Below are 57,372 nucleotides of genomic sequence, written 5' to 3' on the forward strand. Positions count from 1 at the left end.
GCCGGTGCGGCCTCCTCCTCGGCCGGAGCTTCCTCTGCGGGCGCCTCCTCGGCGGGTGCTTCCTCGGATGCGGGAGCGGAACCCTCACCGGAAGCCTCGTCGGCGTCACCGATCAGGGCCAGTTCGCCACCGATCTCGACCGTGTCGTCTTCCTGGGCGACGATCTTGACCAGCACGCCGGCGGCGGGCGAAGGGATTTCGGTGTCGACCTTGTCCGTGGAGACTTCGAGCAGGGGCTCGTCGACTTCGACCGTGTCTCCTTCCTGCTTGAGCCATCGCGTGACAGTTCCCTCGGTGACGCTCTCACCAAGCGCTGGCATCTGGACGGAGAAGGCCATGTCTGTTGACTCCTCGACGGTTGTGTTCGTGTGTGTTGAGTTGTACCGACTCGTGGTCGCCGACCATTGTGTGGTCGTTGACCATTGTGCGCGGGGCGGGAACCCCGTGCGGCTGGTTCACGTGTTCGGTCCGGCCGATACCGGCGAGGCATGGCCGCACCCATCCTTGCACCCATCTTGCGGGGACGTTCGGGGAGGGCCGGATCAGCTCACGTCGGGCATCGCGGCGGATTCGAACACGCGGGTCCTCTCCGTCCCGCTGGACGGAGAGGACCCGGGCGGTGTCATCCGCGTTCGGCGACGTCCTCGATGACGGCGAGCATCGTCCGGACGGGTACACCGGTGCCGCCCTTGCCGACATAGCCGAACGGGCCGCCGGTGTTGAAGGCCGGGCCGGCGATGTCGATGTGGGCCCACTGCACGCCGTCGGCGACGAACTCCTTCAGGAAGATGCCCGCTGCCAACATGCCACCCCAGCGATGCGGGGTGACGTTCGCGAGATCTGCCACGCGCGATTCGAGGTCCCCGCGCAGTTCCTTCGGGAAGGGCATCGGCCAGCCGTTCTCGCCGACCTCCTGCGAGAGGGCGGCGACGCGATCGCGGAACTCGTCGTGCCCCATGACGCCGGGGGTCCGCGTGCCCAGCGCGACCATCTGCGCGCCGGTGAGAGTGGCGGTGTCGATGAGGTAGTCGGGATCGTCCTCGCAGGCGCGCACGATCGCGTCGGCGAGGATCAGACGACCCTCCGCGTCGGTGTTGATGACTTCGACGGTGGTGCCGCCGTACTGGGTCAGCACGTCACCGGGCCGCTGCGCGGTGGACGACGGCATGTTCTCGGCCATCGGCACCGTGGCGGTGACGTCGGCGGCGACCCCGAGCTTCGCGGCCAGCACGACGGTCGCGACGACCGCGGCCGCACCGGCCATGTCGGAGGTCATCGCCTCCATCCCCGCCGCGGGCTTGATCGAGATGCCGCCGGTGTCGAACGTGATGCCCTTGCCCACCAGTGCGATCTTCGGGGCCTTGCGCTTCTTCGGCGAGTACGACAGCCGCACGAGACGCGGGGGACGCGACGATCCCTTGCCGACACCGACGATGCCGCCGAAACCCTTCTTCTCGAGCGCCTTCTCGTCGAGGATCTCGACCTTCAGGCCGGCCGCCTCACCGAGAGCCTTGGCTCGCGCGGCGAACTCGGCCGGATAGAGGTGGCTGGGCGGGGTGTTGACGAAATCGCGGGCCGTGGCGACCGCTTCGGCGATCGCCGTGGCGCGGGCGAGCTCGGCCTTGGTGGCACGACTGCGCGGGGACGCGACGAGCAGTTCGACCCGCGAGACGGGCCGGGCGTCGTCCTTCGGTGCGGACTTCTCCGAGCGGAACTCGGTGAAGGTGTACGCGCCGAGAGCGAAACCCTCGGCGGCGGCAGCGAGATCGACGGCCGACAGGGTCGTCGCGATCGTGCCCACGCCCGTCAGCGCCCGCGCGGCGACACCTGCGGAACGGCGGACCTGCTCCGCGTCGATCTTGTCGGCGGCGCCGAGACCGACCGCGAGCACGCTCGACACCGGCAGCGCGGCGGGTGCGGGCACGCGAGTGAGTTCCTCGCTCCGGCCGGTGGCGCCCACCGCGACCACGGCATCGAGCAATTCGCCGAGAACCGCTTCGTCGACGGGCGCATCGCCGGCGAGGATCTCGGGGGAACCGTCGGACGAGGTCAGCCCGATCACGAGCACCTCGGCGCGGGGGGATACCGAACCGGCGAGGACGAGTTCGGGAAGATCGGGACTGGGGGCACTCATGGGCGTCTCCTCGGAGTTCGATCGGAAAGGGAATCGGCCGGGAACGACCGGGCCGTTCCCGTAGATGTTCGTCGGGTCGAGGCTGGATCGCCCCGATGCTAACGACCCTAGTGACCGGTACGGCGGACGTCGCTTCTGTGGGATAGCGTCGTACGCCATGAGCGACGAGGAACTGCAGCAGGGGCCCATCCACGCCGTACACACCGAGCTCGGCGCGACCTTCGCTCCCTTCGGCGGCTGGGAGATGCCCGTCTCGTATGCGGGGACGGTCGCCGAACACACCGCCGTGCGCCAGGCGGTGGGCCTGTTCGACGTCAGTCACCTCGGCAAGGCGCTCGTCTCCGGTCCCGGCGCGGCGGAGTTCCTGAACACGACGCTGAGCAACGACCTCACCCGGATCGGTCCCGGGAAAGCGCAGTACACCCTGTGCTGCACGGAAGGCGGCGGCGTGGTCGACGACCTCATCGTCTACTACGTCTCCGACGACGAACTCTTCCTCGTTCCCAATGCCGCCAACACTGCGGCCGTGGTCGATGCGCTGTCCGCGGCAGCACCGTCCGGCGTCACAGTGACGAACCTGCATCGGGACTACGCGGTGCTCGCCGTCCAGGGGCCGAAGTCCGCCGACGTCCTCTCGGCCCTCGGCCTGCCCACCGACATCGAGTACATGGCGTTCGTCGACGCCGAGTACGAGGGCGCGCCCGTGCGGGTGTGCCGGAGCGGATACACCGGCGAGCACGGCTACGAGGTTCTGCCTCGCTGGGACGACGCAGAACGCACCTTCCGCGCTCTGCTCGACGGCGTCCGCGCACAGGGCGGTCAGGTCGCAGGCCTCGGTGCCCGCGACACACTGCGCACCGAGATGGGCTACGCCCTGCACGGACACGAGCTGTCGGTGGACATCTCCCCGCTCCAGGCCCGCTGCGGCTGGGCGGTGGGCTGGAAGAAGCCGCAATTCTGGGGTCGCGACGCCCTGCTCCGCGAGAAGGACGCAGGTCCCGCGCGGAAACTGTGGGGACTGCGGGCTCTCGACCGGGGTGTCCTCCGGCAGGATCTGACGGTGCTGCACGACGGTGCCGCCGTCGGGCGGACCACCTCGGGCACCTTCTCGCCGACCCTCAAGGTCGGTATCGCTCTCGCTCTCCTCGACACGGCGGCGGGTCTCGAACCCGGCGACGAAGTGAGCGTGGACGTGCGTGGACGATCTCTGCGCGCCGAGGTGGTCGCGCCGCCGTTCGTCGAGGACCACACGAGATAGGGCTTTCGAGGGCGGTTGTAGCATTGTCGTCCATGACAGGTGTCCTCGAATTCGCCCGCGTCCAGCATCCCTCACCGATCTCGGTGGAGCGGCGACAGGAGATTCTGTCGAATCCGGGCTTCGGGCAGCACTTCACCGATCACATGGTGTCGATCACCTACACCGACGGGATCGGCTGGCACGACGCGAAGGTCGAGCCGTACGCCCCGATCTCGCTCGATCCGGCCGCGATGGTCCTCCACTACGGTCAGGCCATCTTCGAAGGACTCAAGGCCTACCGTCAGGCCGACGGAAGCATCGCCTCCTTCCGTCCGACGGCCAACGCGGCCCGGATGAACCGTTCGGCCGAGCGCATCGCCATGCCGTACCTGCCGCCGGAACTGTTCGTCCGCGCGATCACCGAGCTGGTCGAGGCGGATCACGAGTGGGTTCCGGCGGCGGGTGGCGAGGAGTCGCTGTACCTGCGTCCGTTCACCTTCGCGACCGAGCCCGCGCTCGGGGTGCGGCCCGCGAAGGAGTACAAGTTCCTGGTCATCGGGTCTCCGGCGGGTGCCTACTTCCCGCGCGGGGTGCGGCCGGTCCACGTGTGGCTCTCGCGCGAGTACGTGCGCGCGTCTCCCGGGGGGACCGGCGCGGCGAAGTTCGCCGGCAACTACGCAGCCTCGCTCGTCGCGCAGGCGCACGCCGCCGAGCAGGGCTGCGACCAGGTCGTGTGGCTCGACGCCCACGAACGGAAGTACGTCGAGGAGATGGGCGGCATGAACCTGTACTTCGTGTACGGGTCCGGTGCCGACGCCCGTCTCGTCACGCCCGAGCTGTCCGGCTCGCTGCTCCCGGGCATCACCCGGGATTCGCTGCTCACACTCGCCAAGGACTCCGGTCTCGTGGTGGAGGAGCGACGCATCAGCACCGACGAGTGGCGCGAGAAGGCCACCAGCGGGGAGATCACCGAGGTGTTCGCGTGCGGCACGGCCGCGGTCATCACGCCGGTCGGCAGCGTCAAGGACAAGGACGGCGAGTTCACGATCGCGGACGGCGAGCCCGGCCCGATCACGATGGCGCTGCGCGACACCCTCACGGGTATCCAGCGCGGCACCTTCGCCGACACCCACGGCTGGATGACCACGCTGCGCAAGTAGGTCGGGCTTCCGGACTCGCGGTGCGGGGTGCTACCGGATCGGTAGCACCCCGCACCGCGTTCACGAGGCTCTCAGAGCAGGATCGCGGCCGCCACCGCGACCGCGGTGGCCACGCCTTCCGACACGGCGCCGAGCACGTCGCCGTTCATACCTCCGAAACGTGTCGCGCAGTGACGGGCGAATCTCACGGCGGTGCCGAGCACCACCGCGAGCACGAGGGGTCCGGACCAGGCCGGGCCGGGCAGGCATATCACCGCCGCAGCCGCCGCCGCCAGCGACCACAGAGCGATCGGCGCGACGCCCTGGGTGCCGGACACGAGCGCGCCGAAGCCGCTCCCCGGCGCGGCAGGAACTCCCCGCCGGCAGACTGCGACCACCGCCACCCGGCCGGTGAAGACCGCGAAGCCGACGGCCCACCATGCGTGGGCCTCGGCGAGCGCCCCGAAGGAGGCGGCCTGCAGGCCGATCACGACGACGAGCGCGGCAACTCCGAACGGTCCGGCGCCGCCGCTGTGCATCACCTCGCGTGCGCGTTCCGGCGGACCGTAACAACCGAGACCGTCTGCGGTGTCGCTCAGTCCGTCGACGTGCATCCCCCGGGTGCCCACGATCAGGGCCCCGGCGCACAACAAGCCCGTGACCAGGGGAGGAGACCCTGCGGCGACCGCGAGCGCGCAGGTTCCCACCGCCACGGCCGCGAGCACCGCCCCGGCGATCGGGGCCGCAGTGATCGCTCGTCCCGCGACCGTCCGGTCGATCTCGGCCGGGCCCCGGACGGGAAGGACCGTCAGCCACGACAGTGCCAGTGCGATGCCCTCGGCCCAGCGGCGCAGCATCAGTCGGTGACGGCCGGGGTGGCCTCGTCCCGGGTGCTCACGCCCGCCTCGGAGAAGGTCGCCATCCGGGCGAGGATCGACACCGCCCCCTGCAGTACGGGCAGTGCGGTCACCGCACCCGACCCTTCGCCCAGACGCATGCCCAGGTCGACGATCGGCTCGAGCCGGAGGTGGCGGAGGGCGATGGTATGGGCGGGCTCGGCGGAACGGTGACCCGCCACCCACCACCGCGCCGCGCCCGGCGCGAGTTCTTCCGCGACCATCGCAGCGGCCGTGACGACCACCCCGTCGAGGATCACGGGTGTGCGGCGGACCGCGGCCTGTGCGAGGAAACCGGCCATCGCCGCGAAATCCGCGCCCCCGGCGACGCGGAGCAACGCGACGGGATTCCGTACCTGCGGCCGGGCGCGTCGCATGGCGTCGCGGATCGCAGTGACCTTGCGCATCCATCCGGCATCGTCCACGCCGGTGCCGCGCCCGACCGCGGCCACCGGCTCGGTGGAGGTGAGCGTCGCGATGAGAACGGTTGCGGGAGTGGTGTTCCCGATTCCCATATCACCCGCGACGAGCAGGTCGGCCCCTTCGTCGACCTCCCGGTCGGCGAGTGCGCGGCCCGCCTCGATCGCCCGCACGGTCTCCTCGTGGGTGAGGGCGTCCTCGCGGTCGATGCTTCCGCTCGATCGCCGGATCTTGTATCCGGAGACCTCCGGGGAGGTGTCGCTCTCGACCGCCATGTCCACGACCCGTACCCCCGCGCCGGCTGCCTCCGCGAGTACGTTCACGGCGGCGCCTCCCGCGGAGAGATTCGCAACCATCTGCGCGGTGACCTCCGGCGGGTAGGCCGACACGCCGCCCCGGGCGACACCGTGGTCGCCGGCGAAGACGACGACGCGGGGTCGCCGGAAGGGATGCGGCGGGACTTCGCCCTGGCAGGCGGCGACCCAGCACCCGAGTTCCTCGAGGCGGCCGAGCGACCCGGCGGGTTTCGTCAGATCCCGCTGGCGTTCCTCGGCGCGGACACGCGCTTCGAGATCGGGTGTGTCGACGCGGGGGAACTCGATGTCGGCGGGGGATTCGGAACCGCTGGTCACAGGTCACCTCTCGGACGGATCTTCACGGTGCGACGCTATCAATCGACCGATGCTGGCAGGAATTCGACGTCATATGTCATCACTGCCACTTTCGGTACCTAACGGACCCACGGAAGATCAGGACATGATCGAACTCTTCGTCACCGCCGGGGTCCTGTCCACCCTCGTCCTGGTTCCCGAGGTCCTGCGCCGGCGCGCGCGTCCCGCACCCGCCTGGATCAGGCGCGCGTACTGGCGCCTGCACTGGGAACGGCCTGCGGATACGACTCGGCCGCGGCACGACATGTCGCAGGACATGCAGGCCGCGGCCGAGATCAGGCGATTACCGCCGGTCGCGTGCGGAGCGCCTCACCACTGAGCTGCGCAGCACCGGTTGCCGCAACCCGAGCTGCCCGAGGGGGCGGAGATCAGACGGCGTCGCCCGGGCCCACCCGGGGCAGCGGCGCGCGCAGCTTCTTGATCTGCGAGGCGCGCACGAATGCGTACCAGCCCAGACCGAAGCCGCCGTCCGTCGAATCCGGGAAGCGCTGACGCACCTTCTTGTTCACCAGACGTCCGAGATAGATGCCCTCGATGACCATCAGGAGCATCATCACGAACATCGCGAGAGTGATGTACTGCTGTACCACCGGGCCGAGGAACATCGACATGATGAGCACCAGCGCGAGCGGCATGAACAGGCCGACGAGATTGCGGCGGCTGTCGACGAGATCACGCACGTAGGCGCGGACCGGACCGCGGTCGCGGGGGAGCAGATACTTCTCCTCACCCGCCAGCATCCGGTTGCGACGCTCGGCGGCGTCGGCACGCCGCTTCGCGGCCGCGACCTTGCGCTCCTCCTTGGACTGCGACTTGCGGGCGGCCTTACGCCGTTCGCGGGCCTCCTTGGCCGTTGTGGGTGCCGGAGCCACGGGTCCGCGTCGGCGGCCCTCCGCGTCGCGCCGCTTGGGCGTGGGCCGTCCCTTGCCGACCGTCACCTTGGGCGCAGGCTGGTCGGGCACCTCGGCCGGGGAAGCCTCGGGCGCAGGAACCTTGTGATCGGCAGAGTCGTCGGAACCACCGCGGCGTAGCAACTTCACCCCACCAGGCTATGGGATAGTGGATGCCAGCGGGAAATCCGTGTGCCATACCACGCTCGTCGTGACTCGTCCACGAGGAATAGATTCCGGCGCGGTACCGTTGAACCAACGGGTTTCGACACGAACGACAGGGAGCGCCCATGACTGTGCAGCAAGAGACCGAGACTCACGGCGTCATTCTGACCGAGGCCGCCGCTGCCAAGGCGAAGGCACTGCTCGATCAGGAGGGCCGTGACGATCTGGCACTGCGTATCGCCGTTCAGCCCGGCGGGTGCGCCGGTCTGCGGTATCAGCTGTTCTTCGACGATCGCACGCTGGACGGAGACCTCACCAAGGACTTCGCCGGTGTGACGCTCGCCGTCGACCGGATGAGCGCGCCGTACGTCGAAGGTGCGTCGATCGACTTCGTCGACACCATCGAGAAGCAGGGCTTCACCATCGACAACCCGAACGCTACGGGGTCGTGCGCCTGCGGCGACTCGTTCAACTGAGGACGCGCGACAGGACCCCGGTGCCCGACGGCACCGGGGTCCTGTCGTATTCGCGGTAGTACCGTGGGACCGCTACGGCTCTCCGTGTGAGCAGCCACACCCAGACGACATCCGCGGAAAGGCTCAGCCACGTGACCATCGCCGTGACCGGTTCCATCGCCACCGACCACCTCATGCGCTTCCCGGGCAGGTTCGCCGAGCAACTGCTCGCCGACCAGCTCTCGCACATCTCCCTGAGCTTCCTCGTCGACGACCTCGTCGTCCGTCGCGGCGGGGTGGGAGGCAACATCGCGTTCGCAATGGGCGTCCTCGGAGGAACGCCGGTGCTCGTCGGTGCCGTCGGCGCAGACTTCGCCGAGTACCGGACGTGGCTCGAGAACCACGGGGTCGACTGCACCGCGGTCCGCGTCTCGCAGACCGCCCACACCGCGCGCTTCGTGTGCACCACCGACGTGGACATGGCGCAGATCGCCTCGTTCTATCCCGGCGCGATGTCGGAGGCACGTGAGATCTCCATCGCCGATGTCGTACGGACGCACGGGGTCGATCTCGTGCTGGTCGGCGCCAACGACCCCGACGCGATGATCCGCCACACCGCCGAGTGCCGTCGTCTGGGCATCCCGTTCGTGGCGGACCCCTCCCAGCAGCTCGCGCGCCTGAGCGGCAAGGAGGCCGAAGAACTCATCGACGGCGCCGAATATCTGTTCACCAACGAATACGAGTGGGGCCTGCTGCAGCAGAAGACCGGCCTGACCGAGGACGAGATCCGCGCGAAGGTCGGGATGCGCATCACCACCCTGGGTGGGAACGGCGCGAAGATCGTCGACCGCGACGGCAACTGGGTCCAGGTCGGCGTCGTGCCCGAGCGGGCCAAGGTCGACCCCACCGGCGTCGGCGACGCCTTCCGTGCCGGTTTCCTGCTCGGGCACCGCTCGGGCCTGAGCGTCGAACGCGCCGCGCAGCTCGGGTCGCTGGTCGCGGTACACGTGCTCGAGACCACCGGCACCCAGGAGTGGACCTTCGACCGGACCGACGCGCTCAAGCGCCTCGCGGACGCCTACGGAACGACCGCGGCCGACGAGATCGCGGCGGTTCTCTGACCCGCATCCCACCCCGCACACGCAACGGCCGCGGACCTCTTCGTGCGAAGGGATCCGCGGCCGTTCCCGTGCTCGGTCAGATCTCCACCGGATAGGCGGGCTCCTGGATCTGCGGCACGATGCGCTTCTCGACGAAGATGCCGTGCCAGATCATGAACACCAGCAGCGTCCACAGCCGGCGGCTGTGATCGATCGGTCCGGCCCGGTGCTCGTCGAGCATCCTCGTGACGGCCGCCTTGTCGAGCAGATGATCGGTCTGGGACTCGGCGATCACCTCGTGCGCCCAGTCGAACAGCTCGGTGCCGGCGAGCCAGTGCCGCAGCGGGACGGGGAAGCCGAGCTTCGCGCGGTGCAGCACGTGCGGCGGGACGATGCCTTCGAGTGCCTGGCGCAGCGCGTACTTCGTCGTCTGCTTCGTGATCTTCTGCTCCAGCGGCACCTGCGAGGCCACGCGGAAGACCTCGGAGTCGAGGAAGGGCACGCGCAGCTCGAGGGAGTTCGCCATCGTCATCTTGTCGGCCTTGACGAGGATGTCCCCGCGCAGCCACGTGAACAGGTCGAGATGTTGCATCCGGGCGACCGGATCCCAGCCGGCCGACTGCGCGTAGATCGGGGCGGTGACGTCCTGGTGGGTCCATTCCGGACGGAACTCGCGCAGCACCGAACGCAACTGCGCGTCGTTGAAGCTGCGGGCGTTGCCGTAATAGCGCTCCTCGAGGGTCATCGACCCGCGATGCAGCAGGCTCTTGCCTCGGGTGCCCTCGGGAATACGCTCGGACAGCTTCCCGGCCGCCCGACGCAGTGCGGGCGGCAGGAACTCGAAGGGCCGTAGCGAGAGCGGTTCGCGGTAGATGGTGTAGCCGCCGAACAGTTCGTCGGCGCCCTCGCCGGAGAGCACGACCTTCACGTGCTTGCGGGCTTCGCGCGCGATGAACCACAGCGGTACGAGCGCGGGATCGGCGACCGGGTCGTCGAGATACCAGACGATCTCCGGGATCGCCGCCGCGAACTCGCTGGGGGAGACCACCCGCACGACGTGCCGGGCACCGATCGCCGCGGCCGACTCGGCGGCGACGTCGACCTCCGAGTAGCCCTCCCGCTCGAATCCCGCCGTGAACGTGACGAGGTTCGGATTGTGGCGCATCGCGAGGGCGGCGATCGCAGTCGAGTCGATGCCACCGGAGAGGAACGACCCGACGGTCACATCGGCCCGCATGTGCTTGGCGACGGAATCCTCGAGCGCCTCGGCGATCTCCCGGTAGCGATCCTGCTCCCGGCCGGCGGCGAAGGGCCGGACCGGGAAGGTCGGATGGAAGTACCGGGTGATCTCGGGTTCGGAACCGGGCCGCATCCGGGCGTAGCAGCCCGACTCGAGACGACGGATCCGGCGGTGCAGTGTCTCGGGCTCGGGCACGTACTGCAGCACCGTGTAGTGCTCGACGGCCCGCGGATCGAGTTCGGTGTCGATACCGATGAGATCGGCGAGTTCGAGCAGGCTCTTCTTCTCGCTGCCGAACGCCGTGCCGCCGCTACCGGTCGCGAGGAACAGCGGCTTGATGCCGAAGGGATCGCGGGCGACGAAGAGTTCGCGGGTGAGGGTGTCCCAGATCGCAAAGGCGAACATGCCCCGCAGGCGCTGGACCGCGCGCACACCCCAATGGTGATAGGCGGCCACGATCGTCTCGCTGTCACCCTCGGTGGCGAAGGACGTGCCGAAGGTCTCGCTCAGCTCCTGGCGCAACTCCAGGTAGTTGTAGATCTCCCCGTTGAAGGTCAGCGCGTAGCGGTCGGGATGTTCCGGGGGGCCCCAGCGCAACGGCTGGTGCGAGTGCGCGATGTCGATGATCGACAGGCGATTGAATCCGAAGACGAGGTCGGCGTCGTGCCAGGTGCCGTGCTCGTCGGGGCCGCGATGGCGCAGGCAGTGCATCGCGGAGTCCACCTTCGCGACGGCGTCGTCGCTGGTGCCGTCAGTGGTCAGAAACCCGAGCAATCCGCACACGCGTGGGGTACCTCATTCCGGTCGGGGTGTCACGAACGAACCCCGATGGGTGCCCGGCGCGGGACACCGCACCGCGCATGACACCGGGAACTACCACTCGGGGTCCGGCGTTGGTTCTATCGAAGTATGCCGCAGACGGTCGAGCCCGGGCAGGCGCGCCCGTGCCGCGGGCCGCCGCACGCCCGATTCGTGAAAAACCGACGTCACGACCCACGCCTTCCGGCCGAAACGCCCACGCGGGCACTTTCTTCGTGCCCCGACGATGGATAGCGGCCGGGTTTGGTCTACGCTGCGTAGTAATTGGGCTGGCCCTCCGGGTGTGCCCTGGTGGAATTGCGGCGATCAGGAAGGCGTGAACGTGGCGCAAGGTCGGATCCTTCGGCGGTTCGGGCTCGCAGCATCACTCGGCATAGCAGCCTTGGTGCTGACCGGGTGCTCGAGCGAAGAAATCCTTCGTTTCGGCTGGCCGGAGGGCGTGACCCCCCAGGCCGAGCGTATGCGTGAGCTGTGGACGTGGTCGGTTGTCGCCGCCCTCGTCATGGGAATCCTCGTGTGGGCACTCACCTTCTGGGTGGTCATCGCGTACCGGCGTCGGAAGGACGACCCGGAGTTCCCGCGTCAGACGGCGTACAACGTGCCGCTCGAACTGGCGTACACCGCAGCTCCCTTCGTCGCTGTGTGTGTCCTCTTCTACTTCACGGTCGTGGTCCAGAACTACGTCCTGGACAAGGAAGACAACCCCAACGTCGTGGTCGACGTCACCGGTTTCCAGTGGAACTGGAAGTTCGGCTACCGCACGATCGACCTGCAGGACGGCAGCGAGCCCTACAACGGCGTCGACGAGATCGCCCAGGCAGCCGTGGAGCCGGAGAAGTTCGTGCCCGGCGAGGACGAGCACGCCACCCCGGCGGAGATCCACGGCAAGCCTGCCGAGGACCTCTCCTACCTGCACTTCGACAAGATCGAGACGCTCGGTACCAGCAACGAGGTCCCGGTGCTGGTCCTGCCCACCGGCAAGCGCATCGAGTTCTACCTCGCGTCCTCCGACGTCATCCACTCCTTCTGGGTGCCGGAGTTCCTGTTCAAGCGTGACGTGAACCCGAACCCGATCGAGAACAACTCCGATCCGGTCTTCCAGATCTCCGAGATCGAGCGTGAAGGCGCCTTCGTCGGCCGCTGCGCCGAGATGTGCGGCACCTACCACGCGATGATGAACTTCGAGGTCCGCGCGGTCAGCCCCGAGGACTTCGCCCGGTACATCGAGCTCCGCAAGCCGGTCGAGGACGGCGGCGAGGGCCTGTCGAACGCCCGTGCGCTCGAGGCCATCGGCCAGAGCCCGGTGGCGATCTCGACCCATCCGTTCAAGACCGACCGCACCGACCGCTCGGCATCCGTCGCCGCGGGCGAGTGACCGCCGCACCTCTCACCGACAAGGACAAGTGCTGATATGAAGATCGAAGCCAAGCTCTTCGAAGTCGTGACGGTGTTCTTCGTGCTCGTGGCCATCGTCTACGGCGTGTTCACCGGCCTCTCGGACAGAGGCATCGAGTGGGCAGGTCTGACCGCCATCGTCCTGTCCGCGGGCCTGACGCTGATCGTCGGAACGTACTTCCGTTTCGTCGCTCGTCGTCTCGACACCCGTCCCGAGGACTACGAGGACGCGGAGATCAGCGACGGAGCCGGCGACCTCGGCTTCTTCAGTGCGGGTAGCTACTGGCCGATCCTGCTCGCCGGTGCGGCCGCATTCGCCGCCATCGCGCTGGCCTTCTACCAGCCGTGGATGATCGCCGGCGCGGTCGTCCTCATCATCGGCGCCTCCGCCGGTCTGGTGTTCGAATACCACATCGGTCCCGAGAAGCACTGAGCCGATTCTTCGGATGCCTGCGGGCGCCACACCTCACGGTGTGGCGCCCGCAGGCGTTTCGGGGGCGAGAGCCGCTCAGCGCCCGGTGAGGATGACGCTCGCGGTCGCGGCGATCGTCCGGTCCGCGTCGTCCGTCAGTGCGAGGAGGGCGTCGCGGGCGGCCGCACCGGGGATCTCGGCCAGGGCCTGCGTCAGACGCAGCCGCGTGGGGGCGTCGGCGGTCCCGTCGAGCACATGCCGCAGCGAACGGACGATCTCGGCGGACGGTAACGACCGATCGGCGAGCCGGCCCAGCACCTCGGACGCCTCGACGTCCGACGGCCCGTCGACGATCATCTCGAGCAGCACGGTGACCGCCTCACCCACGCCCCGGGAGCCGAGCGTCAGAGCGGCGGTGGTCCGGGCCCTGCGGTCGGTGTCGTCGAGTGCCTTCCTCAGCAGTACGGTCGCCTCCGGCAGATCGATCTCCGCGAGCGCGGCGATCGCTCGTCGCCGGACGGACGGTTCGGGCGAGCACAGACCGGCGTCCAGACCCGGCAGGGCCGCTGCCCCGGCCCTCGCGAGCGACCATCGCAACGCCCCGGCTACGTACGGATCGTCCTCGGACAGCGCCGCCTCGACCAGCGCCGCGACCGGCAGCGCCGCATCCTCGTCCTGGGACAGGACGGCCTGCTGGCGGCGGGATCCGGAGTCGGATTCGAACGCCCGGAGCAGAGCGACGATGCGCAGTACGTCCTGCCAGACTGCGGGTGAGGCGGCCCGCACGTCCTCGAGACGCGCCAGGAGTTCGGTCTCGGCAGCGAGCCGCGCCCGCGTGTGCCGGATGAGATCCCGGACCAACTCGGCCGGCGTGAAATCGGGTTCCTGCAAGGCGCGTCCGACCTCGTCGAGCGACAGCCCGAGGCTCCGGAGACTCTCCACATGGAAGAGCGTCCGGAGGTCCTCGACGGTGTATTCCCGGTAACCGCCGGACGTCCGTCCCGTGGGGCTCACCAGTCCCAGCATGTCGTAGTGCCTCAACATCCGGGCGCTGACACCGGACCGCCGTGCGAGCTCGCCGATCAGCATCACCCCACCCGATTCCCGTCGGGTCCCAGCGCGGCGACACGTCGTGCTGCCTCGAGTGAGAGTGTGAACGCGCTGTCGGGATCGATCCGGAGGCGCTCGGTGGCCTCCGCGTGAGCGCGGACGTGAGCATCGGGACTGCCTGCGGCGGCGTCCAGGAGCGGGACGGCCGCCTCGTCCAGAGCCGCCAGTGCCCGGCTGAGGGCGAGCCGGCGGTCGTGGTCCCCGCGGCCCAGTTCGGTGGCGAGCTCGGCGGCGAGTGCGTCTTCGCTCCCGGCCGGTACGAGTGCGACGGCCGCCCGCCACGCGCTGCGTGCGACGTCGTCGTCCGGGTCGTGGAGCGACCGGAACACCCGGGGCCACGCTTCGGGCTCACCGATCTTGGACAGCGTGTGCAGGGCCTGACCACGAGCCTGGGCGAGGGGCGAATCGAGCTCGGCGAGCAGGGCTGGGACCGTGATCTCAGCAGGGTGGCGGCACAGAGCCCAGGTCAGCATGTCGCGGACGAAGAAGTCCGGCTCCACCGCGCACCGGTCGACGAGGATCCTCACCAGCCGGGTGTCCGGGACGGTACCGATCCGGAGGGCCGCGCGAAGCCGGACGGCCGGGTCGTCCGCGACCAGCGCGTCGACGAGGTCGGCAGCGGGAGATCCGTGGTGTGTGTTCATGGAAGACACCTCCTTCGCGGACCATTCGACTGCTTGTCATAGTGTCAAGGTCAAGCCGTAGCTCGGAGGATATCCGGCGGGGGAGGGGAGAGGTGCTCCGACGACGAAGGGGCCCCGGACCGTGAAGGTCCGGGGCCCGTTGCGTGCCGTTCGTCGCGCCGGTGTCAGTGCGACTTGTCGGGCAGGCGGTCCGAGTCGTCGGAGTCGCCGTGGACGCGATCCTGGTACTCGCGCAGCGTGTTGCGCAGCTCGAGCTCGGCCTCGTGGTGTGCGGCCTCGAGCGCGGCCGACTCGTCGGCCGGGTCCGGGCTCCACCAGCTGCCGGAGCCGGGCTTGCCGGCACTGCCGAGGCGGTTCATGCGCTTCGGGATCGCCGCACCCTGGTACTCGAGCGGGACCGGGTGTCCGTGCTCGTCCACCGGGCCGAGCGGCTGGTGGATCTCGATGTACTCACCGGTCGGCAGGCGACGGACGATGCCCGTCTCGATGCCGTGCTCGAGCACCTGACGGTCGCTGCGCTGCAGAGCCAGGCAGAACCGGTAGGTGATGTAGTACACGAGAGGCGGCAGGACGACCATGCCGATACGGCCCATCCACGTCGTCGCGTTGATCGAGATGTCGAACTTGAACGCGATGATGTCGTTGACACACATCAACGTGAGGATCACGTAGAAGGTCAGGGCCATCATGCCGAGCGAGGTGCGAACCGGAACGTCGCGCGGACGCTGCAGCAGGTTGTGATGCGCGTCGTCCTTCGTGAAGCGCTTCTCGATCCAGGGGTAGATCGTCAGGATCGTGAAGATCAGACCCATCGCGAGCGCCACGGCGAACACGGCGGGAATGGTGTACCGGTCGAACAGGTAGATCTCCCAGGCCGGCCAGATACGTGCGAAACCGTCCGTCCACATCATGTAGATGTCGGGCTGGGAACCAGCGGAGACCTGTGACGGGTTGTACGGGCCGATGTTCCAGACCGGGTTGATCTGCAACAGACCGCTCATCAGCGCGAGGACCGCGAAGGTCATCGCGAAGAACGCACCGGACTTGACGGCGAAGACCGGGAGGATGCGAACACCCACGACGTTCTGCTCCGTGCGGCCGGGGCCGGGGAACTGGGTGTGCTTCTGGTACCAGACCAGCGCGAGGTGCGCTGCGATCAGGGCCAGGATGATGCCCGGGACGAGCAGCACGTGCAGCACGTAGAAGCGCGGGATGATCAGCTCACCCGGGAAGTCGCCACCGAAGATCGCCCAGTGCAGCCAGGTGCCGATGATCGGGACACTCAGCGTGATACCGGAGAAGGCGGCGCGCAGGCCCGTGCCGGAGAGCAGGTCGTCGGGAAGCGAGTAGCCGAAGAAGCCCTCGAACATCGCGAGGATGAGCAGCAGCGAGCCGATCACCCAGTTGGCCTCACGCGGGCGCCGGAATGCGCCCGTGAAGAAGATGCGCAGCAGGTGCACGACGATCGACGCCGCGAACATCAGTGCTGCCCAGTGGTGGATCTGGCGGACGAACAGGCCACCGCGAACCTCGAACGAGATGTTCAGGGTGGTCTCGTAGGCACGGGACATACCCACGCCGCGCAGCGGCTGGTACACGCCGTCGTAGGTGACGTGTGCCAGCGAAGGATCGAAGAAGAGTGTCAGGTAGACACCGGAGATCAACAGGATGACGAAGCTGTACAGCGCGATCTCACCCAGCAGGAACGACCAGTGGGTGGGGAAGACCTTGTTGATCTGACGACGGATACCGGGCGACAGATGGTAGCGAGAGTCGAGATTCTCGCCGATCTGTGCGGCACGGGTCGGGGTTGCAGTACTCACGGGCGACGCTCCCAAAATGCCGGACCGAGTGCCTCGATGAAGTCACCGTTGGCGACCAGGAAGCCCTCTTCGTTCACTGTAATCGGCAGCTGCGGCAGCGCGCGAGCAGCGGGACCGAATACCGGCTTCGCGTACTCCAGTGCATCGAACTGCGACTGGTGGCACGGGCACAGGATGCGGTGCGTCTGCTGCTCGTAGAGCGACGTCGGGCAACCGAGGTGGGTGCAGATCTTCGAGAAGGCGAAGTAGTCGCCGTAGTTGAAGCTCTCCTGACCCTTGCGCTTGACTGCGCGCTCGGTGTCCTCGGTGCGCAGACGGATGAGCATGACCGCGTTACGGACGCCACGGAGGCTCTGGAGCAGGGCGTGATCGTCGCCGCGATCGGACTCACGGAACGGGAAGACCGTCTCCATACCGCCGGCATCGAGATCCTCGGGGCGGACCAGGACGATGTCCTGGGGCCGTCCGGTGTCGCGACGCAGGTAGATGGTCTCGCCCGGGTAGCGCGGCGTCCAGCCCGACGTCCACAGGGGAGACTTGTCGCCCTCGGCCCACGGGTTCTTGATCAGACCGCCGAGCGGCATGATCAGGCCCACGCCGAGCGCGCCGCCACCGAAGATCGCGGTGCGCTTGATCAGCTTGCGACGGGGCAGGGTCGACGTCTCGAGGGAGTCGGTGAGCTCGGCGACGATCGTCTTGCGATCGACCTCCGAGGACGGACCGTCGTGCCGATCCTGGATCGACACCTCCTCAGGGATGAACTTCTTGGTGAACTGGACGGCTCCGACGCCGATACCGAGGATCGACAGACCCAGGGTCAGACCCAGCATCGGGGTGTAGAGGCTGTACCAGGTGTAGTTCGGGTCGCCCGGGCCCTGGTACTGCCAGGGCCAGAAGAGGTACACCGCGATGAACGCGAGACCCGACACGCCGGCGAGAGCGAACCACAGTGCGACGTTGCGCTCGGCCCGCTTCTCGGCGCGGGTGCCCTTCACGGGCCACCGCTCCTTGCGGAACGCGACGTCGACACCGTCGAGCTTCGTCCCCAGCGCGACGAGATCGTCGCGACTCATCCGATCGAGATTCTCGATCTCGTGCTTGTTCGGCGTTTCGCCGCCACTCATGACCTTGCTCCGATCCACAGCGCAGCGCCGACGACGGCGACCATGCCGATGACCCACATCGTGGGGCCCTCGGACGCGGGGCCGAAACCGCCGAGCCCGTAGCCTCCGGGGTTCTTCGTCTCACTGGCGGACTTGATGTACGCGATGATGTCCTGCTTCTCTTCGACCGTCAGCTGACGATCGGAGAACTTCGGCATGTTCTGGGGGCCGGTGAGCATCGCGGTGTAGATCTGCTGCTCGTTGGCCGGATCCAGGTTCGGCGCGAACTTGCCGGACGACAGTGCGCCGCCGCGGCCGGTGAAGTTGTGGCACGACGCGCAGTTCTGGCGGAAGAGCTCCGAACCGCGGCCGATGTCGTTGCCACGCAGCGACGACTGGGCGAGCTCGCCGTTCTCGTCGCGGATGACCGTGGGGCCGCCGCCGTTGGCCTGGATGTACGCGCCGAGCGCGTCGGTCTGGGCGGCGTCGAACTTCGGCTCCTTGCGCAGGGCCTGGGCCTCGTTGCGCATCATCGGCATGCGGCCGGAGGAGACCTGGAAGTAGACGGCGGCTTCGCCGACACCGATCAGGCTCGGACCGCGGTCCTGGACACCCTGGAGGTTGACACCGTGGCAGGTCACGCAGGATGTCTCGTAGAGCTGCTGGCCCTCACGGATCAGAGCGCTCTGATCGTCCTGGGCCGTGGCCACCTGCGGGGCAGGTGTCAGTGCGGAGGCGATGAAGCCTGCACTGAGCAGACCGAGCGCGAGAACCAGCACTCCGGTGACGCGTCGGCGCATCTTGCGTTGACGGCGGGACTTCGCAGCAGCGGCTGCAGAGGATCGACCGGGCATGTCACCCTCGGAGGCGAGAGGTGGGGATGAACTCATCTGTATCCCTTTTTTTATGTCGGGACGGACTGGACGTCAGGGGGCTGCCTGGGCGTTCAGTTGGCTAACGGATGAAATAAATCGTGGCAAACAGCGCGATCCATACGATGTCGACGAAGTGCCAGTAATACGAAACGACGATGGCTGCAGTGGCCTGGGCGGGCGTGAACTTGCTGACCTTGGTGCGGAACAGCAGGAACACGAACGCGATGAGGCCGCCGATCACGTGCAGGCCGTGGAAGCCGGTGGTGATGTAGAAGACCGAGCCGTACACGCTGCCCGGGATGGTCGTGCCGTCCTGGACCAGGGTGAAGTACTCGTAGCCCTGGCCGAGCACGAAGAAGGTGCCCATCGCGAGGGTGATGATGTACCACCGCCGCAGTCCGAAGACGTCACCGCGCTCGGCGGCGAACACGCCCAGCTGGCAGGTGAAGGAGGAGGCGATCAGCACCGCAGTGATCGGTACCGCCAGCCACAGGTTCAAGTGGGTGGGCGGCGGAGGCCACATGCCCTCCGGCGCCTGTGCCCGTGCCACGAAGTACATGGCGAAGAGCCCTGCGAAAAACATGAGCTCACTGGACAACCACACGATGGTGCCGACGCTGACCAGGTTGGGCCGGTTCAACGAGTGCACGCGCTGTGTGATTGCAGATCCTGAAGTCCCTACTGCGCTCGTCACGCTGGCTAGTATGACCCTTCGTAGTACGTCTTGGGCAATCGGGGCCGAAATCGGCGCGTCCGTGCAGGTCCGGGACCGAAGATTCACCAGGTGAACGCCTCTGGGAGGCGCGCGCGGACACCGCTGCGGGCGGTGCCCGCGGTCCTGCATCGACCACTGTCGAGGCCCTCCGGGCGGCATGCGATCGTGGTGACATGAGTACCGGAAAGGGCCTGCGGGCGTGGCTGCGCTCCCTGGCCGGCCGCCGCACCGAAGCGCTCGATGCGAGCCGGACCGACCTCGTGGTGGTGGTCTCGTCGTTCGACGACGCCGAGGCCTGTTCGACCGCCCTCGACCGTGGAGCGGCCTCGGAGCCGTCCTGGAGGTCCGAGAGCGAGGCCGTTCTTCGTCATCACCTCGCCCTTCCTGAGGACGCCTTCGAGAGGGCCTCGGAGCTCGCGGGCCAGGACGGCTATGTCGTCGCGGTGGCCGAGGGACGGGTGCGGTCGGCAGCGGGTGAGGAGGCCACGCTGGTCCTGCAGCGGGTACAGGTGCTCGACGCACTGCACTGTGCACAGGAGAAGTCCCGGATGGCCTCCCTCGCGCAGCGACTCGGGGGAACCGCGCTGGGATGGGACGCACTGCAACCGCAGAATTCTGCTGACTAAGCTGACTGCCCGGAGGGCACGCCGGTGCCCGGTAGGGAGCGAGATGCGGCGAGGGCGGGTGCGATGAACGCGACGCGAGACGCGGACGAGGTGGCGCCGAGCTGGCCCTCCGTGCTGGGAGCGCTGACCGCCGGTCAGGATCTGTCCCGCGCACAGGCGCGGTGGGCGATGGACGAGATCTTCTCGGACAACGCTACGGCCGCCCAGATCGCCGCCTTCGGCGTTGCGTTGAAGATGAAGGGCGAGACCCCCGACGAGCTGCGGGCACTCGCCGACACCATGCTCGACTACGCCCGTCTGGTCCCGGTCGACGGCGCCGTCGTCGACATCGTGGGCACCGGAGGCGACCGGGCGAACACCGTCAACATCTCGACCATGGCGTCGCTCGTCGTGGCCGCCACGGGTATCCGCGTCGTCAAGCACGGCAATCGCGCGGCGTCCTCGAAGAGCGGAGGCGCCGATGTGCTCGAGGCTCTGGGGGTGCACATCGACCTGGGGCCGGAAGCGGTGGCGCACTCGGTCGCCGAGGCGGGAATCGGTTTCTGCTTCGCGCCGGTCTACCATCCGGCGCTGCGTTTCGCGGCCGCACCGCGCAAGCAGATCGGCATCCCGACGGTCTTCAACGTCCTCGGGCCGCTGACCAACCCCGCCCGCCCCGGAGCCGGACTGATCGGGTGCGCCTTCGAACCGCTCATCGGCACCGTCGCGGGCGTACTCGCGCAGCGCGGCAGTTCTGCGCTCGTCGTGCGCGGTGACGACGGACTCGACGAGCTGACCACCTCCACGACCTCGAGCGTCCACATCGTGCGTCACGGCGAGGTCAGGCTCGTCGGCCTGGATCCGCGGGATCTCGGTATCGAGCGCGTCCCGCTCGACGCGCTGCGCGGAGGCGATGCCGAAGAGAACGCCGTGATCGCGCGAGCGGTTCTCGCCGGGGAGAAGGGACCGGTGCGCGACGCTGTCCTTCTCAACGCCGCCGGCGCGATCGCAGCCTTCCGCGGGGTGGACGGTGCGCTCGAAGACGCCCTCGCCGCCGGACTCGAGACCGCGGCGGAGGCGATCGACAGCGGGGCCGCGGCGACCGTGCTGTCGCGCTGGGCCGAGGTCAGCACGCGTCTCGGTTCCGCCTCCGAGAAGTAACGACCGGCAGACCGCGACGGGCCCGCACGCTGTCGGTGCGGGCCCGTCGCGGTGTTCGCCGTGCGGGTCGGTCTCAGTTCCCGATCGAGAAGCCCGCCTCGACGTCGGCGCTCGAGTACGACTGGAACGCGATGTGGGTGACGGTCTTCGTCACCCCTTCGATCTTGTTGATGCCGCGAGTGACGACCTCGGCGATCTGCTCGTGGTCCCGTACTCGGACCACGGCGACGAGATCGACGTCCCCCGCGCAGGAGTACACGGTATCGACGCCCTCGAGATCGGCCACCGCCTGCGCGGTCTCGGGGATGCGGTGTGCCTCGGCATCGATCAGGACGATCGCGTTGATCATGTGGTCTCCTTCGCCTTCCTCAGGGATTCCCTCAGCCTATGCGGTGGGCGACGTCGGTGGAGAGGGCCCCGTGGACGGCGCGGGCGTCGCGGGCGAGTTCGGCCCAGGCGCTCCACCGGCCGGCGCCACGCGCCGGCTCGCACCAACCGTGACTGGCGCGCACGATGCGGACTCCGTCGCCGTCCAGCCATCGCGCCACGAGTCCGATCTCCTCCGGTGATGCGCCGCGCAGCGGACCCGGTGACGGGCGCACGGTCTCGGCGCCGGCGACGATCGCCTCCACGACCGGCATCGGGGCCACGCGGCGCGGTGCCACTCCGGCAGAGGCGAGCCGTCCGGCGCGGATCACCGCGAAGTCCCATCCGCCTTCGGCGCGGGGCCGTGCGGCGATCAGTTCGTCGACCGCCGCCAGTGAGGCCAGGCGCTGGGTGCGCCGCAGGGCGGCCAGTGCGGTCGCCAGCCGGTCGCGCAGACGGGCCGCATTCTCGAACAGCTGGTCGTGCACCAGGGTGGAGAGCCGGTCGTGGATCTCGTCGACCGCCTCGTCGGCGGTGCCGCGCACGATCGCGCGTGCGTGCTCCACCTGACCCGCATACGCAGAGAAGTCCTGAACGCCGAATCGCGCTGCCGCGCACCCGCCGACCGCCACGGGTGGGCAGCGGTCGCCGTGCCGGGCCGTACGCCCGATCCGGCGGGTGCACGTCCGCAGACCGCACATCTCCGCGAGGAGCGCTGCGACATCGGCCGCGTCGGCGCGGACCGAGAACGGACCCGTCGCATCGGGGCCCGGTGTGCGGCTCACGGCGAACCGGGGAAAGGCCTCGTCGGTCAGGACGATCCACCAGCCTCGCATCGGATATTTCGACCTGCGGTTGTACGGAGGGGTGTGGGCAGCGAGCAGGCGGAGTTCGCGCACGCCCGCCTCGAGTCCGTGGGCGCATTCGACATGGTCGATGCGGGTGGTCAGCGCGACCATCTCCCGGAGCCGTGGTCTCGTCTCCGAGCCCGTGAAATAGGTACGGACGCGCCGGTGCAGGTCGACGGCCGTGCCCACGTAGAGCACCTCGTCGGAGGGGCCCCGGAACATGTAGACGCCGGGCTTACGGGGAAGGTGCGCGGCGAGGGCACGTTTGGCGCGTTGTTCGGCGGTGACGACGGGAAGGTAGTCGCGCAGCTCGGTGAGACTGTGCACGCCCTGATTGCCGACACGTTCGATGAGTGCGTGCAGGACGTCGACGGTGGCGCGTGCGTCGTCCAGCGCGCGGTGGGTGGGGACGGTGGAGACGCGGAACAGTTCGGCCAGTGCCGACAGCTTCACGGACGGGGCTTCGTCCCGCCCGAGGACACGGCGGGCCAGTTTGACGGTGCACAGCACCTGGAAGCGGGGCCAGGGAAGCTCGCATCGGGTGGCGGCAGCCTTCAGGAATCCGACGTCGAAGCCTGCGTTGTGCGCGACGAGCACCGCTCCGCACGCGAACTCGAGGAAGGCGGGCAGTACCTCCTCGATCTTCGGTGCCGCGTAGACCATCGCAGTGGTGATACCGGTGAGCTGCACGATGTACGGAGGAATGGGCCGGCCCGGGTCGACGAGGGTGGCGAACTCGCCGAGTACCTCTCCGCCGCGGATCTTCACCGCGCCGATCTCGGTGATGGCGTCGTCGGCGGCTCTCCCTCCGGTGGTCTCGAGGTCGACGACGACGAAGGTGGTCTCGCGCAGCGGTGTGTCGAGTTCGTCGAAGCCGAGTTGGACTCCGATGCCGGAGGAGCGGGGATCGATTCCGGAGTCCTGTCGTTCGTGGAAGGCAGGGTCGGGAGATCGTCGCGGGGAAGTGGTGCCGAAAGGCCGCGGCGAGGTCATGGGGCGAGCCTAGGAATGCGCACCGACATCCCGTTCCGGGGCCTCCGGAAAACCTGTCGAGACGAGGATCACAGACCGTTTTCGGTGCGGTTCGGCGGGGTATTCGCGGCCCCGGAAACCGACCGATCGGCCTCCGTGGATGTATTCGGTCGAATCGGGCGCGAGGCATACACGTCCGGTGTCCGGGGGAAAGCCTGACCTGCGATCCTGTCGGTGGAAACGGTCATTTCCGGCGGCGGTCCGTGCTCGGCCCGGTCATGATCACGTACCGTCCCTCTCTCTGTTATCTCGCCGTTATCGGACCGTTGCCGAGGCTGGGTGTTACTGCGCAAATCGGGCGTGGGAGGCGGCTGTCCGCTGCGATGGTCTCGACTTCACCGATGCCGTTTCGTAATCTTTTCGAGACCGAGCGGAGAGTTTTCCGGCCCATTCCGGATCGGAGCCGCGCGGTTACCGCCTAATCGGCCCTTCCACTGTTCTCGGGAGGTCCGAGCCGGGGACCCACCTAGTAGTACTCGGGGTGAATCCCCTCTGCCCGTCGGGGCGAGGGGTAGGGCTGATCTTCCGGCCCGAACCCGTCAGCTAACTCGGTCGGCGGGTGAACGGAAGAAACGGAGCACACCCCCTCGTGGTCTCGAACAACAGCAAGCGCAATGTCCGGCGCGCTCTCGTCGTCGGCGCCATCGCTCTCGGAGCCGTCACCGTCTCGGCCGGTCCGGCGATGGCCGACACGATCGACATCCCCGGGGTCGGATCGTTCGACCTCCCCGCCGGCGTGACCGTGCCGCCGGAGGTCGCGAACCTCCTCCCGCCGGCGCCCGAGAACGTCCCCACCGTTCCGGCTGCGTCCTTCTCGGCGCCCTACAGCTCGGTCGGGCAGCGTGCTGCCGACGCGGCGCAGTCGAAGATCGGTGCCCCCTACGTCTACGGTGCGGCCGGCCCGCACTCCTTCGACTGCTCGGGTCTCGTGCAGTGGGCCTACAAGCAGGCCGGGTTGAACGTCCCGCGTACGAGCTACGAGCAGGCATCCGCCGGCACCCCGGTCGACATCGCCGCTCTCCAGCCCGGCGACGTCGTCTCGTTCTACGGCGGAAGCCATACCGGTATCTACATCGGCGGTGGCAACATCGTGCACGCCTCGACCTCGAGCCAGCCGGTCAAGATCGCGCCGCTGAACTCGATGCCTGTCGACGGAGCGCGCCGCTTCTGATCGACCGTCGCGTCCGCGAGGAGGGCGGGTCCGGCACATGCCGGGCCCGCCCTTTCGTCTGCCGGCGAGGACTCTGCGATCACATATCGCGCTCTCGTGTAGGCGCTACCCGCTAGTAGACACAAACCTATGCGATTCCGTAACCTGATCGAGACCTTTGGGAAAGGATGCGAGACCCCGTGGTTTCCGACAGGACGAAGCACGTCGTTCGAGCGCCGGGTGCGCGACGAACCGGCCGCCCGGCTCTCGTCGTCACCCTGATTCTGATGATCCTCGGTTTCACCGTCTCCCCGGTGACGGCACAGCCGGCCGCGGAGAGCCCCACCGCGCGTCTCGAGCATCTCGCCGACCTGTCGCGCCGATCGGAACAGGCGACCGAGGCATTGCACGCCGCCGGCATGGACCTCGAGGCGAAGGCGGCGGCGCAGCAGGAGGCGGAGCTCCGCGCCGCGCAGGCCGACGAGGCTCTCGGCGTCGCCCGCGCCGACATCGCCCGCTTCAAGCCCACTGTCGACAAGCTCGCGCGGGCCAACTATCGCGGGGCACGCACCAACCGTCTGTTCGCGGTGATGGTGAGCGACTCCCCGCAGCAGATGCTCGACCAGATGGTGCTTCTCGACGTACTCGGTGAGCAGACGGCTCGGGAGGTCGACGGCTTCCGGACGGCCACCGCTGCCGCTGCGGAGGCCGCCGCGGCCGCACAGCAGGCGGCCGACGAGGCGCGAACCGCCGCCGAGCAGGCCCGGACCCTCCGCGACGACCTGCAACGTAAACAGGCCGAACTCGAACAGCAGATCGAAGGTGTTCTCGATGCCTTCGAGGCCCTGAGCGACGAGGAGAAGGCCGCACTCGCCGGCACCCCCTTCCCGCCCGGCCTCGACGCCGAGAAGATCCTGCAGCATCTCGTGCCCGGGAGTAACGGAGCCGCCGTCCGCGCGGCACTGTCCCGCATCGGCTCGCCGTACGTCTGGGGCGCGACCGGACCCGACCAATTCGACTGTTCCGGACTCATGGTGTGGGCGTACAAGCAGGTCGGCAAGGCGCTACCGCGCTCGAGCCAGGCCCAGGCGCAGGGTGGTGTCTCCGTCTCCCGCGCCAATCTGCAGCCCGGTGACCTCGTGATCTTCTACGACGACGCCTCCCATGTCGGCATGTACGTCGGTGACGGCAACATGGTCCACGCCTCCACCTTCGGGGTGCCGGTGAAGGTCCAGTCGATCGATCGATTCCCGTTCCACAGCGCCCGGCGGTACTGAACCGGCACGGACGGGAGCTCGCTGCCGCGGAGGGTGCACCGGCGGAGCGGCAGGCGCCGACCTAGACTGACGCGGTGCCTGCGCGTTCGTTCACTTTTGCCGGTACCCGCAGATGGGAACGCCTCGGCCTCGCCGGCCTCGTGCTTGCACTCGTCACCGCGGGCGTGTTGCTCGCGGTCGACCCGGCCGGGACGGGCAGTGCCGACGCGGGTGTGAGAGCCGACCTGCAGGCCGTGCTCGACGAGTGGGGACGCGCGGTCCGAGCCGGTGACGCCCAGGCGCTTCCCGCCGTGATCGACGAATCCTCCCCGGTTCTCCTCGAGGCGGAACGGAGAAGGACCGCCGCGATCGCCTCGGTTCCCCTCGCGGACTTCGGCTACGAGCTCGCCCCCGAACCCGAGCTTCCGGCCCCCACCGACATCCTCGCTCGGTTCGGTACCGACGAGGTGCGGGTCCACCGTGTGCGCCTCCGGTTCGCGGTGGACGGCATCGACGACCTCCCGACCTACCGTCCGGTGACCGTGCTGTTCGTGCACCGACCCCAGGGCTGGCGGATCGCCGACGACGCCCCCGTCCTCGCCGGCACGACCAGCGCGACCTGGCGAGGGCCCTGGGATCACGGTCCGCTGCACGTCGCCGAAGCGGAGACCGAGGGTGGGCGATCACTCGTGATCGGTCACCCGGACGACGCCGCCTTCATCGACGAGGCGGCACGCGAACTGCCCGCCGCGGTCGACTCCGTCGACGACCTGTGGGGCGGCGACTGGTCCAGGCGGGCCCTCGTGGTCGTCACGTCCTCCCGCCAGGAGTTCACCCATCTCGTCGGCCCGGATCACGACGGTGACGAGATCGCGGCGGTCGCGGTTTCCGACGAGGTGGACCACGGCCGAGGTGTCGCGACCGGGCAGCGGATCGTCTTCAATCCCGCGGCGAGCAGCCGGCTCGACGGCACCTCGCTGCGCGTGGTCCTCGCCCACGAGATGGTGCACGTCGCGGCACGGACCGAGACCGTCGACGGTTCCCCGATGTGGATCCTCGAGGGTTTCGCCGATTACATCGGTCATCGCACGGTGGCGGACGACGGCGTCGGGCCGCAGGTCGACGTGCGGCGGATCGCGCCGACGCTGACCGCCCGGATCCGCTCGTCCGGCGTACCGGCGGGCCTCCCGGACGACGACGACTTCACGTCCGAGGACTCCGTGCTCGCTTACGAGACGGCCTGGTCGATCGCTGCGTTCACCGCGGCCGAGTTCGGACACGACCGGTTGGTCGCGCTGTACCGCGCGCTCGCAGCCGGTCCCGGCGCCGAGGACCGTCTCGATCGGGTGCTGACCGATCTGCTGGGCGTCGGCACCGCCGGTTTCGTCGACGGATGGGGACAGTGGCTCAGCGGGCGCGTCTGACGACACCCCTGCGCCGAGTCGCGGGCCGCTCCTTCTACGGTGGACCCATGCCGAGGACCCTCCTGGTGACGAACGACTTCCCTCCCCGTCCCGGGGGCATCCAGTCGTATCTGCACGCATTCACGAACCAGCTGCCGCCCGACGACCTCGTCGTCTACGCGCCGCGTTGGCGCGGCGACAGTCACGTGAAGTTCGACGCGCGTGCACCCTACGAAGTGGTTCGGCATCCCACGACGTTGATGCTTCCCACCCCGGACGTCGTACGGCGGGCGGCCCGGCTACTCGTCGATCACGACTGCGAGACCGTCTGGTTCGGAGCCGCCGCACCCCTGGCCACGATGGCGCCGCTGATGCGGCGTGCAGGGGCGCGCCGCATCGTCGCCAGTACACACGGCCACGAGGTGGGCTGGTCGATGCTGCCCGGAGCCCGCCGGGCACTGCGGCAGATCGGCGATCACACCGACATCGTCACCTTCGTCAGCCGCTACACGCGCGGCCGGTTCGCCTCGGCCTTCGGTCCCGAGGCGGGACTCGAGCATCTTCCCTCCGGGGTCGACACGGACGTCTTCCGGCCCGATCCGGGTGCGCGCGCCGAACTGCGGTCCCGATACGGACTCGGTGCCCGCCCCACCGTGCTGTGCCTGTCCCGGCTGGTGCCCCGCAAGGGGCAGGACATGCTCATCCGCGCGCTGCCCGAGATCCGCCGGCGCATCGACGGCGCCGTTCTCGTCATCGTGGGAGGCGGGCCCTACGAGACACGGCTGCGGGAGCTCGCTCACCGCACCGGCGTCGATCGGCACGTCGTGTTCACCGGGACGGTGCCCGCCGCCGAGCTCGCCGCCCACCACACCATCGCCGACGTGTTCGCGATGCCGTGCCGGACCCGCGGCGGCGGGCTCGACGTCGAGGGGCTCGGCATCGTGTACCTCGAGGCATCCGCGACCGGTGTGCCCGTCGTGGCCGGCCGGTCGGGCGGCGCACCCGAGACCGTGCGGGACGGCCGGACCGGTTTCGTCGTCGACGGCACCTCGGTGACAGCCGTCGCCACGGCGGTCTCCGGCGTCCTGGCCGACCGGGATCGTGCCGCCGCGATGGGCGCGGCCGGCCGCGAGTGGGTCTCTACCGACTGGCGGTGGGACGTCCTGGGCGCGAGACTGCGGGGCTTCCTCGACACCGCGGCGTATCCGCCGGAGGGCGCGGCGCGGTCGGCGGGGTGACCTGACGGCGCGGACGCGCGATATGTGAAGCTGTCCTGCGTGAGCAGCATTCAGGTGGCCGACCAGACCTTCGTAGCGGCGCCCCCGGAGCGCATCGCAGCGGAGGTCGCGGCGCTCGACAGGTGGCGCGCGTGGTGGCCGGACCTCGCACTGACCGTGCGTGAGGACCGAGCCGAGAAGGGGATCCGCTGGGCCGTCTCCGGTCCGCTCGAGGGGACGATGGAGGTGTGGATCGAGCCCGTGCTCGACGGCGCGGTGATCCACTACTTCCTGCACTGCGAACCGACGGGCGTGGCTCCGGAGCGGGTCGCCGGTCTCGATCTCGCGGACATGAACCGGGTACGGCGCGTCCAGGGGAAGGTGATGACCTTCGAGATCAAGCAACGCCTCGAAGCAGGCCGTCCGGCCGGTGAACCGCCGCGCCCGTGAAGGATCGCATCCCGATACCGTAGTGCTGACGGTGCGTGACAGACCGTCGGAGCGGGACTCACAGGTGCACCCGAGGTACCGAGAAAGGGAGCCTTCACCACATGGCCGAGAAGACCAAGAGGTCGATCACCATCGACGCGCCGGCCGAGCGTGTCATGGAGGTCATCGCAGATTTCGATGCCTACCCCACATGGGTGGAGGCGGCGAAGACCGTCGAGGTGATCGAACATCGCCCCGACGGGCGAGCCGAGCGGGTGCGCTTCGTCCTGGATGCGGGCATCGTCAAGGACACCTATGTCCTGCGGTACAAGTGGGCGTCCGACAACCGTGCGGTGAGCTGGGAACTCGAGAGCGGTGAGATCCAGAAAGCCCAGTCCGGTTCGTACGTACTCAACGAGACTCCGGACGGCACCACGGTCGTCGACTACCAGCTCACGGTCGATCTCACGATCCCGATGATCGGTCTGTTCAAGCGCAAGGCGGAGAAGGTCATCACCGATACCGCCCTCAAGGAACTCAAGAAGCAGGTGGAGAGCTGAACAGCAGCCCCGGCCCGGCCTCGGCCCGCATCCGATGGTTCGTCGGTAAAGGTGGTGCAGGGAAAACAACCGTGGCCGCCGCCGACGCGCTCGCGACCGCCCGGGCGGGCGAATCCGTTCTCGTCGTGTCGATCGACCAGGCACATTCGCTCGCCGACGTTCTCGACGTGCCCGCGCCCGACGACCGGAGCGAGGCCGGCCCTGCGGACATCCGCAGCGTCGAGGACAACCTCGAGATGACGCAGATCGACGCGGCGGAACTGCTCCGACGGCGGTATTCGGTCCTGGCATCCATGGCAGCCCTGGCCGGTGCGCACGAGCACGCCGAACAGTTCGACCTGCCCGAGCCGGAGGAACTCACCGCGCTGCCCGGGGTGCAGGAACTGCTGGTGCTCTCGGAGGTGGCCCGCCTCGCGGAGACGGGCCGGTGGGCCGAGATCGTCGTCGACACTCCGGCCTCGGCCGATGCGCTGCGCACTCTCGCCGGGCCGCGCACGGTCTCCGACTATCTCGAACGGATCTGGCCGCAGCACAGCCGCGTCGAGGCGACAGGCGGTCAGGATCCCCGGGTGGCCGTGCTGGTCGCGGTGTTCGATCGCATGCTGGCGGGCCTCACCGGGATCCGCGATCTGCTCGACGATCGTCGCCGCAGCTCCGCCGTGCTGGTGGCGAGTCCGGACCGGGCCGGTCACGCCGAGTTGCGCCGCGTGCGCTCGTGGCTCGCGCTCGCAGGCATCCGGCTCGGCACGGTCGTGATCAACGGGGTCGCGCCCGCGCTGAGCGGCACCGGTGCGGCGGCGCGGATGCTCGCCGCCCAGCGGGCCGCTCACGAGACCGTCGTCGAGGAGATCCGTGCGACCGTCACCGAAGCACCGGTGATCGTGTACGAGCGACGCGCGGTCGAGCCGGTAGGGTTGGCAGCTCTGGGGGAGTTCGCTGCGACGATCCGCCGGGACGCACCCGCCCGGGAGGGGCAGGGCGACGAACCGGTCCGGGTGCAGCACGAGTCGGGAACGGGGGTCGAGGCGGTGTACGCGATGCGCATGTACCTTCCGCTCGCGGATCCTGCGTCGCTGACGCTCGGGCGGATCGGCGACGATCTGATCGTCGGTGCCGACGGCATGCGCCGCCGACTGCGTCTCGCGTCGGGTCTGCGCCGGTGCGATGTCTCGCAGGCCGAGTTCGACGGGACCGACCTGGTGATCCGATTCGTTCCGGATCCGGCAATGTGGCCGCAATGAGAAACGATCACGAAGCGCTGCTCTCGGAGCTGTTGGTGCTCGCCGACGCGGTACTCGACCGGGTCGAAGGAGTCGTACAGCAGTTCGCCGTGCCGTCCAACGACAGCGACGCGCCCGCGGCGCCGGAGCAGCACGGAACCTCCGCGGGCTGCACCTGGTGCCCGCTGTGCGCGGGTGCGGCTCTGCTGCGCGGTGAGGACCACGAACTGGTCACCCGGCTGGCCACCAGACTGGCGGCGTTGATCGCGTTGCTCCGCGAGCTCGTCTCCCGCTACCTGGGCCGCACCGGCGAGACCGATCCGCCGGAGCCGCCGCCGGACGCGCCCGCGCGGGATCGGCCCGCCTACGTGCCGATCTCCGTCGACGTCCGCACGTGACCGGCAGGAACGGGCAGGATTCCGTGCTCACGATCGGGATCGACGTGGGAGGCACGAGCATTCGCGCCGCGGCCGTCGACCGGAACGGTGTGGTGGTCGACAGTACGCGTACACAGACACCGTCCTCGGCGGTCGCCCTCGAGAACGCCCTGCAGCGCCTCGTCGACCATCTCCGCGACCGCAACGACGTCGCGGCGGTCGGGCTGGCGGTCGCGGGATTCCTCACCGAGGACCGCACCACGGTGCGGTTCGCCCCTCATCTGCCCTGGACGGAGACACCCCTCGCGGCGATCCTGACCGCGCGTCTGGGACTTCCCGTCGTCCTCGAACACGACGCCAACGCCGCGGCATGGGCCGAGTACCGCTTCGGTGCGGCCGCGGGCAGTCGCATCGCGGTGATGCTCGCGCTCGGCACCGGGATCGGTGCCGCCCTGCTGCTCGACGGCAGGATCTACCGCGGTGCCTACGGCGTCGCCCCCGAACTCGGGCACCTCCGCATCGTCCCCGAGGGACGGCCGTGCCCGTGCGGAAAGCGTGGATGCTGGGAAAGGTACTGCAGTGGAACAGGTCTCGTGGACACGACCGTCGAGATGCTCGCGGCGGCGCCGGGACGCTCCGCTCTGGCCGCCGATGTCGCCTCCGACCCGGGATCGCTCACCGGCCGGCGGATCGCGGGAGCGGCCCACGACGGCGACCCCGTCGCTCTCGCGGCCTTCGCCGATTTCGCCCGACGTCTCGGGATGGGCCTCGCGCTCGTCGCCGACGTTTACGATCCGGAACTCGTCGTGATCGGGGGAGGAGTCTCCGATTCCGCACCGCTGTTCCTCGACGATGCGCGCGAGCACTACGCCGCCGCGACGACCGGTGCCGGTCACCGCCCGCTCGCGCGGGTGCGGGTGGCGCAACTCGGTGACGCCGCCGGTCTGATCGGCGCCGCCGATCTCGCACGGAGGGCCGTGCCGGATCGACCCTGATCCCGCTGTGCGGGTGAGATTATCGTCACGTAGATACGGAAAGCGTGGGTTCGAGCACTGCGGTGATGTGCGTGTGGCGGGTACATCGTCGTAAAGTCGACCGGCGGGCCGATGCTGCATCGGGCCGCGGGGGGACGATCGAATTCGGGAAGGATGCCATGTGGTACTGGCTGTTCAAATATGTCCTTCTGGGGCCGCTGCTGTGGCTCATGGGTCGTCCCACGTTCGAAGGTGGCGAGAACATCCCGGCGCACGGTCCGGCCATTCTGGCCAGTAACCACCGAGCGGTTCTCGATTCCTTCTACCTGCCGCTGCTCGTGCGTCGCCGGATCACCTTCCTCGCCAAGAGCGAGTACTTCACGGGTACCGGCTTCAAAGGCGGCTTCCAACGCTGGTTCTTCTCCTCGGTGGGGCAGGTGCCCATCGACCGCACCGGCGCCGACGCCGCCCAGGACGCGCTCAATGCCGGGGTCCGCGTGCTCGGCCAGGGGAAACTGCTCGGCATCTACCCGGAAGGCACCCGCTCACCCGACGGACGCCTCTACAAGGGCAAGACCGGCCTGGCGCGACTGGCGCTCGAGACCGGGGTCCCGGTCATCCCCGTGGCCATGATCGGCACCGACCGGATGAATCCCATCGGCTCGAAGATGTGGCGCCCGGCGAAGATCACCGTGCGCATCGGTGAGCCCATCGACTTCTCCCGGTTCGAGGGCATGGGCGGGAACAGGTTCGTCGAACGGACCGTCACCGACGAGGTCATGTACGCGCTGATGCAGCTGTCGGGGCAGGAATATGTCGACATCTACGCCGCGACCGTGAAGAACAAGGCGGGCGAGGCCACCGTTCCGTCCCTGCACGCGGATGCGGCCGAGCCGCCCCCGGGCGGCCCTGTCGCCGACCGCGTGCCCGACAGCCGCGCCGGGTGAGGCCGCACCACGGCAGCCGTCCCGGTACCGCGGCGACGGCCGCCGAGCGCGCGGCATAGGGTGGCACGGTGCGCTACTTCTACGACTGCGAGTTCATCGAGGATGGTCGCACCATCGAACTCGTGTCGATCGGTGTCGCCTGTGAGGACGGCCGGGAGTTCTATGCCGTCTCGACGGAGTTCGATCCGTCCCGGGCCGGTGCCTGGGTGCGGCGCAACGTGCTGCCGAAGCTTCCGTCCCCGGCACATCCCGCCTGGCGTTCCCGGTCGAGGATCCGCGACGACCTGCTGAAATTCTTCGTGCCGCGTCCGGGGGTGCGCCCGGAACTGTGGGCCTGGATCGGTGCGTACGACCACGTCGTGCTCGCGCAGCTCTGGGGCACCATGCCGGAATTCCCGGATGTGCTGCCGCGCTACACCCGGGAGTTGCGCCAGTACTGGGAGGATGCCGGCTGTCCGCCGCTGCCGCCCGTACCGGACGACAACCACGACGCGCTCGCGGATGCCCGGCACAACCTCGCGAAGTTCGAAGCGATCGAGGCTGCACGCCGGTCGCGATGACGCGCGCAGCCGGGGTGCTTCGGACCTCCCGGTCCCGACGCCATATCCTGGACATGTGAACTGGACTGTCGACGTGCCGATCGACCGCTTGCCCGAACTGCCTCCGCTGCCCGAGGAGCTGCGTGCGAACCTCGACGCGGCACTCGCGAAACCGGCGGTGCAGCAGCCCAGCTGGCCCGAGGAACAGGCCGCGGCGATGCGTACCGTACTCGAGAGCGTGCCCCCCATCACCGTGCCTCGCGAGGTCGAGGAGCTGCAGGATCAGCTCGCCGCGGTCGCTCGCGGTGAGGCCTTCCTCCTGCAGGGCGGCGACTGCGCGGAGACCTTCGCCGACAACACCGAACCGCACATCAAGGGCAACATCCGCACGTTGCTGCAGATGGCGGTGGTGCTGACCTACGGCGCATCCACACCGGTGGTGAAGGTCGCTCGTATCGCGGGGCAGTACGCCAAGCCGCGGTCGTCCGACACCGACGCCTTCGGTCTGCCCTCCTATCGCGGCGACATGGTCAATTCCCTCGTCGCAGATCCCGCGGTGCGCGCCCACGATCCGTCGCGGCTCGTGCGTGCCTATGCCAATGCGAGCGCGGCGATGAACCTCGTGCGTGCCGTCACCGCCGCGGGGGAGGCAGACCTCCACCGCGTTCACGACTGGAACCGGGAATTCGTGGCGGCCTCGCCGGCCGGCGCCCGTTACGAGGCGCTGGCCTCGGAGATCGACCGTGGCCTGCGATTCATGGACGCGTGCGGTGTCGTCGACCCCAACCTGCGGGCAGCGACGATCTACGCCAGCCACGAGGCGCTCGTCCTCGACTACGAGCGTGCGATGCTGCGACTCGACAACTCCGGTGACGAACCGCGCCTGTACGACCTGTCGGCCCACTTCCTCTGGATCGGCGATCGCACCCGTCAGCTCGACGGCGCCCACATCGCCTTCGCCGAGCTGCTGTCGAATCCGATCGGACTGAAGATCGGCCCCTCGACGACGCCGGAAATGGCCGTCGAGTACGTCGAGCGGCTCGATCCCACCAATCGGCCCGGCCGCCTGACCCTGATCTCGCGTATGGGGCACAACAAGGTCCGCGACCTGCTGCCCGGCATCATCCAGAGCGTCGAGGCCTCGGGTCACAAGGTGATCTGGCAGTGCGATCCCATGCACGGCAACACCCACGAGGCCTCCACCGGCTACAAGACCCGCCATTTCGATCGCATCGTCGACGAGGTGCAGGGCTTCTTCGAGGTGCACCGCGCGCTGGGCACCCATCCCGGAGGCATCCACGTGGAGCTGACCGGGGAGAACGTCACCGAGTGCCTCGGCGGCGCCCAGGACATCTCGGATCTGGACCTGCACGGCCGGTACGAGACGGCGTGCGATCCGCGCCTGAATACGCAGCAGTCGATCGAACTTGCGTTCCTCGTCGCGGAGATGCTCCGCGGGTAGGTGCTGTGGAGATGCTCCGCGGGTAGGTGCTGTGGAGATGCTCCGCGGGTAGGTCCTGCGGGGGATGCCCCGCCGGTAGGTCGGGGCAGCGGACGTGATCAGGGCAGTGCGGTCAGGGTGACCNCCTGCGGGGGATGCCCCGCCGGTAGGTCGGGGCAGCGGACGTGATCAGGGCAGTGCGGTCAGGGTGACCGTGCTGCCCTGTTCTGCTCTCCGGCCCGCTCCGGGATCCTGGGCGATCACCACCGAGCGGTCCGAATCCGCGACCTGCCGCACCTCCACCTCGAAACCGAGGCGGGTCAGTTCGTCGCGGGCGGACCCTACCGAGCGACCGAGCATCGAGGGCACCTTCACCGCATTCGACACGAGGAGGGTGACCGTGCCGCCGGCGTTGACGGTCTCGCCCTCGGCGGGCTCGGTTCCGGCCACCAGTCCTTCGTCGACGTCCGCGTCGAAGACCTCGCGAACCTCTCCGACCGTCAGTCCGGCCTCGTCGAGCATGCGCCGGGCTTCGTCCACGCTCCGGCCGGCGAGATCGGGCAGGGTCACCGGGGGAGAGCCCTTGCTGATCACGAGTTCCACCTCGGAGCCGACCGGCAGGACGGTCCCGGGTGCGGGGTCGAGGGCGGCGACGCCTCCCTCGGGCACGGTGGTGCTGAACGCGGTGCCGCCGTCGACGGGTTCGAAGGTGCGGCGACGTAGTTCGTCCTCGATGACGGATCGCTCCCCGGCGCCGGAGATGGACGGCACCGTGGGCCGGCCCAGGGACACGAGCAGCGCGACGGTGTCGCCGTCGGGGACGCGTGAGCCTGCGGAGGGATCGGTGCCCAGGACGGTGTCCACGGGAACGTCGTCGGAGTATTCGCCGCGGATCTCGCTGGACAGTCCGACGGTCTCGATGGCGGAGACCGCAGCGGCCCGGTCGAGACCGAGCACGGTGGGCACGTCGGTGAGGCGGCCGGCACCGAGCCACCATCCGGCGATGCCCATGAACAGGGCGAGCAGGATGACCGCTGCGATCCAGGCCGCTGCCGAGCGCCGCTGCCGACGCCGGTCGGCGCCGTAGTCGGGGCGAGGCACGACGGGTTCGGTGTCCGGCCGCGGGTGGGTCCGGGTGGCGACCCGCGTCGGGTGAGGCGGGAGGTCGGGGCTGTTCGGGCCGTATGTCTCCGGCACGGCGGTCTGCACGGTCGTCGGCGCGTGCGCGGCCGAGGCCTCCGCCGCGCCGAGCACCGTCGTCGGGGGGACGGGATCGTGCCGGTCCGCGGTGGGAGCGTCGGAGCCGGCGGCAGGCACCACGGGATCCGGGGTCCGGGGCGCTGCCTGTACCGCGGACCGTCTGGGCGCCGGCACCCGGTAGCGGGGCAGATCGAGCGTGTTGCAGATCTCCCCGAGGGCGTCGGCCATGACCTGGGCGTCCGCATAACGCTCGCCCGGTTCACGCTCGGTCGCCCGGCGAACGAAGGTGTCCAGCTCCGTGGGCACACCGTCGATGACCGAACTCGGGTCCGGTACGTCCTTCTCCACCCGTTGGTAGGCCACCGACAGTGAGGTGTCGCCGGTGAACGGCGTGCGGCCGGTGAGCATCTCGTAGACGAGCACACCCGCCGAGTAGACGTCGCTCCGCGCGTCCGCGCTCCCGGTGGTGACCTGTTCCGGGGACAGATAGGCGGCGGTGCCGAGGATCACGCTGCGGGAGGTGGTCGTCGCGGCCGCCACTGCGCGCACGAGCCCGAAATCGGCGATCTTCACCTCACCGTTCCCCGAGATGAGAATGTTCTCGGGTTTGATGTCGCGGTGCACGAGGCCGGCCCGGTGGGCCACGGCGAGCGCGCCGAGCACCGGCGCCGCCACTGCTGCCGCCGCGTGCGGGGGCATCGGCCCGCGTTCGCGCAGCAGCTCGCGCAACGTGCCACCCTCGACGAGTTCCATCACGAGGAAGACGTGATCGCCGTCCTGGCCCTGGTCGTAGACCGCGACCAGCCCGGGATGGGTCAGCCGCGCGACGGAGCGTGCCTCGAACTCGAACCGCGCCAGGAACTGCGGATCGGCCGCGAACTGCGGATCCATGATCTTCACCGCGACCGGGCGGTCGAGACGCAGGTCGGTACCGCGGTAGACGGTGGACATGCCACCCCGCGCGATCTGTGATTCGATGCGATAACGCCGGTCGAGTACGACGCCGACCAGTCGGTCGCCTCCAGTCACCCGGTGTACCCCCGTGTCTCGTGCGGAATTCGTGGGACGTCGGTACCCGGGTCCTCGCGGTATCGACGCGACGAGCGGTTCGACGTCGCGAACGCGAACCGATTTCGTCCCCGTCGATCGTAGCCAGCTCCGGCGGGTGGTAGCCGCGTAGCTACCGCTCCGGGCGCAGCGATAACGTAGTGGGGTGAGTGCCATTCCTTACTGCGACGACGTCCTCGACCGCTCCGTACCCGTGGTGCAGCTCGTCGACGTGGCGAAAAGCTTCGGCGTCGCGATCACGCGCGTGCACCAGATGCTGCGCGACCGGCAGCTGCTGGCCTTCAAGCGCGACAGGGTGCCCGTGGTGCCCGAGGCCTTCCTCGACGAGGACGGTGGCATCCTCAAGGGCATTCCCGGCCTGATCGCGGTGCTGCACGACGGTGGTTTCGAGGACGACGAGATCCTGCAGTGGTTGTTCCACGAGGACGAGTCGCTGCCCGGCGGCTCTCCGGTCGCCGCGATGCGGACACAGTCCGCACGTGAGGTGATGCGACGCGCGCAGGCGCTCGCCTTCTGATCACCGCGGTGACGAAGGCCGTCAGCGGCGCCGCACTGTGCCGGTGACGTATTCGGTGAGTGCGACCGCGGCCCGGGTCCGGCGAGGCACGGAGGCGCGCCTGTCGAACACCCGGAAATCGCTGCGCTCGACCTCGTCGAGAATGCGGCCGTAGAGCACGAACGCGGTGCGGATACCGGGCCGGATGCTCTCGGGCAACAATCGGAGGCCGGGTTCGGCCTTGCGGTACTCGGCGCGGGTCAGCGCGACCGCGTGGGCGAGTGCTCGGCGGACCCGGCGATCGGCGATCCCGGTGCGCCTGCCCTCCTGTAGCAGGTCGACGTCGACTCCGAACGCCGACCACAGCTCGAGCGGGATGTAGAGCCTCCCGCGCCCGAGGTCCTCTCCGACATCGCGGATGAAGTTGGTGAGCTGGAAGGCTTCACCGAGAGCGGCCGCAGCGGGCGCGGCCGCGGGATCGTCGACGTCGAAGACGGGGAGCAGCTCGAGCCCGATCACCGCCGCCGAGCCGTACATGTACTCGCGTAGTTCCGCCATGTCGCGATAGTGGGGCCGGAACTCGGGAGTGCCCGGCACATCCATGCGCATGGAACGGATGAACGCGTCGAAGTGGCCGACCGGGATGCCGTACCGGTGGATCGTGTCGGCGAGCGCCCGCACCACCAGTCCGATGTCGTCGAGCGGACCCGGATCTCCTGCCAGCGCGGCGCGCAGCCGGACGTGGGCGTCGTCGACACCGAGGAGTGCACCGGCCGGATCGTCGACGGCGGTGACGTCGACGATGTCGTCGACGTGCCGGGCGTAGCCGTAGAGGGCGTGAACGGCGCGTCGTCGTGGGGCGGGCAGGAGCCGGGTGGCCAGGTTGTAGGTGCGTCCGTGCTCGGCGGTGAGCTCGGCGCAGTGGGCATATGCCCGGTCGAGATCGTCAGGCACGATCGCCCTGGACGGGACCGGAGAGCGGCGGTCTCGGCCGTAACCGCAGGTGCAGGGGGTCGTAGGTCACCAGGGCCCGTGCCGCGACGATCGAGGCGAATACCGCCAGCGCGACGTGCGCGATGTTGTACATCCCGATGGAGCCGTCGGGATTGAAGACCAGCATGAGCCAGGTCGACAACCCGACGAGCAGCATGAGTACCCGCGGCGACATCGCGAATGCCGCCGCGACCGCGAGCGGCCAGGAGTAGTACCAGGGCAGAGCAGCCGGCGACAGCAGGGTCACGGCGGTCAGGGCGACGACGATGCCGAGAACGGCGTCGCGCTCGGTGCGGCGGAAGCGCCACCATGCCCAGACGAGGATCACGACCAGCGCGACCGCGCAGAGCATCCTCGTGACCTCGAGGATCGAACCCAGGCGCCAGGGCGTCACCCACGTGCCGACGTGCGCCATCATGGTCGGCAACGACAGCCAGTTGATGATCTTCGAGGATCCGGACAGGGCGGTGAGCCAGCCGATACCGACCCCCGCGAGCAGGGAGGTTCCACCGAAGACCGCACCGAACACCACGAGTCCCAGGCCGGCAGCCTTGAAGAACAGGCGGACGGGCGCAGCCGGTTCACGGCCCTCGGCCAGCGCGCGGTCGCGCTCGTGGACCATCCAGACCCACACGAGGAAGGGCAATGCCAATCCTGCGGTCGCCTTGATCGCGGCGCCCATCGAGACGAGGGCGATACCACCGAGATGGCGCCCTTCGAGCACCAGCACGATGCCGGCGATCATGAGGCCGACCATGAGCAGTTCGTTGTGCACTCCACCGACGAGGTGGATCAGCACGAGCGGGTTCAGCACCGCGAGCCACAGCGCGATCGTGGGATTCCCGCCCACACGGCGCGCGAGCTTCGGTACCCCCCAGGCCATGAGAATCAGGCCGGGCAGCATGGTCAGTCGCCACAACCACGTGCCCGTCACGACATTGTCGTCGGTGATCGAGGTGATCCCCGCGCCGAGGAGCAGATGGACGGGACCGTAGGGGGTGGTGGTCGTCGTCCACACGTTGCTGACGTTGTCGAGCAGGATTCCCGGGTTGACGACCGGACCCACCGAGTACGGGTCGAAACCCTCGCGCAGGAGCGCCCCCTGCGCGAGATAGGAGTACGCGTCCCGGCTGAACATCGGTGTGGCCACGAGCAGGGGAGCGGTCCACGCAGGCAGCACCGTCCACAGGTCGCGTACCGTCACGTGCCCGGCGAGGGCCGCACGCCCGACGCGCACCCACGCGCCGATCATGAGGAGCACACCGACCCACAGGATGATCGTGGACAGCAATTGGCCGTGGCCGAAGCGCAGCCACGACAGGTACATGTCCTCGAGCAGCGGGTCGACGCGTCGGACGCTGCCCGCGCCGAAGCTGCCGAAAGTCATCAGCACCGCCCCGCACGCGCCGAGCAGGGTCGCGTTGCCGGCCGGACTCCTCAGGAATCCGAGTGCCGAGCGCTCGCGGAGCGGTGCGTCGGTCCCGTTTTCTGCAGCCGAGGCCTCGTGTTCGGCGTCCGAGGAGGCAGGGGACGACATCGGTTGGGTTCCTCCCCCGTGGGCATCTACTGCGAAAGCGCAGGTGGTAGGTGCTGCGACGAGCGCAGGCGCTGGCGAACGAAGACAGTTTAGTGGAGAGACGGCGTCGTTTGCGCCCGGCCGCGCCGCACGCGCGGAACACCGAGGCGTTCCGCGGCGAGGCGACCGGACAACAGGACGGTGGGCACTCCGACTCCCGGGACGGTCGACGAGCCCGCGAGCACCACTCCGGGCACGGCCGGATCGAGGTTGCGACGCCGAAACGGTCCGGTCTGCCGGAATATGTGCGCGCTCGAGAACGGGCTGCCCGCCTGCATGCCGAGTGCAGCCCAGGTCGCGGGGGTGTCCAGGTGGTCCACCCGGAACCGATCCGCGATCCCTCGGTATCCCCGCCGATCGAGAACATCGAGCAGTTCGTCGCGATAGGGGGCGGCGAGTTGCGCCCAGGCGAACGGTGCGCTGTCGAGATTCGGGCACGGCGCCAGTACCGACAACGGCTCGTGCTCGACGCCGTCACGTTCGAAACGCTGCCCGGGATCGGACAGCGCAGGCCGCGTGAGGAGCAGCGAGGGATCGGACATCAGACGTCCGCGACCGCGCGGTCGGGTCATCTCGTCGAACGTCCGGTCCCATTCGGCACCGAAGTCGATCACGTGGTGATGCTGTGCCTGCCAGCGGCGGGAGACGTCGGTGGGGATCGATCCGTGGAGCACCACAGCGGACGGTGCGGCCAGGACGCGGCGGCGCCGGTGCGGGAGCAGGCCGTCGACCACCGGGGTGTCCGGAGTCAGGACCACGGCGTCACACGCGAAGCGCTGCCCGTCCTCCGTGCGCACACCGTCGACCCGGCCGCCCACGAAATCGAGGGAGGACACCGTCCGTCCGAGCTCGAGCCGGCCACCGGCGGCGACGAGAGCCCCGGCCATCGCCCGTGCGACCGACCGCATACCGCCGTCCACCGAGAACACCCCGAGCGAGGTGTCCATGTGCGCGATCGCCCCGTAGACGGCGAGGGCCCGGGCCGGAGCGACACCGGCATACAGAGCCTGGAAGGTGAAGACGCGACGCAGCCGCGGATCGGTGATCCTGCGGTCCACCTGGGCGCCGAGCCTGCCGAACCCGCCGAGGCGGAGAAGTCGCGCGAGATCGCGCAGCGCCGCGGGGGACGAGACCAGATCCAGCGGAGAATCGAAACTCGCGTCCATGAAGCGGTCGAATTCGGCGTCGAAGATGTCGGCGAGCCACGCTCTGAGCCGCAGATAGCGCTTCGCTTCGTCCGGTCCGCACACCCGCGTGATCTCGGCGGTCATGATCGCGGGATCGGAGTGCACGTCGATCGAGGTGCCGTCGGCGAAGCGTGCATGATAGGCGGGGGAGAGCCGCGTGATCCGCAGTTCGGGGTCGACCGAGAGCCGGTCCGCGCCCACGGCGGCGAGCGCGTCGTCGATCAATTCCGGCATCGTCAGCACGGTGGCGCCGTTGTCGATCTCGTAGCCCGGACCCGGATAGGCACCCACCCGTCCGCCGACGGCGTCGTCGCGCTCGAGCACCGTCACGTCCTTCCCGGAACCCCGCAGATGCAGCGCCGCCGACAGGCCGGCGAGACCGGCCCCGACCACGACGATGCGGTGCGCGCCGGAAACCGTCCGCACGGCCCTCACGCCGCCCGTCGGGTCGCTGCGAACGCGGACTCCCTCAGCAGAGCCTTGCCCTCCTCGGTGGCGCCGGATGTCTCGAGGGCCTCGAACGCGCTGTCGGTGAGCGTCGAGATGCGGGTCTCGATCTGCGCGACGGCACCGAGATCGACGAGGAGCGCGCGGATCCTTTCCACCTCGTCGTCGGACAGATCCGTGCCGATCGCGGAACGTAGCAGCTGCGCAGCGGCCGGATCCGCGGCGTCCGCAGCCTCGAGGGCCAGAGCGTAGAGCACGGTGCGTTTGCCGGAGCGCAGGTCGTCGCCGGAAGGCTTGCCCGTGACCTCCGGATCGCCGAAGACTCCGAGCAGGTCGTCGCGCAACTGGAAGGCGATGCCGATGTCGGTGCCGAAGCGGCGGTAGGCATCGATCAGGTCGGCGTCGGCGCCCGCCAGCGCCGCACCGAGGTGCAGGGGGCGTTCGATGGTGTAGGCGGCGGTCTTGAAACGGTTGACCCGCATCGCGGCCTCCACCGACTCGTCGGCGGCCACCTCGTTGGCGATGTCGAGATACTGCCCGCCGAGCACTTCGGTCCGCATCGCTGCCCAGACCGGCGTCACCCGGGCGACCGTCTCGGCCGGAAGACCCGCCGAGTGCAGCATGTCGTCCGCCCACACCAGCGCGAGGTCGCCGAGCAGGATCGCCACCGACTCGCCGAACTGCTCCGGCCTGCCGTGCCGGCCCGCCCGGCGGTGCTCCTCGGCGAATTCGACGTGCACGGTCGGGAAGCCCCGGCGGGTGGTCGAGGCGTCGATGATGTCGTCGTGGACGAGGGCGGCGGCCTGCACGAGTTCGAGCGCGGAGCACGCCTGCAGCACCGCGTCGGCGCCGAGCCCGGCCGGATCCCCGCCGGCGCCGAGCCAGCCGGTCCAGGCGAAGCGCGGGCGCACCCGCTTACCGCCGCGGAGGACGAACGCTTCGAGGGTGTCGACGGCTTCGCGGTATCCACCACCGACCGTGTCGACCACGTCGGCGCGTGAGGCGAAGAACTGCCGGAGGGCATCCTCCACGCGTTCGGGGAAGTTCTCGGTACGAAGGGGATCGGCGCCGCTGGACAGGACGAAACCTCCTGGTCGATGGGTGAGAGCACCCCGGAGGCGAGCGAAGACGGGGCGCCGGGACCAGCCTATCCGTACCCCCGGTCCGTCGCCGGTAACGGCCGCCGGAAGCGGGCGACCTATGCTGGACCGGTGACAAGCGACTTCGTCAGGGCAACCGAGGACGGCGGGATCTCTCGGACCCCGTCGATCGTGGACCGTCTCGGGTCCGCGCGTTCGGGCCGGATCCCGTTCTCCGTCGAATTCTCCCCGCCTCGCGACGCCGAGGCCGAGGGCCGACTGTGGCGTGCCGTGCGCACCTTCGAACGTCTCGGCCCGGCATTCGTCTCCATGACCTACGGCGCCGGCGGTTCCACTCGCGACCGTACGGTCCGCGTCACCGGACGTCTCGCCGAGGAGACCACCCTGCTGCCGGTCGCGCATCTGACCGCTGTCGGGCACAGCATCGACGAACTGCGCGCGATGGTCGGCGCCTACGCCGATCGCGGGATCACGAACATCCTGGCTCTGCGCGGCGACCCGCCGGGCAATCCGCTCGGGGAGTGGGAGAAGCATCCGGACGGGCTCGAGCACGCCGACGAGCTGGTACGGCTGGTCCGCGAACTCGGCGACTTCCACGTGGGCGTCGCCTCCTTCCCCGAGGGACACCACCGTTCCCCGGACCTCGATCACGACACGCGGTATCTGGTGCAGAAGCTGCGCGCGGGCGCCGAGTACTCGATCACCCAGATGTTCTTCGACGTCGAGCACTATCTCCGGCTGCGGGACCGGGTGGTGGCCCACGACGCCGAGCAGGGACTCAAGCCGATCATTCCCGAGATCATGCCCATCACGTCGCTGCGCTCGGCCCGCCGCAGCCTCGAACTGTCCGGTTCGCAGTTGCCGGCCGCGCTCGAGGACCGCCTGCGCCGTGCCGCCGGTGACGGACCCGAGGAGGACCGGGCCGCGGTGCGCGAAGTGGGCATCGAGGTCGCCACGGAGATGTGTGAGCGGCTGATCTCCGAGGGTGCGCCGTGCCTGCACTTCATCACCCTGAACTTCGCCCGGGCGACGAGCGAGGTGCTCACCCGGCTCGGCTACGAGCTCGAAGTACCGGCAGCGCAACCGGCCTGACCGACCGGCGCGGCCGTCAGGGCAGGATACGGGCCTTCCAGCGGGTACGTCCCCGCCGGCGGGCCCGGAGAGACGAGACCGTGAGCGCCCCGAAGGACAGGACCGAGACGGGGTGCGCCAGCGCGTCGATCACATCCTCGCCCGCCCGGCCGGGCGCGTCCGGGTGGCGACGGCCACCTCGTTCGGTGCCCCGCGCGAGCAGTCTCGACAGCACACCCGCTCCCGTCCCGGCCACGCCCCAGCGTCGTATCCGTCCGCGCCCGGTCACCGCTGCCACCGGCGGCACGAGGTACGCGAGGAGATACAGCGCGACCACCGCCGCAGCACCGGCAGGCGAACCGAAGGCCGACCACAGCCAGCGGGTGTACCCGCCGACGAGCGGCCCGGGCCCGTCGTACATGCGGCACGAGGCCAGCGGTCCTGCGGCGGCGACGGTCGTCGGCAGTCCGGCGCGGCGCAGAGCCCGCGCGAGGTCGAGATCCTCGGTCGGGCTCGCCGCGACTGCCGAGTGCCCGCCGATCGCGGCGTAGGCGCGCGCATCGAAGACGAGGAACTGCCCGCACGCGACCGCCATCGACGGCCGATACGTGCGGTGGGCCACTGCGACGGGCAGCAGAGCGAACCAGGACCAGAACAGCAGTGGTTGCACGAGGCGCTCGAGGACGGAACCGGTCAGCTGGTACGGGAACGGCGAGACGAGCGCTGCGTCCCGGGAGCGCAGCAGCGTGACGGACGCGGCGATCGCGTCGGGAGCCAGTCGCACGTCGGCGTCGACGAAGACCACCGCCCCGGTGTCCGTCACCGCTCCGGCCCGGGCGACGGCTGCGGCACACGCCGCCGCCTTGCCCGTCCACCCCGCCGGCGGTGGTTCGGTCGATCGCACGATCGTGACGCGGTCGTCGGCGCCGGCAGCCGCGGCGGCGAGATCGGCAGTGCCGTCCGACGAGTCGTCGTCGAAGATCACCACGCGCAGGCGGGCGACACCTCGCTGCGCCCGCAGGTCGGAGACGATCGCTGCGATGCGGGCGGCTTCGTCTCGGGCGGGAACCACGACCGTGACCGGCTCGTCGACTTCCGGACCCGATGCGAGGCGCGGCAGCGCGCAGCGATTCGCGAGGGCCACCGTCGCACCGTAGGCGGCGAGCACCGAGCCCGCCGCGACGACGCTGCCGGCCGCGCCGGGACGACCCCGCCGGGTGGGACACGAATGCCCGAGCGGTTCGCGCTTCAGGACGGAGTCCTGTCCGACACGGACTCTCGGGGCGCATCCGCCGAAGGATGCCGGGGTGCGGGATTACGGGTGAACCAGGCCGCGCCTGCGATGATCAGCGTGACTCCGAGAGCGCCTCCGGCCATGATCCCGGCCCAGCCCGCGAAGCCGCGAGTGTTGGGATCCGAATAGCGCACTTCCGCCCGGAGGGTGCTGACCTCGCCGGCCGGGAGCTTCCACGTCACGATCGAATCGGACTCGCGCGTGCCGTTGGTCGTCGCGACACGGGCCGGGAAGGCGATCGTGAACTGCACGTCCGTGCCCTGGGTCGGCGCGGACTCGAGATCCACCCGGCCGTTCAGGGCGACGAGATCTCCGGAACGCTGGAGGTTGAGCTGGAACATGCCCGCGCTCTGGTCCGACATCGTCGCGAGCTGCTGGACGTCGCCGAAGGTGAGGTCGTTGAAGAAGACCTGGCTGCCGACGTAGCCGTCCTGCGCGTAGTCCTGGACCCGCACTTTGCTCGCGAGCGCGGAGGGCGCCGTGAGCTCCGGACCGGGATCGTTCTCGTCGGCCGGGATGGTCGCGGCGACGATCTGGCCCGAGACACGGTCGTCGGAGGAGATCCCCATCGTGGCCTGCACCCGCAGGCACCCGGTGAGGAAGGGGACGGCGAGGAGCACGAGCCCCACGGCCGCGAGGACACGACGGCGGAGGGAATGGGTGGTCGGCTGCACGGAGAACATGGTGCCAGGCCCGGTCATCCTCGCAGGTTCTCCGCGCCGGTCGCGGCGAGTCGCGCGTCGGCCCCGGCGGCGCGGGAACGGACGAGCGAGACCAGCAGCGGCACGCCGAGTACGCCCATCACGACGAACCCGTAGACGGCGGAATAGCGAAGTTCGGGTGCGTCGAGGAAGACGCTGTGGGCCAGGGCCGAGCCGAGCCAGGTCCACAGGAACAGTGCCAGGGGAACGCCGTCGTTCCGTGGGGTCCCTGTACGGCCCGACCGTGAATCGACCAGGACGAGCACGGTCGCCATGAGTGCGGCGACGAGGAGCCAGCCCGCGTAGTTGGTGAGCGGGATGTGCTCGATTCCGGGCAGTCCGCCGCCGTTGCACCACGACCAGTGACCGTCGGCGACCATCTGGGGGTCCAGGTAGAGATCCCATCCGAGCATGCCCACGGTCACTGCTCCGACCCGGCCTGGGCCGCTGCGCACGAGACGGGAGGCCACACACCAGACGGGATACAGGCCCGCCGACCAGGCCAGCGGTACGACCAGCGGTACGTCGAAAGCAGCCGGTCCGAGCCGGTCGGTGACGTAGCTGTAGCAGCCGTAGGGATATCCCGTCATCGTGCCGACCACCTCGGACAGATATCCGATGCCGGCCGAGCTCATGAACAGGACGACGGCGAAGGTGACACCGCGGTTGAGGGCCGCGTGGATCAGGCAGGCGGTCGTGAGCAGCGTGACGACGCCGACGGTCGCGAGGTCGCGAGCGTCGCCCTGGGCGAGGGGATAGGCGATCTGGGCGAGGACCGCGCCCACGGCCGGGACGACGGGAAGGATCGTTCGCCATCGCGTCGACACGGGCACGGAGGTGCCGGTCATCGCGACATCCAGCCCTTCACCCGGTCGAGGATACTGCCCTTCGCGTCGGCGAGGACGGCTCGCGCGGCGTTGCGGCCGGCCGCGCCGGAGACGCCACCGCCGGGATGTGTGGAGGCACCGGTGAGATAGAGGCCGGGCGCGTCCGGCACCCGATAGCCCGCCAGCTCCGGCAGTGGCCGCCAGAGGAACATCTGGTCGAGCGACATCTCGACGTGCATCACGTTTCCGCCGATCAACCCCAGCTCGCTCTCGATGTCCGCCGGAGTCTGCACGTGGCGGTGGCGAACGGTGGAGACGAAACCGGGGGACCGTGCCTCCATCTCCGCGAGGATGCGATCGGCTTCCGACTCGGCGAGATCCCCCCAGCTGCGCCCGCCGCTGAGGCGATAGGGATGCCATTGGGACCACAGAGTGATCTGATGACGGCCGGCAGGGGCGATGCTCGGATCCAGCGCCGAGAAGCTCATCGCGAGCACGGCGGGCTGCGGAGGCAGTTCCCCCGCCATCGCGGCCCCGTGCGCCGCGCGGAGCTGGGCGCGGTCGTCGACGAGCAGTTGCAGGCCGGTCGTCGTCAGTTCGGGCTCGTCGCCGCCGCGATAGCGGGGCAGCTCGTCGGTGCCGAGTCGCAGGACCATGCCGATGCCCGGGCCCACCCGTACGCTGCGGCGCCAGCGGTCGAGGCGGTCGCGGTCGTAGCCACCGCGCTCGAGCAGATCCAGTGTGGTGAGGACATGGCATCCTGCGACGACGGTGCGGGCCCGCACCGACCGTCCCGCCGCGGTGCGGACGGTCCAGGCGTCGCCGCTCCGCCGGATCTCCGTGACGGCATCACCGCAGGTCAGCTCGCCGCCGTCGGACGTCAACCGCGATATCAGTGCCTGGCTGAGCGCCCCGCTGCCGCCGATGGCACGGCCCGGGGGAAGGGTGTGCATGAGGGCTGCGAAGCCGACCATCGGCGCGGTGCCGGGCTCGGACATGGGCGGTCCGGACTGCGCGCCGAACCACGCCAGGGCGGCCTTGAGCGGTTCGTCGTCGAAGTACTCGTCGAGCAGGCTGTCACCGGTGGTGAGGAACTGCCGGGACAGCACGCTTCCGCCGTCGCCGGCGTCGAGGCCCCAGAACGAGGACAGCAGGTGCCGTCCGGTCGGGGGACGGGTGAAGGATTTCATCACCGCCGCGCTGCGAGGACCCCAGTCGCGGACGAAGCGGCGGTACGCCTCGGCTTCCCGGCCGCCGCAGGCGAGTTCGATCGATGCGCAGGTCCGGTCGAGGTCGCGGTGGAAGACGATGCCCGGGCGGTCGGTGTCGGCCGGGGGCGGCGCGTAGGCCCACGGGTCGCAGTCGACATAGCGCAGTCCGTGGGCGGCGAGGTCGAGTTCCTCGACGATCCCGGAATGGCGGACCATGAGATGGGCCGACGACCCGCGGTCGACGGCGTATCCCGGAAAACGCTCGACGGTGGAGACCGCTCCGCCGGGTACGGTGTCGCGCTCGAACACCTCCACGGACCACCCCTCGCGGGCGAGATAGCAGGCCGAGACCAGGGCGTTGTGGCCCGATCCGACCACCGCGACATCGAGCGTGGGATTCATGGCGCACCACTTCCGTCCGGGTCGTCGTTCGTACCGGGGCTGTGCGGAAGGAGGTCCGGTTCGAGTGGCAGCCTCCTGCCGAGGACCGCGAACGGGCGGGCGTCTCCGGTGAAGACGAACCGGCGGACGATGTCCTGGAAACCGAAACGACGGTACAGCCGCCACGCCCGATTGTCCTCACCCGCGACTTCCGGTGTCGACAGCAGCACCGCCGCTTCGGTGCGATCGCGCAGCAGGGCGTGCAGGAGCAGTTCTCCGATGCCACGGCCCTGCATGTCGGGGCGGACGTGCAGTTCGGTGAGTTCGAAGTAGTCGGCGAGGATCCGGTCGATCGCCTCGGGGGACCGGCCCGAGTGGCGCATCCCGGTGCGCACCTGCTGGTTCCACCATTGGCGGGAGTCTCCGCGGTAGCCGTAGGCGACGCCGACGACCGTGTCGGGGTCCTCGGGGAGACTCGCGGCGAAGGCCTGCCAGCCCGACCGCGCGGAATGCTCCGACCACATCGGTGCCCGGTGGTACTCGGTACCGCGGGGATATCGCATCGCCGCGACGTAGACGGCGAGCAGTTCGGGCAGTCGTGCACGGAAGTCGGCGGGAGACAGTTCGGTGAGGATTGCGGGGCCGCGGTGGGGTTCGGTGCTCATGCGTGACTCGTTCGGGTGGCTCGCGATGTGGCGGAGGTTCTCGGGTCTCGCTGATCGTTCGGGATGGCGTGGCCGCTTTCTCTTGACGGGTTGTCGGTGGGTCCAGCTATATTGAATACGTCGAACGCATGTTCGATCTCGGTGCTCCGGGGATGTTCGAGGGAAGCGAACATCCCCGGATCACCCTGGGGCATCCCGCCCGGCGCCAGTGTCGGGGCCTACTCGAGGAAGTGATCTCCGTTCCTCGGTGTTTCGGCGGGAGGGTCACCGGATACCGCTCGTACAGGAGTGGTGCGACCACGCTGAGGAGGTGCGTGAGCATGGCCAACGGTCACGTCGCGAGTCGAGGGCCGCGTCGAACGTCTCCCGTGCCGGGGCCGTCGGCATGCATGGACCGGCCCACGTCCGCCCGGGGAGTCACGCTGTTGCGTAAGGCCGACGACCTGCTCTCCGGTGCTGCCGGTGCCGACAATCCGGCCGAGCGGTTCCGCCTCGCCTATCTGGCGGCGCTGCGTGGAGCCGGTGCGGTGGTCGCCGCTGCGGAGATGCGATCGGGTGTCGTGCGCAGGCCCGTCACCCGCAACGCATGGGCTCTCATGGCGCGCGCCGATGATTCCTTCGCGGTCTGGGCAGACTATTTCGCCGACCGCTCCGCGACACGCGCCGCGATCGAGGCCGGGGTCGTGCGCGCGGTCGGAGTAGAGGAAGCCGGATCGTTCTACGACGAAGTGGGGCACTTCCTCCACGACGTGGAGGGCTATCTCCACGCGGACGCAGAGACCGAAGTCGGTGTCGGGGGATGACTTTCATCCCGGAAATCGGGCGTCTCCACGGCGGGGGGAAGGAACTCCCGGATGGAGTTTGTGGTCCGCAGCGGTTTCTGCTCGTATTATTGACTCAGGCGGCCGTACGGACGGCCCCCCGCCGGATTCGCCCCACGGATCCGGTGGCCACCGTTTAGTGCCGGGGGAGGTACCGTGCCACTCTCCGAGCACGAGCAGCGCATGCTCGACCAGATCGAGAGCGCGCTCTATGCTGAGGATCCCAAGTTCGCCTCGACCGTGCGTGGCAGCCGGTTGGGGATGGCGTCGAACCGGCGCCGGCTACAGGCCGGCGCCTTGTTCGTATTGGGCCTGACGCTGCTCATTGCCGGCGTTGCCCTGCCGCTCAAGCCAGGCGGCTTCCCGATCATCAGTCTGCTCGGGTTTCTCGTGATGTTCGCTGCCGGTGTTCTGCTGCTTCTCGTCGGCCGTCGGCCGGCGACCCCCGCCGCAGCTTCCGGCAGTTCCGGAAAGGCCGGCCGAGGTTCCCGCGGGGGGGAGGAAATCCTCCCGGGGTGGCTTCTCCCACCGGATGGAAGAGCGGTTCCGGAGGCGCTTCGAACAGGAGTGATCTCCTCGACCGATCAGGTACATCGACGACGGCGCGACCCACACGGGTCGCGCCGTCGTCGTGTTCGGAGAGGGCGACGCCCGGCTCTCCCCACTGCGCCCCACACCGTCTTCCCGCTGCGCCCCACCGCGGGTCGGTTCGCGTCGTCCGCGCCGCTCGTCGTCGGCGCTCGGCGGGCAGTGACGGTCACGCCGGCCCGTCTTCCTCGAGGGGAACCGGACGCGCCTCCGCCGGCGCGGGTGTGTCCCCATCTGCCCCCACCCGCTCTGAGCAGGGGATGCGGGTGCAACACGCGCGTCCGGTGAACGGTATTCCGTTTCCGGTGGGGGAAAGTGGGGTAATGTGGGGCGCGGCGGGACGAGGTGTCCTGCCGCGGAAAGCATTCGTCCGGCAGGGGGAGGCGCCGAGTGTTCCTCGGTACCTATACGCCCAAGCTGGACGACAAGGGCCGGCTCACGCTGCCGGCGAAGTACCGAGACGAGCTGGCGGGAGGGTTGATGATCACGAAGGGGCAGGATCACAGCCTCACCGTGTTCCCTCGCGACGAGTTCGCCGCCCTGGCCGAACGTGCTGCGAGTGCCTCGCGTAGCAACCCGCAAGCGCGGGCCTTCCTGCGCAGTCTCGCCTCCGGTACCGAAGAACAGCGACCCGACTCTCAAGGCCGGATCACGCTGTCGGCGGCGCATCGCAGATACGCCGGACTCACCAAGGACTGCGTGGTGATCGGTTCGGTCCGGTACCTCGAGATCTGGGACGCGACGGCGTGGGAGACCTACCTCGCCGAGCACGAAGAGGACTTCTCGGAAGCGAGAGACGAAGCACTGCGCGACATTTTGTAACCACGACCCAGGCTGCGCGGCGAGTGCCGCGAGGCCTCTGCCCGATATTCCGGCCCTGACGCACTTCCCCAGCGCCAGGTACGGGCCGAAGGGCCCTGACGCACTTCCCCGGCGTCAGGTCTCTTCGGACTCGGACAGAGACCTCGAGGCATTCGCCGTCTTCCGTATCGACAGGAGGGGTGAAGGCCGCGATGTCGATGCGGAGGGCCGGAGCCCACGAGATCGACACGGAGCGAGAGATAGACACGACCCGACACCGCCGTCCATCCCGACGAGTACCCCACAGACCGTAAGCGGCCCGAGCAGGATTCCGGAGGACACATGGTGGACGGCGAGGACGAGGCGGCCCCGGACGCCGGAGCGGTGACGGGTGCCGACGCAGACTCCCCGGGGGGCTTCGGCCACGTGCCCGTCATGCTCGACCGGGCCGTCGAGATCCTCGGGCCCGCGATCGAGAAGGCCGGACCGGGCGGTGAGGGAGCGGTGTACGTCGACGCGACCCTCGGGCTCGGCGGGCACTCCGAACACTTCCTCACGATCTATCCCGGGCTGAGGCTCGTCGGGCTCGATCGCGACCCCGATGCGCTGGCGATCGCGAAGTCTCGCCTCGCGCGGTTCTCCGACCGGGCGGACTTCGTGCACACCCGGTACGACGGCATCGCCGGAGCCCTCGACAGCGTCGGGCTCGGGCGGTCCGGCTCCGTCCACGCGATCCTCTTCGATCTGGGCGTCTCGTCGATGCAGCTCGACGAGGCCGAGCGCGGCTTCGCCTATTCCAAGGACGCTCCGCTGGACATGCGGATGGACCCCACCACCGGCATCACTGCGGCCGACGTGCTCAACACCTACGGTCACGGCGACCTCGCTCGCATCCTCAGCACGTACGGCGAGGAGCGTTTCGCGGGCAAGATCGCCTCCGAGATCGTACGGACCCGCGCCAAGACGCCGTTCCGCACCAGCGGGGAACTCGTCGAACTGCTCTACCGGACGATTCCGGCCGCCACCCGGCGGACCGGCGGCCACCCGGCCAAGCGCACCTTCCAGGCGCTGCGCGTGGAGGTCAACGCCGAGCTGGACTCGCTGCGGGCCGCGATCCCTGCCGCTCTCGATGCGTTGGCGGTCGGCGGCCGGATCGCCTTCATGTCCTACCAGTCGCTCGAGGACAAGGTCGTCAAGCAGGAGCTGACTCCGCGGGCGAAGTCCCGCAGTCCCGAAGGGTTACCGGTCGAGCTGCCCGGAATGGGTCCGGAACTGCGCATTCTCACCCGCGGCGCGGAGCGTGCCACCGAAGACGAGATCGAGGCAAATCCACGTTCGGCGCCTGTCCGCCTGCGTGCTGCAGAACGAATCGCCAGGAGGTAACCGATGACCGTACAGGTGGCACCCCCGCAGCGCCGACAGTCGGGGCGATCGACCGCAGCACAACGCGCCTACCAGCGCCGTTCCCGGAGGTCCGCCCAACTGGGTGTCGATCCGGCCGAGACGAGGGGACGCACGACGGGTGCCGGACGTGTTCGTACCCGGATCCCGTTCGTCGCCACGATCATCGCGCTGCTCGGGGTCGGCATGGCCGTCACCCTGCTGCTGACCACCCGTGCGACGGAGGATTCCTATCAGCTGAGCGAGGCACGCGCCCTCAACGAGGAGCTCGCCCAGAAGCGAGCGGTCCTGCAGCGGGATGTCGCCACGGCCGAGTCGGCTCCCGCGCTGGCGGTCGCGGCGGCGGAACTCGGGATGATTCCCACCGGGCAGGTCGCCCGCATCGTGGTCGGCCCGGACGGAGCGGTTCAGGTCGTGGGTGATCCCGTTCCTGCCCAGGGTGCTCCGCCGGCTCCGCTCGACCCGCCGGTCCGGGAGGACGCTCGTGTCCAGACGCCGCTCGCCGGCAGTGCCGGAGTGGAGACTCCGCGGCCTCTCGGGGGTGTGAGCGAGGAACCGACGCCGCGCGCCGATGCCGACCGTAGAGCGGCCCCGCCGGCCGAAGGCCGGCCCGTCGAGCAGGCGCCGCCCGCGGCGAGCCCCGCCGACGGCGGCACGCCGGATGCCGAGGGTGCGGTACCTGCGGCTCCCGGCGCGGGACAATCGGTACCCGTGAGCGAACTGCCGCAACCCGAAGCGCCCCGCGACGTGGCGCCGGAAGCACCTGTCGAAGCTGTGCCGACGGATTCCGAGGGCGGGCTTCGGTGAACAACCGCTCCACCCCCCGCCGGGCACCGCAGAGACGTCCTTCCCCTGCGACGCGCGGCGGGCGTCCGCGTTTGCCTGCAGCGCGCAGCCGGAAACAGCGCGACACGACCGCTTTCACCTTCCGGAACAAGTGGGGCCGCATCGGAATGTTCGGCGCGCTGGGCGTGGCGGTGGCACAGCTGCTGTCGGTTCAGCTCGTGCAGGCCCCCAGCCTGTCGGCGGAAGCGGCGAGCCAGCGCACCACCCGGCTCGTCGAACCTGCCACGCGCGGCACCATCGCCGATCGCAACGGCAATCCGCTCGCGTACACGATGGAGGCGAAGGCCCTGACCTTCCAGCCGGTGCGGGTGCGCAAGGAACTCGAGGAGGAGCGCGCGAAGGATCCCTCCCGCCCGGAGGTCTCGGAATATCTCGAGGGTGTCGCGGCGGCAGTTCACGAGGCGCTCGGTTCCGCGGCGCCCGAAAAAGACGTGCTCGAGCTGCTCGAGAGCGACGAGACCTTCGTGTACCTCGCGCGCGGTGTCGATCCGGGGGTGGCGGCGGAGATCGTCGACGAGTACGACAAGGTCGGAACCGAACGCCAGGACATCCGCTTGTATCCGGGCGGGTCGCTCGCGGCCAACATCGTCGGCGCGACCGGCTGGGACGGCCACGGTCTGATCGGCCTCGAGGCGTCCATGGACGCCGTCCTCGCGGGCACCGACGGCTCGTCCACCTACGACCGCGGTTCCGACGGCGCCGTGATCCCCGGTAGCTGGCGCGACCGGCAACCGGCCGTCGACGGTTCCTCTGTGGAACTCACCATCGACAACGACCTGCAGTATCACGTCCAGCAGGAAGTGCAGCGCGCCAAGGATCTGTCCGGGGCGAAGAACGCCTCTGCGGTGGTGCTCGACGCGCAGACCGGCGAAGTGCTCGCCATGTCCAACGACAACACCTTCGATCCGTCGATCGGTGTCGCGAACAATCCGCCCGACGCCGAGCAGGGCAATCGCGCCGTCAGTTCACCTTTCGAACCGGGATCGGTGAACAAGATCATCACCGCGGCCGCGGCGATCGAGGACGGCCTGACCACCCCCGACGAGGTCCTGCAGGTCCCCGGCACGATCACCATGGCCGGCGCGACCGTCAAGGACGCCTGGGATCACGGGGTGGTGCCGTACACCACGACCGGAGTCTTCGGGAAGTCGTCGAACGTGGGGACGTTGATGCTCGCGGAGCGGATCGGCGAGGACCGTTTCGCCGAGATGCTGAGGCTCTTCGGTCTCGGACAGCGCACCGACGTAGGGCTGCCCGGCGAATCGGCCGGCCTGATGCCGAGCCGCGAGCAGTGGTCCGGCGGCACCTTCGCGAACCTGCCGATCGGGCAAGGCCTGTCGATGACCCTGCTGCAGATGACCGCGATCTATCAGGCGATCGCCAACGACGGTGAACGTGTCCCGCCGCGCATCGTGCGTGCGACGATCGGTCCCGACGGCAGCCGTACCGAGACACCCCGACCGGATCCGGTGCGGGTGGTGAGCCCCCAGACCGCCGCGACCGTCCGCGATATGTTCCGCTCGGTCGTGCAGGCGGACACGGGCAACCAGCAGGGCACCGGGTCGGGAGCGGCGATCGAGGGCTATCGCATATCGGGCAAGACGGGCACGGCCCAGCAGATCGACCAGAACTGCAAGTGCTATTCGAACTCCGACTACTGGATCACATTCGCCGGCATCGCGCCCTCGGACGATCCGCAGTACGTCATCGGCATCATGCTCGACGCCCCGACCCGCAGTTCGGATGGGAGCGGCGGACAGTCGGCGGCGCCGCTGTTCCGCACGATCGCGTCGTGGTTGCTGCAGCGTGACGGTGTGCCGTTGTCGGCGGAGCCGGAGAGCAAATTGATCCTGCAGGTCGACTGACGACGCGACCGCCTCGTCTCGGTACCCTGGCACGTCGGTAACGTGACACGGCGGTCGCCGTCCCGTGTCCGGCGCGGGGCAACGAACCCTGTAGACCCGTTGGAGTGCATGCAGCGTGCGAGCTGCAGCGAAGCGAGAGGAAACTGGTGCCTGTGCCATCGAGTCCGGATGCGCCCACTCCGGAGGAGGGGCGTAGACCCGAGCACCCACCGATGACGCAGATCGCGGTCCTCGCCGACGCCATCGGGGCACACGTCGAGATCGTGGGTGGGGACGCCACCGGGTCCGGAGAGCCCGAGCGGACGGCGGTCACAGGGATCGATCTGCGTGCGCAGGGGATCCGGCCGGGCGACGTCTTCGCGGCGCTGCCCGGTGCACGCACCCACGGCGCCTCCTACGTCGGCACCGCGCTCGAACGCGGAGCGGTCGCCGTCCTGACGGACGCGGCCGGACGCGATCTCGTGGCCGAGGAGGCGTCCGCGCCGGTCGCGGTGCTCGTCCACCCCGATCCCCGAGCCGTCCTGGGAGCGGCGTCCGCGACGGTCTACGGACACCCGTCGAGGAGCATGCAGGTCATCGGGATCACGGGCACGTCCGGTAAGACCACGACGTCCTATCTCGTCGAGGCCGGTCTCGTCGCGGCGGGCCGGGTGGTCGGCCTCGTCGGCACCGTGGAGACCCGGATCGACGGCATCCGCCTGCCGAGCACTCTCACCACCCCCGAGGCGCCGCAACTGCACGCGCTGTTCGCGACGATGCGCGAACAGGGTGTCGACACGGTCGTGATGGAGGTCTCGAGCCACGCTCTCGCGCTCGGCCGCGTCGACGCCACCGACTTCGCGATCGGGGCGTTCACCAATCTCTCCCAGGACCATCTCGACTTCCACAAGGATTTCGACGACTACTTCGCCGCGAAGGCCAGGCTCTTCGCCGCGGATTCACCGATCCGCGCACGACGTGCCGTGGTGTGCACCGACGACGCGTGGGGACACCGCATGGCGGACGTCGCCCGCGCCGGACGCGACGCCGCGGACGTCCGGACGGTGGCCACGGGTGCGAGCGGAGCCGACTGGACCGTCGTCGACGAAACCCCGGGCCGCGCAGGCGTCCAGGAGTTCTCCCTGGCCGATCCGGACGGCGGTGTCCATCGGGCCACGGTCGCTCTGCCGGGCCGCTACAACGTCACCAATGCTGCCCTCGCCGTCGCGATCTGCGCTGCGGTGGGTGCGGACGTCGACGCCGCGATCCGCGGTATCGCCGACGTCGCGGTGCCCGGCCGGGTCGAGCGTGTCGATCGCGGGCAGGACTTCCTCGCGGTCGTCGACTACGCACACAAGCCCGCAGCGCTCGAGGCCGTCATCGGCACCCTGCGCGCCGCGACCGACGGACGTGTCGCGGTGGTCGTCGGCGCCGGGGGCGATCGCGACCGGACGAAGCGCCCGATCATGGGAGAGGTCGCGGCGCGGGGCGCCGACCTCGTGGTGGTGACCGACGACAACCCCCGAACCGAGAACCCCGCCGCGATCCGCGCGGCCGTTCTCGACGGCGCGCACGGCGTGCCCCGGACCGAGCGCGGCGAGATACTCGAGATCGCCGACCGCGCGGCCGCGATCGACGCCGCGGTGGCCTGGGCGCACCCGGGCGACGTGGTCCTCGTCGCCGGCAAGGGCCACGAGACCGGCCAGGAGATCGAAGGGGTCAAGCATCCCTTCGACGACCGCGAGGTCCTCGCCGCAACACTCGACAAGTACCGGACCGCAGGACCCGACGGTCACCATCCGCCCGCTGCGGACGGTTCGTATCACGGAGGCAATGCATGATCCCGATGACACTGGCTCGGATCGCGGAGGTCGTCGGGGGCACCCTGCACGACGTCGACGATCCCTCGGCCGAGGTGACCGGGTCCGTCGAGTTCGACTCGCGGCGGATCGGTCCCGGTGGCCTGTTCCTGGCGCTGCCCGGTGCGCGCTCGGACGGGCACGACCATGCCGCTGCGGCGGTGTCCGCAGGGGCGACGGCGGTACTCGCCGCGCGACCGGTGGGTGTGCCCGCGATCGTGGTTCCG

At 69.3% G+C, this 57,372-nt stretch carries 54 protein-coding genes, 1 pseudogene and 1 riboswitch (1 of these 56 only partly in view); of the genes and pseudogenes, 31 read left to right on the forward strand and 24 right to left on the reverse strand.

All coding sequences use genetic code 11. The features are described from left to right. Together MOM01_RS14475 and MOM01_RS14480 are read right to left on the reverse strand one after the other, a co-directional pair. The coding region (locus MOM01_RS14475) for a biotin/lipoyl-containing protein (RefSeq protein ID WP_308196991.1) at positions 1–338 on the reverse strand (338 nt) is incomplete at its 3' end. Between the two features lie 284 nt (positions 339–622). Next, positions 623–2,134 carry a leucyl aminopeptidase gene (locus MOM01_RS14480; protein ID WP_241386127.1) on the reverse strand — a complete coding sequence of 504 codons (1,512 nt, stop codon included), beginning with the start codon at positions 2,132–2,134 and terminating at the stop codon, positions 623–625. 157 nt (positions 2,135–2,291) lie between these two features. Between MOM01_RS14480 and gcvT the strand changes: the two genes are divergently transcribed. Continuing rightward, positions 2,292–3,392 carry a glycine cleavage system aminomethyltransferase GcvT gene (gcvT, locus tag MOM01_RS14485; RefSeq protein WP_241386128.1) on the forward strand — a complete coding sequence of 367 codons (1,101 nt, stop codon included), beginning with the start codon at positions 2,292–2,294 and terminating at the stop codon, positions 3,390–3,392. 32 nt (positions 3,393–3,424) lie between these two features. Next, a complete protein-coding gene (locus MOM01_RS14490) occupies positions 3,425–4,531 on the forward strand; it encodes a branched-chain amino acid aminotransferase (protein ID WP_241386129.1) in 1,107 nt (368 codons plus the stop codon). A gap of 71 nt (positions 4,532–4,602) precedes the next feature. Here the strand turns inward: MOM01_RS14490 and MOM01_RS14495 are convergent, their stop codons facing one another. Beyond that, positions 4,603–5,367, reverse strand: a complete 765-nt coding sequence (locus MOM01_RS14495) for an adenosylcobinamide-GDP ribazoletransferase (protein ID WP_241386130.1) — start codon at positions 5,365–5,367, stop codon at positions 4,603–4,605. After that, positions 5,367–6,458, reverse strand: a complete 1,092-nt coding sequence (gene cobT / locus MOM01_RS14500; protein WP_241386131.1) for a nicotinate-nucleotide--dimethylbenzimidazole phosphoribosyltransferase — start codon at positions 6,456–6,458, stop codon at positions 5,367–5,369. Before cobT ends, MOM01_RS14495 begins: the two co-directional genes overlap by 1 nt. 124 nt (positions 6,459–6,582) lie before the next feature. On the opposite strand from cobT, the gene MOM01_RS14505 reads away from it, so the two are divergent. After that, positions 6,583–6,816: a hypothetical protein gene (locus MOM01_RS14505; protein WP_241386132.1), complete on the forward strand. Its 234-nt coding sequence runs from the start codon at positions 6,583–6,585 to the stop codon at positions 6,814–6,816. Between the two features lie 49 nt (positions 6,817–6,865). On the opposite strand, the gene MOM01_RS14510 is transcribed toward MOM01_RS14505, so the two are convergent. Continuing rightward, positions 6,866–7,537, reverse strand: a complete 672-nt coding sequence (locus MOM01_RS14510) for a DUF3043 domain-containing protein (RefSeq protein ID WP_241386133.1) — start codon at positions 7,535–7,537, stop codon at positions 6,866–6,868. A 140-nt stretch (positions 7,538–7,677) separates the two neighbouring features. On the opposite strand from MOM01_RS14510, the gene MOM01_RS14515 reads away from it, so the two are divergent. Both MOM01_RS14515 and MOM01_RS14520 read left to right on the forward strand, forming a co-directional pair. After that, positions 7,678–8,028 carry a HesB/IscA family protein gene (locus tag MOM01_RS14515; protein ID WP_241386134.1) on the forward strand — a complete coding sequence of 117 codons (351 nt, stop codon included), beginning with the start codon at positions 7,678–7,680 and terminating at the stop codon, positions 8,026–8,028. A 131-nt stretch (positions 8,029–8,159) separates the two neighbouring features. Beyond that, positions 8,160–9,128 carry a carbohydrate kinase family protein gene (locus MOM01_RS14520; RefSeq protein WP_241386135.1) on the forward strand — a complete coding sequence of 323 codons (969 nt, stop codon included), beginning with the start codon at positions 8,160–8,162 and terminating at the stop codon, positions 9,126–9,128. 76 nt (positions 9,129–9,204) lie between these two features. Here MOM01_RS14520 and asnB read toward each other — a convergent pair whose 3' ends face one another. Next, a complete protein-coding gene (gene asnB / locus MOM01_RS14525) occupies positions 9,205–11,130 on the reverse strand; it encodes an asparagine synthase (glutamine-hydrolyzing) (RefSeq protein WP_241386136.1) in 1,926 nt (641 codons plus the stop codon). Positions 11,131–11,482: 352 nt separating this feature from the next. On the opposite strand from asnB, the gene ctaC reads away from it, so the two are divergent. Then, positions 11,483–12,541 (forward strand): aa3-type cytochrome oxidase subunit II, encoded by a 1,059-nt coding sequence (ctaC, locus tag MOM01_RS14530; protein ID WP_241386137.1) that lies wholly within the window; start codon positions 11,483–11,485, stop codon positions 12,539–12,541. A 36-nt stretch (positions 12,542–12,577) separates the two neighbouring features. Then, positions 12,578–12,994, forward strand: a complete 417-nt coding sequence (locus tag MOM01_RS14535) for a cytochrome c oxidase subunit 4 (RefSeq protein ID WP_241386138.1) — start codon at positions 12,578–12,580, stop codon at positions 12,992–12,994. A gap of 75 nt (positions 12,995–13,069) precedes the next feature. On the opposite strand, the gene MOM01_RS14540 is transcribed toward MOM01_RS14535, so the two are convergent. The 6 genes from MOM01_RS14540 to ctaE all read right to left on the reverse strand — a co-directional run bounded on the left by MOM01_RS14540 (position 13,070) and on the right by ctaE (position 19,222). Further along, a complete protein-coding gene (locus tag MOM01_RS14540; RefSeq protein WP_241386139.1) occupies positions 13,070–14,062 on the reverse strand; it encodes a HEAT repeat domain-containing protein in 993 nt (330 codons plus the stop codon). Further along, positions 14,062–14,727: a HEAT repeat domain-containing protein gene (locus tag MOM01_RS14545; protein ID WP_241386140.1), complete on the reverse strand. Its 666-nt coding sequence runs from the start codon at positions 14,725–14,727 to the stop codon at positions 14,062–14,064. The genes MOM01_RS14540 and MOM01_RS14545 overlap by 1 nt, the downstream gene beginning before the upstream one ends. Positions 14,728–14,891: 164 nt before the next feature. Further along, entirely contained in the window at positions 14,892–16,550 is a 1,659-nt protein-coding gene (gene qcrB, locus MOM01_RS14550; RefSeq protein ID WP_241386141.1) for a cytochrome bc1 complex cytochrome b subunit, read from the reverse strand. Beyond that, entirely contained in the window at positions 16,547–17,674 is a 1,128-nt protein-coding gene (qcrA, locus tag MOM01_RS14555; RefSeq protein ID WP_241386142.1) for a cytochrome bc1 complex Rieske iron-sulfur subunit, read from the reverse strand. The genes qcrB and qcrA overlap by 4 nt, the downstream gene beginning before the upstream one ends. Continuing rightward, the gene (gene qcrC / locus MOM01_RS14560) at positions 17,671–18,507 is read right to left on the reverse strand and encodes a cytochrome bc1 complex diheme cytochrome c subunit (protein WP_241386350.1); all 837 of its coding nucleotides are present in this window, start codon (positions 18,505–18,507) and stop codon (positions 17,671–17,673) included. The genes qcrA and qcrC overlap by 4 nt, the downstream gene beginning before the upstream one ends. Positions 18,508–18,607: 100 nt before the next feature. Then, complete coding sequence (ctaE, locus tag MOM01_RS14565) at positions 18,608–19,222, reverse strand: aa3-type cytochrome oxidase subunit III (RefSeq protein WP_241386143.1); 615 nt, start codon at positions 19,220–19,222, stop codon at positions 18,608–18,610. Between the two features lie 194 nt (positions 19,223–19,416). Between ctaE and MOM01_RS14570 the strand changes: the two genes are divergently transcribed. Further along, a complete protein-coding gene (locus tag MOM01_RS14570; RefSeq protein WP_241386144.1) occupies positions 19,417–19,869 on the forward strand; it encodes a hypothetical protein in 453 nt (150 codons plus the stop codon). A gap of 63 nt (positions 19,870–19,932) precedes the next feature. Further along, entirely contained in the window at positions 19,933–21,009 is a 1,077-nt protein-coding gene (gene trpD, locus MOM01_RS14575; protein WP_241386145.1) for an anthranilate phosphoribosyltransferase, read from the forward strand. Between the two features lie 73 nt (positions 21,010–21,082). Here trpD and MOM01_RS14580 read toward each other — a convergent pair whose 3' ends face one another. Next, positions 21,083–21,358 carry an Lrp/AsnC family transcriptional regulator gene (locus tag MOM01_RS14580; RefSeq protein ID WP_241386146.1) on the reverse strand — a complete coding sequence of 92 codons (276 nt, stop codon included), beginning with the start codon at positions 21,356–21,358 and terminating at the stop codon, positions 21,083–21,085. Positions 21,359–21,389: 31 nt separating this feature from the next. Beyond that, complete coding sequence (locus MOM01_RS14585) at positions 21,390–23,216, reverse strand: DEDD exonuclease domain-containing protein (protein WP_241386147.1); 1,827 nt, start codon at positions 23,214–23,216, stop codon at positions 21,390–21,392. A 444-nt stretch (positions 23,217–23,660) separates the two neighbouring features. After that, a riboswitch (cyclic di-AMP (ydaO/yuaA leader) is annotated at positions 23,661–23,829 on the forward strand. A 15-nt stretch (positions 23,830–23,844) separates the two neighbouring features. Between MOM01_RS14585 and MOM01_RS14590 the strand changes: the two genes are divergently transcribed. The 12 genes from MOM01_RS14590 to MOM01_RS14645 all read left to right on the forward strand — a co-directional run bounded on the left by MOM01_RS14590 (position 23,845) and on the right by MOM01_RS14645 (position 34,789). Further along, complete coding sequence (locus tag MOM01_RS14590) at positions 23,845–24,426, forward strand: C40 family peptidase (protein ID WP_241386148.1); 582 nt, start codon at positions 23,845–23,847, stop codon at positions 24,424–24,426. A gap of 266 nt (positions 24,427–24,692) precedes the next feature. Next, positions 24,693–25,682 (forward strand): C40 family peptidase, encoded by a 990-nt coding sequence (locus MOM01_RS14595; protein WP_241386351.1) that lies wholly within the window; start codon positions 24,693–24,695, stop codon positions 25,680–25,682. Positions 25,683–25,756: 74 nt separating this feature from the next. Then, positions 25,757–27,085 carry a hypothetical protein gene (locus MOM01_RS14600; RefSeq protein ID WP_241386149.1) on the forward strand — a complete coding sequence of 443 codons (1,329 nt, stop codon included), beginning with the start codon at positions 25,757–25,759 and terminating at the stop codon, positions 27,083–27,085. A 47-nt stretch (positions 27,086–27,132) separates the two neighbouring features. Beyond that, positions 27,133–28,302 carry a glycosyltransferase family 4 protein gene (locus MOM01_RS14605; protein ID WP_241386150.1) on the forward strand — a complete coding sequence of 390 codons (1,170 nt, stop codon included), beginning with the start codon at positions 27,133–27,135 and terminating at the stop codon, positions 28,300–28,302. A gap of 39 nt (positions 28,303–28,341) precedes the next feature. Continuing rightward, on the forward strand, positions 28,342–28,731 hold the full coding sequence (locus tag MOM01_RS14610) for a polyketide cyclase / dehydrase and lipid transport (RefSeq protein ID WP_241386151.1): 390 nt from the start codon (positions 28,342–28,344) through the stop codon (positions 28,729–28,731). Positions 28,732–28,832: 101 nt separating this feature from the next. Then, positions 28,833–29,270 carry an SRPBCC family protein gene (locus tag MOM01_RS14615; protein ID WP_241386152.1) on the forward strand — a complete coding sequence of 146 codons (438 nt, stop codon included), beginning with the start codon at positions 28,833–28,835 and terminating at the stop codon, positions 29,268–29,270. Positions 29,271–29,299: 29 nt separating this feature from the next. Beyond that, a complete protein-coding gene (locus MOM01_RS14620) occupies positions 29,300–30,511 on the forward strand; it encodes an ArsA family ATPase (protein WP_308196997.1) in 1,212 nt (403 codons plus the stop codon). Then, positions 30,508–30,888, forward strand: coding sequence for a hypothetical protein (locus MOM01_RS14625; protein ID WP_277609749.1), 381 nt, complete (start codon positions 30,508–30,510; stop codon positions 30,886–30,888). Before MOM01_RS14620 ends, MOM01_RS14625 begins: the two co-directional genes overlap by 4 nt. After that, complete coding sequence (locus tag MOM01_RS14630; RefSeq protein WP_241386155.1) at positions 30,885–31,862, forward strand: ROK family protein; 978 nt, start codon at positions 30,885–30,887, stop codon at positions 31,860–31,862. Before MOM01_RS14625 ends, MOM01_RS14630 begins: the two co-directional genes overlap by 4 nt. A gap of 158 nt (positions 31,863–32,020) precedes the next feature. Then, positions 32,021–32,788 (forward strand): lysophospholipid acyltransferase family protein, encoded by a 768-nt coding sequence (locus MOM01_RS14635; protein ID WP_241386156.1) that lies wholly within the window; start codon positions 32,021–32,023, stop codon positions 32,786–32,788. A 68-nt stretch (positions 32,789–32,856) separates the two neighbouring features. Beyond that, the gene (locus MOM01_RS14640; RefSeq protein WP_241386157.1) at positions 32,857–33,348 is read left to right on the forward strand and encodes a polyadenylate-specific 3'-exoribonuclease AS; all 492 of its coding nucleotides are present in this window, start codon (positions 32,857–32,859) and stop codon (positions 33,346–33,348) included. 55 nt (positions 33,349–33,403) lie between these two features. Beyond that, positions 33,404–34,789 (forward strand): class II 3-deoxy-7-phosphoheptulonate synthase, encoded by a 1,386-nt coding sequence (locus MOM01_RS14645; protein ID WP_241386158.1) that lies wholly within the window; start codon positions 33,404–33,406, stop codon positions 34,787–34,789. 168 nt (positions 34,790–34,957) lie between these two features. Here MOM01_RS14645 and MOM01_RS14650 read toward each other — a convergent pair whose 3' ends face one another. After that, a complete protein-coding gene (locus tag MOM01_RS14650) occupies positions 34,958–36,919 on the reverse strand; it encodes a Stk1 family PASTA domain-containing Ser/Thr kinase (RefSeq protein ID WP_241386352.1) in 1,962 nt (653 codons plus the stop codon). A gap of 262 nt (positions 36,920–37,181) precedes the next feature. Here MOM01_RS14650 and MOM01_RS14655 point away from each other — a divergent pair, with 262 nt between their 5' ends. Beyond that, complete coding sequence (locus tag MOM01_RS14655; RefSeq protein ID WP_241386159.1) at positions 37,182–37,553, forward strand: Rv2175c family DNA-binding protein; 372 nt, start codon at positions 37,182–37,184, stop codon at positions 37,551–37,553. 21 nt (positions 37,554–37,574) lie between these two features. Here the strand turns inward: MOM01_RS14655 and MOM01_RS14660 are convergent, their stop codons facing one another. The 4 genes from MOM01_RS14660 to MOM01_RS14675 form a co-directional block, all read right to left on the reverse strand. After that, positions 37,575–38,489 carry a phytoene/squalene synthase family protein gene (locus MOM01_RS14660; RefSeq protein WP_374112313.1) on the reverse strand — a complete coding sequence of 305 codons (915 nt, stop codon included), beginning with the start codon at positions 38,487–38,489 and terminating at the stop codon, positions 37,575–37,577. Continuing rightward, positions 38,479–40,062: an alpha-(1->6)-mannopyranosyltransferase A gene (locus tag MOM01_RS14665; RefSeq protein WP_241386161.1), complete on the reverse strand. Its 1,584-nt coding sequence runs from the start codon at positions 40,060–40,062 to the stop codon at positions 38,479–38,481. Before MOM01_RS14665 ends, MOM01_RS14660 begins: the two co-directional genes overlap by 11 nt. 89 nt (positions 40,063–40,151) lie before the next feature. Then, positions 40,152–41,714, reverse strand: a complete 1,563-nt coding sequence (gene crtI / locus MOM01_RS14670) for a phytoene desaturase family protein (protein ID WP_241386162.1) — start codon at positions 41,712–41,714, stop codon at positions 40,152–40,154. A 5-nt stretch (positions 41,715–41,719) separates the two neighbouring features. Further along, positions 41,720–42,766 (reverse strand): polyprenyl synthetase family protein, encoded by a 1,047-nt coding sequence (locus MOM01_RS14675; RefSeq protein ID WP_308196993.1) that lies wholly within the window; start codon positions 42,764–42,766, stop codon positions 41,720–41,722. 180 nt (positions 42,767–42,946) lie between these two features. On the opposite strand from MOM01_RS14675, the gene metF reads away from it, so the two are divergent. Beyond that, positions 42,947–43,927 (forward strand): methylenetetrahydrofolate reductase [NAD(P)H], encoded by a 981-nt coding sequence (gene metF / locus MOM01_RS14680; RefSeq protein WP_374112309.1) that lies wholly within the window; start codon positions 42,947–42,949, stop codon positions 43,925–43,927. A gap of 16 nt (positions 43,928–43,943) precedes the next feature. Here the strand turns inward: metF and MOM01_RS14685 are convergent, their stop codons facing one another. From MOM01_RS14685 to MOM01_RS14705, 5 genes are all read right to left on the reverse strand, one after another. Beyond that, positions 43,944–45,050, reverse strand: a complete 1,107-nt coding sequence (locus MOM01_RS14685; protein ID WP_241386163.1) for a glycosyltransferase — start codon at positions 45,048–45,050, stop codon at positions 43,944–43,946. A gap of 104 nt (positions 45,051–45,154) precedes the next feature. Then, the gene (locus tag MOM01_RS14690) at positions 45,155–45,901 is read right to left on the reverse strand and encodes an LppM family (lipo)protein (RefSeq protein WP_241386164.1); all 747 of its coding nucleotides are present in this window, start codon (positions 45,899–45,901) and stop codon (positions 45,155–45,157) included. After that, on the reverse strand, positions 45,898–46,749 hold the full coding sequence (locus tag MOM01_RS14695) for a carotenoid biosynthesis protein (RefSeq protein WP_241386165.1): 852 nt from the start codon (positions 46,747–46,749) through the stop codon (positions 45,898–45,900). The genes MOM01_RS14690 and MOM01_RS14695 overlap by 4 nt, the downstream gene beginning before the upstream one ends. Beyond that, positions 46,746–48,341: a phytoene desaturase family protein gene (locus tag MOM01_RS14700; RefSeq protein WP_241386166.1), complete on the reverse strand. Its 1,596-nt coding sequence runs from the start codon at positions 48,339–48,341 to the stop codon at positions 46,746–46,748. Before MOM01_RS14700 ends, MOM01_RS14695 begins: the two co-directional genes overlap by 4 nt. Beyond that, entirely contained in the window at positions 48,338–48,985 is a 648-nt protein-coding gene (locus MOM01_RS14705) for a GNAT family N-acetyltransferase (RefSeq protein WP_241386167.1), read from the reverse strand. The genes MOM01_RS14700 and MOM01_RS14705 overlap by 4 nt, the downstream gene beginning before the upstream one ends. A 320-nt stretch (positions 48,986–49,305) precedes the next feature. Here MOM01_RS14705 and MOM01_RS14710 point away from each other — a divergent pair, with 320 nt between their 5' ends. The 8 genes and pseudogenes from MOM01_RS14710 to MOM01_RS14745 form a co-directional block, all read left to right on the forward strand. Then, on the forward strand, positions 49,306–49,788 hold the full coding sequence (locus tag MOM01_RS14710) for an SAV_6107 family HEPN domain-containing protein (protein ID WP_241386355.1): 483 nt from the start codon (positions 49,306–49,308) through the stop codon (positions 49,786–49,788). Between the two features lie 174 nt (positions 49,789–49,962). After that, a pseudogene (locus tag MOM01_RS23140) lies at positions 49,963–50,377 on the forward strand (DUF3040 domain-containing protein). Positions 50,378–50,784: 407 nt separating this feature from the next. Further along, entirely contained in the window at positions 50,785–51,216 is a 432-nt protein-coding gene (mraZ, locus tag MOM01_RS14720) for a division/cell wall cluster transcriptional repressor MraZ (RefSeq protein ID WP_241386169.1), read from the forward strand. A gap of 321 nt (positions 51,217–51,537) precedes the next feature. After that, a complete protein-coding gene (gene rsmH, locus MOM01_RS14725; protein WP_277609750.1) occupies positions 51,538–52,578 on the forward strand; it encodes a 16S rRNA (cytosine(1402)-N(4))-methyltransferase RsmH in 1,041 nt (346 codons plus the stop codon). Positions 52,579–52,581: 3 nt separating this feature from the next. Continuing rightward, entirely contained in the window at positions 52,582–53,403 is an 822-nt protein-coding gene (locus tag MOM01_RS14730; RefSeq protein ID WP_241386170.1) for a hypothetical protein, read from the forward strand. A gap of 71 nt (positions 53,404–53,474) precedes the next feature. Next, positions 53,475–55,307: a peptidoglycan D,D-transpeptidase FtsI family protein gene (locus tag MOM01_RS14735; protein WP_241386171.1), complete on the forward strand. Its 1,833-nt coding sequence runs from the start codon at positions 53,475–53,477 to the stop codon at positions 55,305–55,307. 212 nt (positions 55,308–55,519) lie between these two features. Continuing rightward, the gene (locus MOM01_RS14740; protein ID WP_241386172.1) at positions 55,520–57,127 is read left to right on the forward strand and encodes a UDP-N-acetylmuramoyl-L-alanyl-D-glutamate--2,6-diaminopimelate ligase; all 1,608 of its coding nucleotides are present in this window, start codon (positions 55,520–55,522) and stop codon (positions 57,125–57,127) included. Continuing rightward, a protein-coding gene (locus MOM01_RS14745; protein ID WP_241386173.1) for a UDP-N-acetylmuramoyl-tripeptide--D-alanyl-D-alanine ligase crosses the window boundary here: on the forward strand, positions 57,124–57,372 show its 5' portion. Its footprint extends 1,284 nt past the window's final position; the window shows 249 of its 1,533 coding nt (coding positions 1–249); the start codon lies at positions 57,124–57,126; the stop codon falls past the right edge of the window. The genes MOM01_RS14740 and MOM01_RS14745 overlap by 4 nt, the downstream gene beginning before the upstream one ends.

Source organism: Rhodococcus sp. CH91, from assembly GCF_022554085.1.
Classification (GTDB): Bacteria; Actinomycetota; Actinomycetes; order Mycobacteriales; family Mycobacteriaceae; genus Rhodococcus.

What these genes read in the sequence shown, in the direction of transcription:
- MOM01_RS14695 (WP_241386165.1), bottom strand. Translation starts at nt 46,749, where the DNA reads ATGACCGGCACCTCCGTGCCCGTGTCGACGCGATGGCGAACGATCCTT.
- MOM01_RS14580 (WP_241386146.1), bottom strand. Translation starts at nt 21,358, where the DNA reads ATGATCAACGCGATCGTCCTGATCGATGCCGAGGCACACCGCATCCCC.
- MOM01_RS14705 (WP_241386167.1), bottom strand. Translation starts at nt 48,985, where the DNA reads ATGAGCACCGAACCCCACCGCGGCCCCGCAATCCTCACCGAACTGTCT.
- MOM01_RS14515 (WP_241386134.1), top strand. Translation starts at nt 7,678, where the DNA reads ATGACTGTGCAGCAAGAGACCGAGACTCACGGCGTCATTCTGACCGAG.
- MOM01_RS14730 (WP_241386170.1), top strand. Translation starts at nt 52,582, where the DNA reads ATGACCGTACAGGTGGCACCCCCGCAGCGCCGACAGTCGGGGCGATCG.
- MOM01_RS14505 (WP_241386132.1), top strand. Translation starts at nt 6,583, where the DNA reads ATGATCGAACTCTTCGTCACCGCCGGGGTCCTGTCCACCCTCGTCCTG.
- MOM01_RS14490 (WP_241386129.1), top strand. Translation starts at nt 3,425, where the DNA reads ATGACAGGTGTCCTCGAATTCGCCCGCGTCCAGCATCCCTCACCGATC.
- MOM01_RS14605 (WP_241386150.1), top strand. Translation starts at nt 27,133, where the DNA reads ATGCCGAGGACCCTCCTGGTGACGAACGACTTCCCTCCCCGTCCCGGG.
- MOM01_RS14585 (WP_241386147.1), bottom strand. Translation starts at nt 23,216, where the DNA reads ATGACCTCGCCGCGGCCTTTCGGCACCACTTCCCCGCGACGATCTCCC.
- MOM01_RS14700 (WP_241386166.1), bottom strand. Translation starts at nt 48,341, where the DNA reads ATGAATCCCACGCTCGATGTCGCGGTGGTCGGATCGGGCCACAACGCC.
- MOM01_RS14740 (WP_241386172.1), top strand. Translation starts at nt 55,520, where the DNA reads ATGACGCAGATCGCGGTCCTCGCCGACGCCATCGGGGCACACGTCGAG.
- MOM01_RS14570 (WP_241386144.1), top strand. Translation starts at nt 19,417, where the DNA reads ATGAGTACCGGAAAGGGCCTGCGGGCGTGGCTGCGCTCCCTGGCCGGC.
- MOM01_RS14625 (WP_277609749.1), top strand. Translation starts at nt 30,508, where the DNA reads ATGAGAAACGATCACGAAGCGCTGCTCTCGGAGCTGTTGGTGCTCGCC.
- MOM01_RS14495 (WP_241386130.1), bottom strand. Translation starts at nt 5,367, where the DNA reads ATGCTGCGCCGCTGGGCCGAGGGCATCGCACTGGCACTGTCGTGGCTG.
- MOM01_RS14545 (WP_241386140.1), bottom strand. Translation starts at nt 14,727, where the DNA reads ATGAACACACACCACGGATCTCCCGCTGCCGACCTCGTCGACGCGCTG.
- MOM01_RS14635 (WP_241386156.1), top strand. Translation starts at nt 32,021, where the DNA reads ATGTGGTACTGGCTGTTCAAATATGTCCTTCTGGGGCCGCTGCTGTGG.
- rsmH (WP_277609750.1), top strand. Translation starts at nt 51,538, where the DNA reads ATGGTGGACGGCGAGGACGAGGCGGCCCCGGACGCCGGAGCGGTGACG.
- gcvT (WP_241386128.1), top strand. Translation starts at nt 2,292, where the DNA reads ATGAGCGACGAGGAACTGCAGCAGGGGCCCATCCACGCCGTACACACC.
- qcrC (WP_241386350.1), bottom strand. Translation starts at nt 18,507, where the DNA reads ATGCCCGGTCGATCCTCTGCAGCCGCTGCTGCGAAGTCCCGCCGTCAA.
- MOM01_RS14535 (WP_241386138.1), top strand. Translation starts at nt 12,578, where the DNA reads ATGAAGATCGAAGCCAAGCTCTTCGAAGTCGTGACGGTGTTCTTCGTG.
- MOM01_RS14540 (WP_241386139.1), bottom strand. Translation starts at nt 14,062, where the DNA reads ATGCTGATCGGCGAGCTCGCACGGCGGTCCGGTGTCAGCGCCCGGATG.
- trpD (WP_241386145.1), top strand. Translation starts at nt 19,933, where the DNA reads ATGAACGCGACGCGAGACGCGGACGAGGTGGCGCCGAGCTGGCCCTCC.
- MOM01_RS14710 (WP_241386355.1), top strand. Translation starts at nt 49,306, where the DNA reads ATGGCCAACGGTCACGTCGCGAGTCGAGGGCCGCGTCGAACGTCTCCC.
- MOM01_RS14650 (WP_241386352.1), bottom strand. Translation starts at nt 36,919, where the DNA reads ATGTCCACCGTCTACCGCGGTACCGACCTGCGTCTCGACCGCCCGGTC.
- MOM01_RS14690 (WP_241386164.1), bottom strand. Translation starts at nt 45,901, where the DNA reads ATGACCGGGCCTGGCACCATGTTCTCCGTGCAGCCGACCACCCATTCC.
- MOM01_RS14480 (WP_241386127.1), bottom strand. Translation starts at nt 2,134, where the DNA reads ATGAGTGCCCCCAGTCCCGATCTTCCCGAACTCGTCCTCGCCGGTTCG.
- MOM01_RS14665 (WP_241386161.1), bottom strand. Translation starts at nt 40,062, where the DNA reads ATGTCGTCCCCTGCCTCCTCGGACGCCGAACACGAGGCCTCGGCTGCA.
- MOM01_RS14615 (WP_241386152.1), top strand. Translation starts at nt 28,833, where the DNA reads ATGGCCGAGAAGACCAAGAGGTCGATCACCATCGACGCGCCGGCCGAG.
- MOM01_RS14595 (WP_241386351.1), top strand. Translation starts at nt 24,693, where the DNA reads ATGATCCTCGGTTTCACCGTCTCCCCGGTGACGGCACAGCCGGCCGCG.
- qcrA (WP_241386142.1), bottom strand. Translation starts at nt 17,674, where the DNA reads ATGAGTGGCGGCGAAACGCCGAACAAGCACGAGATCGAGAATCTCGAT.